Raw genomic sequence first — 44,694 nt, 5'->3', positions numbered from 1 at the left:
GTAGCAGGTGCATCAGAAAATCCATATCACGGACAGCCGAACGTAGCAGGTGCATCAGAAAATCCATATCACGGACAGCCGAACGTAGCAGGTGCATCAGAAAATCCATATCACGGACAGCCGAACGTAGCAGGTGCGTACCAGCCTCAACACTTTGTCCCAATAAGCCCGGTATTACCAGGCTCAGGATTGCCATGCCCATATCCTCACTATCCGGTATTTCCGTACGGCTTTGATCCAAATCAACCGCATCCCGGATTTGTGTCACCGGAATACGAGGATGATGAATACGATAATATCCCTCATGAAAACGTAGAAAACGCTGCTTATCCAAATGTGCCGCATGCACCTCAATTTACGGCACCAGCTTTTGCAGCCCCTTATCCGCCAGTCCCATGTTTTCCTTGCTATTACCCAGTTTCACCTGTATTGCCGGGAAGCGGATTCCATCCACAGGTGATGGGAGCACAAGCAAATATGCCGGCAGGAGAAAATATGCCTAATGAGCCTTTTGTTGGCGGAGTAGAAGACGATGATTGCGGATGTGGTCCTAAACATCCACCATTTGGATATCCGGGCGTGCAGCCTCATTTTGGCTGGCCGGCAGGACCTCAAAATGCTCCATACGGAGTCTCACCAGCGAACTATCCGAATCAGCCGGGAGTTTCACCGGAACAGTATCAGCCTCAGTCCAATGAAATGTTTAACCGTCCGGAAGAAGATGACAGCTAAAAGCAAAGGGCGATAAATGTCGCCTTTTTTTGTTGACCGTTTGGTTTGCCCCATAATCTATAGCACAAAAGTATATTTCCCGGTATATGACAAGGGTAAAGATACCGGCTTCGGGAAACCTAATTTTTGAGCAGTTTGCTCAAACAATTTATTGTTTCCGGAGGGATCTCATTTGGAGCATAAATTTTTCAAGCTGACAGGCCTCGTTTTTTCCCTAACGACGTTAAGCGCATGCGGAGCCCAAGACAATGGCTTAAACAACGCGTACGACAATGGTACACAGCGGGTGGGGTATTATTCAAATGACGCCAATAACAATCGCGACGGTATGGATAATCAGGGTCCATTTGCAGAATTGATAGATGGAATGACAAATGGCGGTGCGAGGAATGTTGATGAACGAACCGGAAATATTAGAGAACAGCCGATCGGCGTGAATGATAATCGTGGGGAATACAGCAGAGGAGACATGAATTATCATAATCATATAATGAATACAGGCTACGGTGGCGAAAAAAAAGAAAATAAAGAACTATCCGGTAAAATAACGGATGAGCTCAACCGGAAGAACAATATTGACAACGCAGCAGTCTTGGTAACTGATGCAACGATTTTTGTGTCTGTCCGTACCGATGAAGCATTAACACAAGCAAGAAAAAACCAAATCGAGCAAATCGTTAGCAAATATGCTGATAATCGAACCGTTCAAATCAACAATGACCCTGGTACCTTTACAAGAATGCGAAACATCAATGGCGACAACGCCAGCTCGCGATAAAACATGAAAACTGCCTTTAATAGGCAGTTTTCATAACGTTTACACCGGTTATTAAAAGTTTAATCAAAACAAAAAGATTTGGTCCCAGTCCAATCTCTACCTTTCCTTCAAATGATTATCTTCTCTCTAGTTATCCAATTAAGATACCCGAGGAAATAATGATGAACCACTTACCTTTATCAAAATTGACGATGAAATTCATTACATATGTTATCATTGTACAGCAATTAGATTAAAGGAGTTGAGTACTTATGGCTGGGCATTCCAAGTGGAAGAATATTCAGAAGCGAAAAAATGCTCAAGATAGCAAGCGTGGGAAAATCTTTATGAAGCTTGCCAAGGAAATTTATGTTGCGGCAAAAACAGCCGGTACAGATCCGGAGTCCAATGCAAGCCTTCGCTTAGTGATAGATAAAGCAAAACAGTCTAATATGCCGAATGACAATATAGAAAGAGCGATCAAAAAAGCCGATGGAAGTAAGGACAATAACAGCTATGAAGAAATAACCTACGAGGGTTATGGCCCGTCAGGTGTAGCAGTTATGGTAAAGTGCTTAACTGACAATAAAAATCGAACAGCAACCAATGTCCGAACGGCATTTAATAAGAATGGCGGCAGTCTTGGCGAAAGCGGCTGTGTCGCTTACATGTTTGAACGGAAAGGATATTTGGCGATTGAACGAAAAGGGCTTAATGTTGACGAGGATGAATTGATGCTTGAAGTGATTGAAGCAGGAGCCGAAGAGCTGGAAACGAGTGACGAATCCTTTGAAATATATACCGAGGCGGAGCAATTTGAGCAAGTAAAACACACACTGGAAAAAAACGAGTATTCTCTTGACTCAGCAGAAATCACAATGATCCCGCAAACCTACACTGAAGTCGATGAAGCAGATTCAGAAAAAGTGGAAAAACTGATCGATGTTCTTGAAGACGACGATGATGTTCAAGAAGTGTATCACAATATGGAAAATTAAGCTTGGGACAAAACAGCATGTAAAAAAGCAGTGAAGTTTCAGTTGGGAAATTCACTGCTTTTTTATCCCGTATTAACGGCAAGTAAGACCCCCACCTTAAGGTTTTTAAGTGTAAACGAGCAATTCTAGGTGGGGAATAACTGCCCGTTCAACTAACAATCAGTGGGGGACGAATGTACGAAGGCTAAAAGCTCAGGCGTCCTGTGCGGGCGTCTTCACTAGCAGTCGAAACCCTCACTGATTGAAGTTTCACTTTATTTAACGGATGCTAAAAAAGAAATAATCCAAACGGTTAACCTCTGTCTATTCATTCGTAATCCTTTTTTTCTTCTTCCTATTAAACTGAATCCATTTTTTTTTATAGAGGTAAGCAATGATTTCAAGCCAGATTCTTGATATTTTTTTGGGGAATAGCGGGTGTTTATACAAACTGTAATAGGCCTTCTTTAAGTCCTCCCATTGTGTATCTGATTTGGTTTGCGTAAATCTTGCAACATCAATTACTTTTATTTCCTTGTCTTTCGTTACAATTAAATTTCGCAAGTGAATGTCAGAAGGGTTCAATCCTGTTTTTCTTGCTTCTTGAAGAGCTGCGTCTACTTCATTGATCATTTCATCGCTAATCGGCACCCCTTTTAAGAGGCATTCAAAAAAAGTATGCCCTTCAATATAATCAATCACCAGGTAGGAAGGACCTGATTCATACAGCTTTGGATAATACTTCGATCCGGAAAGCAATTGATATATGCTTGCTTCCCTTTTGGCAATTTCCTCATATTCAGGAAAAAATACTTTCAAAGCTTTTACTTCAGATGCTTCATTATATTTAAAAACATAAGCGCTTCTGCCCTTGCCCGCCAATACGAGTTCAGGGGGCATTGAAACGAGCTTGTTTTTTCGTTTTTTAGTGTTGTATTCAACCAAGGAAGAAAGTTTTTTTGCGGCCGTCAAACATTTCACCTACTTTACTTGTCTCACTGCCTAGTATATGTGGGAACGAAGCCATGATGTCTATGAAAACACATACAATCTACAGTTTTTGTGACTTAAAGTGTATCAGAATCTCACCTGTGATGCACAAAATAAAGCTCTGAGGAGGATTATTCTATCCTTTTGTAGGTCAAACTACAAGTAAGTTAAGAATAAAAGAGGTGTAGATGGTGAAAACGATCGTAATAAGATGCGCTGCAGCAATATTTTGCTTAGCCATTTTTGGATTTTTTTCTGAAGCTGGACTTGCAACAACCGGCAACACTCAAATTTTAAACAGAACAAAGCCTTTAACGATAACTGTACAAGTGGAGAATGTATATTTGGATGGGGACGTCAACATAGAAAAGTACAAAGAAACCATTTGGGCAATGGAAGATTTTTGGGCGGAATATGAAGGATATTCATTGGCAGAACAGCGGGAAGGTTTCGTTATTTTTCGTAAACAGATCGATGATATTTCCCCTTTAAGCAAACTGAATGGCTATATTGGCTTGACTGGTGACGGGATTATATCAACGTTTCACGGACGTCCAGATTCTGTAAAAATACCGATTCAGCTGTTTTTTCAAGTGGACACTGGAAGACTGGAAAGCCATATCGAGAATAAGCTGAAAATGGGAATCCCATTTCGTTCGAAAAAAGAATTTCTGCAGGTCATGAATCAGTATAAGCTTTACGCAAGCTAGGTTCAATGGAACTACGAACATATGTTAACTTTTCATTCATTTAGACTGGTTTTATGGTACAATGGAGAACAGTCAAAGAGGTGAATGAACGAGTGATTGAATTTGTCAGAGGTACAATTGATTTTGTATCGCCGCAGTATGTTGTGATTGATAACGGCGGAATCGGGTATCAAATCTATACACCCAATCCGTTTATTTATAAGAAGGAAATGCAGGTCACGATTTATACGTACCACCATGTCCGTGAGGATGTATTTGCCCTGTACGGCTTTCAAATGAGGGAAGAGAAAATTCTTTTTACCAAGCTTTTGAATGTCACAGGAATTGGACCAAAAGGAGCATTAGCAATCCTGGCAAGCGGGGATCCGGACGCGGTTGTTTCAGCAATTGAAAATGAAGATGAAGCATTTTTAGTCAAGTTTCCCGGAGTCGGAAAAAAAACAGCCAGACAAATCATTCTTGATTTAAAAGGGAAGCTGTCAGACGTTGCTCCTGCTATATCAACTGATTTGTTTACCCATGAGGAGCACGAGAAGCAAGCTCAGAGTGAAGCTTCCATAGATGAAGCTTTGGAGGCGCTGAGGGTACTCGGATATGCAGATCGAGAGATTCATAAAGTTCTCCCTCATTTAAAGGAAGAAGCCGCATTGAGCACCGATCAGTACGTTAAAATAGCGCTAAAAAAACTATTGAAATAGGGTGATATCATGGATGAACGTCTAGTATCAAGTGAAGCAGACAGCCATGAATCCGTTTTTGAACAAAGCTTAAGACCCCGTAATCTTAATCAATACATAGGTCAGGAAAAAGTAAAAGACAACCTCCGTATTTTTATTGATGCAGCAAAGATGCGTGAAGAAGCGCTCGATCACGTCCTTCTCTACGGTCCGCCCGGATTGGGAAAGACGACGCTAGCTGCGATTGTCGCCAATGAAATGGGCGTCGAAATTCGGACAACTTCAGGACCTGCAATCGAAAGGCCGGGAGATTTAGCAGCGATTCTAACAGCTCTTGAGCCTGGGGATGTTCTGTTTATTGATGAAATTCACCGCCTCCATCGTTCAATCGAAGAGGTGCTGTATCCCGCAATGGAAGATTTTTGTCTCGATATTGTCATAGGAAAGGGCCCGTCTGCCAGATCTGTAAGATTGGATCTTCCCCCGTTCACTCTTGTCGGTGCAACGACGAGGGTGGGGTTATTAACAGCTCCTTTGCGAGACAGATTTGGTGTTTTATCGCGGCTTGAGTATTATAATCAGGGAGATCTTTCCGATATAGTCATGAGAACTTCTGATTTGTTTGAAATTACGATTGAGAAATCAGCAGCTTTTGAAATTGCCAGAAGATCAAGAGGAACCCCGCGAATCGCAAATCGTTTGCTTAAAAGAGTGCGGGATTTTGCCCAGGTGCTGGGAAACAGCTGCATTAGCGAAGAAATTGCCAAAGATGCCTTAGAACGGCTTCAGGTAGACAGGCTCGGACTAGATGATGTAGACCATAAGCTTCTATTAGCGATGATTGAAAAATTTAGAGGCGGACCGGTTGGCATTGATACCATTTCTGCAACAATCGGTGAAGAATCGCATACGATTGAAGATGTATACGAGCCATATTTGCTGCAGATAGGGTTTATTCAGCGAACTCCCCGGGGACGGGTGATTACTCCGCTTGTGTATGAGCATTTTCAAATGGAGGTCCCTAAGTATGACTGAATTTCCTAAGATTTTAATGATTCTTGGTGCAGTTCTTTTGGCTATCGGTTTTTTTATGCAATTCATTGGCAAGCTTCCCGGAGATATTTTGGTGAAACGGGGGAATTTCACCTTCTTTTTTCCAGTTGTCACCTGTATAGTGATTAGTATTCTCTTAACGATTATCTTTTCGATTTTCGGCAGATTTAAATAAAGAATAAGGTGGACGTATGAAAGTAAATTTATTTGATTTTGACCTTCCGGAGCATTTAATCGCACAAGTGCCCCTGCAAGAAAGGGACGCTTCACGATTGATGGTCCTTGATAAAAAAACAGGAGAAATCACTCACTCTGCATTTAAAGAAATCACAAGCTTCTTTAAGCCGGGGGATTGTCTCGTATTAAATAACACAAGGGTGCTTCCAGCAAGACTGCATGGGCATAAGCCGGAAACAGGCGGAAATGTTGAAGTTCTTCTATTAAAACAGGAAGAAAATGATACGTGGGAAACGCTGGCTAAGCCGGCAAGGCGGGTGAAAATAGGAACGAAATTATCCTTCGGTGACGGAAGATTGACGGCTGAATGTATCGGTGAAAAGGATCACGGCGGAAGGATTTTGCGATTCAGCTATCAAGGGATTTTTTATGAGGTGCTGGAATCACTTGGGGAAATGCCGCTTCCGCCATACATTAAAGAGCAGCTTGGCGATAAGGAACGGTATCAGACCGTTTATTCAAAGGAAGCTGGTTCCGCAGCCGCACCGACTGCAGGCCTGCATTTTACTGAAGAAATTTTAACAGATCTGGAAGAAAAGGGAGTTTACGTTGCGTATATTACGCTTCACGTCGGTTTAGGAACGTTTAGGCCTGTCAATGCAGATGACATTGAAGCGCACGAAATGCACGCAGAATTTTACGAAATGAATACAGAAACCGCAGAACTCTTAAATCGCGTGAAAAAAGAGGGGGGGCGGATCGTTGCAGTAGGGACGACCTCTACACGGACAATGGAAACGATCGCCCAAAACTATGATGGCCGATTTGAGGCATCCAGTGGGTGGACATCTATTTTCATTTATCCCGGTTATACTTTTCAGGCAATCGATGCTATGATTACAAATTTCCATTTGCCAAAATCTTCATTGATCATGTTGGTAAGTGCATTAGCAACTAGAGAAAACATCTTGCATGCGTACGAAGAAGCAGTTCGAAATGAATATCGTTTCTTTAGCTTTGGAGATGCAATGCTGATTAAATAAGATAGAAGGAGGCACGCCAAATTGACGCTGCCCATACGTTATGAATTGATAAAAACATGCAAACAAACCGGTGCCAGGCTCGGAAAGGTCCATACTCCCCATGGATCATTTGATACGCCTGCATTTATGCCGGTTGGAACGCTTGCCACTGTAAAAACCATGGCTCCTGAAGATTTGAAAGAAATGGGAGCAGGCATCATTTTAAGCAACACGTACCATTTATGGTTACGTCCAGGCCATGACATCGTAAAAGAAGCAGGCGGCCTTCACAAGTTTATGAACTGGGACAGGGCGATTCTTACGGATTCAGGCGGATTTCAGGTTTTTTCTCTGAGCGAATTCCGGAAAATCGAAGAAGAAGGTGTCCATTTTAGAAATCATTTAAACGGAGACAAGCTCTTTTTATCACCTGAGAAAGCAATGGACATTCAAAATGCGCTTGGTTCCGATATAATGATGGCATTTGATGAATGCCCTCCGTATCCTGCTGAGCACAAATATATGAAAAGATCGGTAGAACGAACGAGCCGTTGGGCAGAAAGGTGCCTCGCTGCTCATCAAAGGCCTGATGAGCAAGGATTATTTGGGATTGTTCAAGGCGGAGAGTATGAAGATCTCAGAAAGCAAAGTGCTAGTGATTTAATTTCTTTAGACTTTCCTGGATATGCCATAGGCGGGCTCTCTGTTGGCGAACCGAAGGATGTCATGAACAGGGTGCTTGATTTTACTGTTCCGCTTCTTCCAGATCATAAGCCGCGCTACCTCATGGGAGTAGGATCTCCTGATTCCCTGATTGACGGTGCGATCCGCGGCGTAGACATGTTTGATTGTGTACTGCCGACACGGATTGCCAGAAATGGAACCTTAATGACGAGCAAAGGGCGTTTGGTCGTGAAAAACGCCAAGTATGAACGGGATTTTCGCCCGATTGACGAAGAATGCGGCTGCTATACTTGCAGAAATTATTCTAGAGCATATGTCCGCCATTTGCTTCGCTGCAACGAAACGTTTGGAATACGATTAACTTCTTATCATAATCTGCATTTTCTGTTAGAATTAATGGGGCAGGTTCGAGAAGCCATACGCCAAGATCGCTTACAGGATTTCCGAGGAGAATTTTTCGAAAGCTACGGCTTTAATCTTCCGAATGCCAAAAGCTTCTAACAATAGAGGTAGAAGATGAGCGAAAATAGAGATTAGAAAGGGGTGAAATTCGTGGACGGAAATATCTTAACAACAATACTACCGATAGTCCTTATGTTTGCTGTTCTTTATTTTCTTTTAATTCGTCCTCAGCAAAAACAGCAGAAGGCTGTACGACAAATGCAGGAGGAATTGAAAAAAGGAGATAAAGTAGTAACTATTGGAGGTTTGCACGGCGTCGTTGATTCACTTGATGAGAGCAAGGTTGTCATTAAAGTGAATGAAAATACACGCCTTACATTTGACCGACGCGCTATCAAGGAAGCTCCTGCTGAATAACCGCGGGAGTTTCGGATACATAGCTATAGCTAAAAAGGAGAGCATGCGTGCTCTCCTTTTTTAATGCGAATAAGCTGCCCTGCAAGTAATAGCTTGGTTACTATAATTATTTGGATCGGCTGCCAAATAAATTGACTCCGAAAATCCCTCCGAGCATACAAGTCAAAAGAAATCCGGCATGGTAATAGCCTTGCTCTAACGAAATTCCTTTTCCAAACCCTAAATATTGAAAAAGCAAAAGAATTAACGTATAGGAAATAGCAGTGATTGCCCCTATGAGCCATCCTCGTTCCTTTGCTTTCCCTGCTGAAACAATGCCCCCGATAAATATAGTAATAAAAGAAAGAGCGGTGACGATCCAATTCATGGACGGCTCTCTCAAAGACGTAAAGGTTAGCAACAAAGATAGAATGAGGCTTGAAATCAACATGAGCGCAAAAATGGTGATGAGGCCGTAAACAATCCCTCTTCCCACCTGCTTAGTTTCTGTCATTTTTTTCACTCCTTAACCCGTACTTGTCAGGCGTTGATATAAATGTTGTCCTTCTTTCCATATGTATTCTTTGTCCACCTTAAATAGAAGAAGTTTTCATGGACTTCACATAAAAATTCAAGAAAATGAGTAATCTAAGGGGACGAGCATGACGGGGAGGACTAGACAAGTATGCATGAGATTTTGTTGGTAGCCTTTCGGACGGTATTGCTATATATTGTCATATTGATTGTTTTTCGTTTGATGGGCAAAAGAGAAATAGGTGAATTAAGCATATTAGATTTAGTCGTATTTATAATGATCGCAGAAATTGCTGTATTAGGAATTGAGGATCTAAAAGCTAATATACTACAAACCATTGTACCTATTGTCCTTTTAATGGCAATACAGATTTCACTTGCTTATTTATCTCTGAAAAGCCAAAAGCTACGGCAAGTATTGGATGGCAAGCCAACGATCATCATTGATCGAGGTGAAATCGACGAGCATGCGATGAGAAAGCAGCGGTATAATTTTGATGATTTAATGATTCAATTAAGGGAAAATGAAGTCGAAAAGGTATCAGACGTTTCCTATGCCATATTGGAACCGTCAGGAAAGCTAACGGTTTTAAAAAAAGGGAAAGACGGAGAAAACAATATAATAGAAGTGCCTCTAGTGATCGATGGCATTATTCAAACGAATCACTTACAGCAAATTGGCAAAGATGAAGGGTGGTTGAGAGATAAATTAATGGAAAAAGGGTATACAACTCCTTCGCAGATTTCTTTTTGCAGCTATCAAGGCGGGGAGTTATACATTGACGAAAAAGATGGAAGATAGGTTATATGAAAGGCAATGGAATCAGAACCCCACTGCTTTAGCTGTGGGAGTATCAGGATACCCATCTTCCAATCATAGGGATGCGTTTTAGCTCTTCTTTTTTTACGAGTTGAAACAGCAGCAAGAAAACAAAGTAAATGAACGTTGTCAGGATGATCCAAAGCAATAAGTTTTCTGTGGGAGACGAAAACGGGTGCAATCGTTCCATCATCAACTTGGCTGACACTCCCGTAAGAGCAATCGTGAAAAAACATAGTACATATTCTTTCACATTTATGCTGATTGGAAGTACTTTAAATACGGTTGCAATATGCAAAAATGTAACAAGAGTCATGCCGATTACAATGGCAAGTGCGGCGCCCATAATTCCCAGTGACGGCCGGGCAGCGAGGACAAATATGAGTCCGGTTTTGACGAAAGCTCCTATAAGGCTGTTGATCATTGCGGCTCCTGCCAGGTTGAGAGCTTGCAAGACAGCCTGAAGAGGACCTTGAAAATAGTATAGGAGAAAAAAAGGTGCCATTACTTTGACATATATGGCGGCGCGATCCGATCCGTACATAATTGTAAGCAAGGGTTCAGCAAAGCAAAACAGAATAATAACGGACAATCCCCCGCTTAATAAGCATAGCCGGAATGCTTGGCTCAGACGGTAATCAACCACTTGAAGTTTTTTTTGTGCCATACCTTCACTGATTGCCGGAACTAAAGCTGTTGAAAGAGAATACGTAATAAAGCTAGGAAGCGCGAGCAGGGGCAAAGCATAACCCGCAAGCTCACCGTACTGTGCGGTGGCGCTTGCAGTGGCAACTCCTGCGAGGGCGAGGCTTTGTGCTACGACAATCGGCTCAAAAAACCACGATAAGTTCCCGATAAATCTGCTCCCTGTTGTCGGAACAGCGATAGACATCAACGGCTTTAAAGAACCTCTTGCTTCTATTACTGTTTTGAAAAATTTTTTTCGTACCCGGATTGTTTGATTCCACTTAAAAGCAATCAGCAAATAGCCAAGTGATACGAACTCTCCTAAAACAGCCGATATCATCGCTCCTGCGGCGGCGTATTCAATGCCATACGGGAGAAACGCTGCCGTACAAACCGCAACGAGCGATATTCTCACGATTTGTTCAAGGACTTGGGAGATGGCAAGTGGGCTCATATTCTGTTTCCCTTGAAAATAGCCTCTGAGAACAGCGGAAATCGCAATAATCGGGACAACAGGGGTGACAGCGAGCAGTGGATAAAGTGTCCTTCGGTCTGTGAATAAGGTTTCAGCCATAAGGGGGGCAAAAAACAAAAGCAAAGGTGTGAATATAAGACTTAATATTCCAGTCACACTTAGTGAAATTACCAATATATTTCGTGTTTTTTTATGATCGCCTTTTGCTTCTGATTCAGCTACCATTTTGCTAATGGCGACAGGAAGTCCGAATTGCGTAATGGTGGCTGCCAAAAATAACGTCGGGGCAGCCATCATAAACAACCCAACACCCTCCTCACCAATAAACCTGGCCATTACGAGCCGATTTAAAAATCCGAGAACTCTCGTAATCAAACCAGCTGCAATCAGTATAATTGTCCCTTTTAAAAATGTTTGCCTTACCATTAATTTCATCCCCCTGCCTTCTCAAACGACAATTAATCATATACAATAGGATATGCGCTATTAGTGTCCAAGCATGACAAGTCTCTTTTAGAAAAGGAAGGAGAGTGGAAGCGATAGATAAGCATCCGGCTGAACTCTATAAAGATCATCTCAGGCCTTTTCTGTACAGCAAGCTTGAAGAATTTAAAATTCTGGGCTACGATGATGTAGAACTGGGAAGTCTATGGTCATACTTAATTGAGAAAAAGTGGAGAAAAATGCAGGAACCACAAATTCATGCTCTCGCCGACTCCATTTTGTCAGTAAAAATCGGCGAATATATGAACTATGCGACAGTAGAATCTTTTAAAACGTCAAATTGGTTTGAGAGTGAAGAAGGTTCACAAGTATTAGAGGATCTTTTAAAGTAGGCGTATAGTTCCCTTAAAAGGCACTAAGGAGGAAATACATAATGAAAAAAGGGCGCTTACTTGCGTTTTTTCTGGCAGTACTAGTAATTGGAAGCTGTGTTGGATACTTCACCAAGCCTGCTTCAGATAACATTACACTGGGATTAGATTTACAAGGCGGATTTGAAGTGCTGTATGATGTACAGCCGGCGAATGAAGGATCAAAAATTAACCATGAGGCTTTAGTCAGTACAGTTGAAGCGCTAAACAGGCGGGCAAATGCATTAGGTGTCAGTGAGCCAAATATTCAAATTGAAGGAAACAACCGAATCCGTGTTCAGCTGGCGGGTGTTGATAATCAAAACAGGGCGCGTGAAATTTTATCCACCCAGGCGCAGCTTTCTTTTCGAGATACGAAGAACAAATCGCTGTTAGACGGATCAGATCTTGTTGAAAACGGGGCAAAGCAGACATTTCAGCCGAACACAAACGAACCGATTGTAAGTATTAAGCTGAAAGATGCTTCTAAATTTGCTGAAGTTACAAAAAATGTCCTTGATATGAAGCCGAATAATCAACTCGTCATTTGGCTGGATTACAAAGAAGGCGACTCATTTGAAGAGGAAGCAAAAAAAGCAGAGCCTAAATTTATTTCTTCCCCTAATGTCAATCAAGTTCTTAATACGACAGACGTGACAATTGAAGGAAACTTTACGATTCAAGAAGCGAAGGACCTTGCAAATGTATTAAATGCCGGGGCGCTTCCTGTGAAATTAAACGAAGTATATTCAACCTCGGTTGGAGCTCAATTTGGCGAACAGGCCCTTAATGAAACAGTATTTGCAGGGATCGTCGGGATTGCCGCTATTTTTATCTTTATGCTGTTCTATTATCGGCTGCCAGGCATTATTGCGATCATAACGTTAATTACTTATATTTATATCACTTTACAGGTTTTCGATTGGATGAATGCTGTTTTGACCTTGCCGGGAATTGCGGCACTTATTCTCGGAGTCGGGATGGCAGTCGATGCCAATATCATCACCTATGAACGGATAAAAGAAGAGCTGAAGCTTGGTAAATCGGTGCGTTCGGCATTCAGATCGGGGAACAGGCGATCATTTGCAACGATTTTTGATGCGAATATCACCACAATTATTGCCGGAATGGTTCTGTTTATATTTGGTACAAGCTCTGTCAAAGGCTTTGCGACCATGCTGATCTTATCCATTCTGACAAGCTTTATCACAGCTGTATTTCTGTCCAGGTTTCTCTTATCTTTATTAGTAGAAAGCAGATGGCTTGATCGCAAGAAGGGCTGGTTTGGCGTAAGGAAAAAAGACATCTTGGATATACGCCAGACAAATGAACAGACAGAACCGAAAACTCCGTTTGAAAAATGGGACTTCATCAGCAAGCGAAAGTGGTTTTTCACCTTGTCGGTCCTTTTGTTTGCCGCAGGAATCGTCATTCTCTCAGTATTCCGATTGAATTTGGGAATCGATTTTTCCAGCGGAGCGAGAATAGAAGTCCAGGGAAAACAACCATTAACTGTTGAACAGCTGGAGGAAGATTTTACGAACGTAGATATGGATCCGGAATCGATCGTGTTGTCCGGAGATCGGAAAGAGACAGGTGTCGCCCGTTTTGTCGGCGTTCCGGATCAACAAAAAATAGCTGAGATTAAAGATTATTTCAGCGATAAATACGGGGTCGATCCGAGTATTAGCACAGTTTCTCCTACTGTCGGGAACGAGCTGGCGAGAAACGCATTGTATGCGGTCGGCATTGCTGCATTGGGAATTATCTTGTACGTCTCATTTCGATTTGAATATAAAATGGGAATAGCGACTATTGTCGCGATGCTTCACGATGTATTTATCATGATTGCACTGTTTAGCTTCACCCGGCTGGAAGTAGATATCAACTTTATCGCAGCAATATTGACTGTGGTCGGATATTCGATAAATGATACGATCGTTACTTTTGACCGTATCCGGGAGCATATGAGAAAGCGGAAGCCGAAAACATTTGATGAATTAGCGTATATTGTTAATCTTAGTATTCAACAAACATTTACACGGTCAATTAATACCGTGTTGACAGTCATTATTGTTGTAATTGCGATGATTATTTTCGGTTCCGCATCAATCTTGAATTTCTCACTTGCGTTACTGATCGGGCTCTTAACCGGGGTATATTCTTCCCTGTATATTGCTGCACAGCTATGGCTCGTTTGGAAAGGTAAAGAATTGAAAAATGTAAATAGTAAAGAGCCGAAAGCAGAAGAAGTGTAAAAGAATGTATGAAAGACTGCCTCAAGATATTCGGGCAGTCTTTCTATAAACTCTTAATGAAAGCGCAAACATACGTATATTTTGACAACTAGGTGTACATAAAGTGTATCAAAAGAGAGTGAGTGACGTATGATTTTACTAGGATAAAAAATTTCACGGTTATAATTGAACTGGAATAGTTCATTTGCTATAATGTCTACGTTTGATCACTGTAATATAACTGTAAGAAAGTATGTAACTATAGATCCTTGTTGGGTCAGGAGGTATTTAGCAATGAAAGTCAGAGAATCTGAACTTCCGGGAATTGGCCAAAAAATTGAAATAGAAACAAGAAGCGATGATAAAATTGCTATCGTAATTCATGATGATGGCAGAAGAGAAATCTATCATTTCAATGATGAAGATCGCGAAGAATGCACGTCTACTGTAACGTTTAATGATACCGAAGCTAGACAAATATCGGCGATTCTTGGCGGTCTTGTATATAAGCCTAAAGCACTGGAACAAGTCGAAGTTGCGATTGATGAGCTGATTATTGAATGGTTTAAAGTAGAGAAGCAGTCGGATGCTGTTCATAAAACAATCGGAGATCTAGATGTCAGACAGAACTATGGAGTGACAATTATCGCTATCGTCAAAAAAGACCAGAAAAAAATTCTGAGTCCAGGTCCTGAAACAGTCATTAACGAAGGAGATACTCTTGTCATCTCCGGAGAACGAAAAGAATTGAAAAAGCTGATTCGTGAAAAACTGACCAATTAATAATCGAACCCCCTTCTGGCTCTATAGAAGGGGTTTCTTTTTTCAAAAAAGTTTAAAATGGAGTTGTATGAGGGAATATAGCCGGTATACAGGTTCAAAGGAGGGTATACATATGAACAGACAATGGGCAATTATTTTAGCTTTGATTTTCACTTTACTAGTTGCTATTTTTGCAGTCATAAATGTGGAGCCAGTTCAGGTGGATTATCTGTTTGGAACATCGGAATGGCCGCTGATACTTGTGATTTTGGTATCGGTGCTAATGGGTGCTGTCATTATGGCTGCAGTAGGAATTATACAAATTGCCAAACTAAAGAAGGAAATAAAAGTACTTTCTGCGAAATTGAAACAAACACAAACCTCAAGTGTCCTAACAGAGGATGAGGAAAACAAGAAAAGCGAAAGAAGCAATAGGATCACACATCCATCGAGATAAGCTGTTCTCTTTAATGAGAGACAAAATAAAATTGAAACCTCTTAGGCGAGTCTAGTATAATAGTTTGTCTGAGGGGTGAATTTATGTTAGCGGCAAAAAATCGTTGGGAGGCAAAAAAACCTGACGAACAAATCGTTCAATCACTTATAGCTCAATTGGATGTTTCATCACTGGTTGCGGCTCTGCTTGTCAATCGAGGTATAGAGACAGAAGATGAAGCAAGGGCATTCCTATATGAAACGAACTCTTATCATGATCCTTTCCTATTAAAAGGGATGGATACATCCGTTGAACGAATAAAAAAGGCAATTGACCAGAAAGAGAAAATATGTGTTTATGGAGATTATGACGCAGACGGCGTAACAAGCACGACTGTCATTTTACATACATTAAAAGAGCTTGGTGCGGAAGCGGACTTCTATATACCAGATCGATTTAAAGAAGGCTATGGACCGAATGAAGAAGCATTTCGGGCGATCCATGCTCTTGGCTGTAATCTTATCATTACTGTTGATACAGGGATCGCGGGAGTTCATGAAGCAGAAGTAGCTAAAGAGCTGGGAATGGATTTGATAATTACTGATCATCACGAGCCCGGACCTGAGCTTCCAAATGCCTTTTCGATTATTCATCCGAATCAGCCCGGCTGTACCTATCCGTTTAAGGATCTCGCCGGGGTAGGAGTGGCCTTCAAATTGGCACACGCCTTACTAGGCAGAGTTCCCGAACATTTGACAGAGCTTGCGGCTATTGGGACGATCGCCGATCTCGTACCATTGCATGGGGAGAACCGACAGCTTGCCAAACAGGGCTTGTCACATATCAAACATTCATCAACTCCGGGGATTCGAGCGCTAATCCGTGTAGCGGGTACGGAACAATCGGAAGTTGATGAAGAAACGATCGGCTTTCAGATTGCCCCGAGACTAAATGCGGTGGGCAGAATGGAACAAGCTGATCCTGCAGTACATTTGCTTCTGAGTGATAATCAGGAAGAAGCAGTTGAGCTTGCAACTCAAATTAACCAGTTAAACAAGGAAAGGCAAAAGCTGGTAGCGCAGATGACGGATGAAGCCGTTTCCATGGTTGAGCAGCATTGGCGTGATGATCATGTGATCGTTGTCGCTTCTGAAAACTGGAATCCTGGTATTGCCGGTATTGTAGCGTCGAAACTGACCGAACGTTACTACAGGCCTTCAATCGTACTGGCGATTGATGAGGAAAAAGGAACAGCAAAAGGCTCTGCCAGAAGCATTCGTGCCTTTCACTTATTTAACAACCTATCCCAATGCCGTGATATTCTTCCTCATTTCGGAGGCCATCCGATGGCAGCCGGGATGACACTCGATCAAAATGACATTTCGGAATTGCGAGACCGTTTAAATACTCAGGCAAAAGATCAGCTGAATGAGGAAGACTTTATTCCTGTCCAAGAGGTTGACCTGATTTGCAGAATTGAAGAATTAAGCATTTCCAATATTGAGGATATTGGGAAGCTGGCTCCATTCGGAATGAAAAACCCAAAACCTTTGGTTGTAGTTGAAGATGCTAATGTGGATCAGCTGCGAAAAATCGGGTCGAATAAAAATCACTTGAAAATGGCCATTAAAGAACACGGAATTTCCCTGGATTGTATCGGTTTTTTTATGGGCGGGCTTGAAGAAAACATCGTGATTGGTTCCAAGATTTCCGTTATGGGGGAAATTTCTATAAATGAATGGAATAACAGCAAAAAACCCCAGCTCATGCTTAAGGATGCAGCAGTAAAGGAATGGCAGTTATTTGATCTTAGAGGAAAAAAGTCGTGGTCTGAGCTTCTGAAAACGATAGAGAAGGAAAAGAGAAGGATCATTTGCTTCAATGAAGAGACGCAGATGAAATTTAAAGGAACTGAGCTTGAAGAAGATACTATTCTGATCAGAGAAAAAGAGGATGCTTCTTTATTGGGGGGACAAGCATTTCATATTGCCCTCATCGATATGCCGCCTTCCTTGGAATTATTCGAATCAGTAATTGCCACGATGAAAATTGAAAGGCTGTATGCTATTTTTCATCAATCAAACGATCTTTTCTTTACTACCTTTCCTACTAGGGAGCATTTCAAATATTATTACGCATTATTATTGAAACGATCGACATTTGATTTGACCAAACACGGACCGGAGCTGGCCAAGCATAAAGGCTGGACTTCTGAATCAGTAGAATTTATGTCACAGGTGTTTTTTGACTTAGGATTTGTTACAATTAAGAACGGACTTATTACAATTGTTAATGGTGTGAAAAAAAGAGATTTAACTGATTCTGCCACTTATCAAACGAGAAAAAATGAAATAGAATTGGATCAGCTCTTGAATTATTCAACGACTGAGGAATTAAAGAGCTGGATGGATGAGCGGATGAAGGTATCGTCTGCAGCCCATTAACCGTTCTCTAGGAGGATATGAACGTGGATTTAAAGAAATATGTTACAATTGTAGAGGATTACCCGAAAGAAGGAATACGATTTAAAGATATAACGACACTGATGGACAAAGGCGATGTCTACCGCTATGCTACAGATCAAATCGTTGAATATGCAAAAGAAAAGCAAATTGATCTTGTCGTCGGTCCTGAGGCAAGAGGTTTTATTATCGGCTGTCCCGTTGCCTACGCTTTAGGTGTGGGGTTTGCCCCCGTCCGAAAAGAGGGCAAGCTTCCCCGTGAAGTGATAAAGGTTGACTACGGTTTGGAGTACGGAAAGGATGTCCTTACCATTCATAAAGACGCGATTAAACCGGGGCAAAGAGTCTTAATTACTGACGATCTATTAGCAACAGGCGGCACGATTGAAGCGACAGTGAAGCTAGTTGAACAATTGGGCGGAATCGTTGCCGGTATCGCATTTCTTATTGAACTAACCTATCTTAACGGAAGAGATAAACTGGAAAATCAAGAAATTCTTACGTTAATGAAGTATTAAATTTGTAAAAACGCACTCTGAAAAAGAGTGCTTTTTTATAACTTAAGATAGAAAATAGGTGGATCTGACTAGTCTGCTCTTTACAGATGAACATTTTTTCATGATAATAGGTACAATAAAGTTTTCATTACAAAAAAGGTGATTGCATGGCGAACGAACAAGTATTAACTGCAGAACAAGTGATCGAAAAGGCTGAAAGCTACCTTTCCGATGAGCATATAGCTTTTGTAAAAAAAGCATACTTATTTGCGGAGGAATCCCATAAGGAGCAATATCGGAAATCGGGAGAACCGTATATCATTCATCCGATCCAAGTGGCCGGCATACTCATTGACCTGGAAATGGATCCTTCAACCATTGCGGGCGGCTTTTTGCACGATGTAGTGGAGGATACGAATGTAACACTTGAAGATATTAAAGAAGCATTTAATGAAGAGGTTGCCATGCTGGTTGACGGTGTTACTAAGCTTGGTAAGATTAAATATAAATCACAAGAAGAGCAGCAAGCCGAAAATCATAGAAAAATGTTTATCGCTATGGCACAGGATATCCGTGTGATTTTAATTAAACTTGCAGACAGACTTCATAACATGAGAACGTTAAAGCACCTACCTCAAGAAAAGCAAAGACGGATATCGAATGAAACATTAGAAATATTTGCACCGCTTGCCCACAGGCTTGGAATCAACAAAATTAAATGGGAGCTTGAGGATACGGCTCTGCGCTATTTGAATCCGCAGCAATATTACCGAATCGTAAATCTCATGAAGAAAAAGCGGGCAGAACGTGTACAGTATGTCGATGCAGTCGTCGATGAAGTGAAAAGCCGGGTGCAGGAAGTGAATATTAAAGCCGATTTTTCCGGAAGGCCGAAGCACATTTACAGCATTTATCGAAAAATGGTCCTGCAAAACAAGCAATTTAATGAAATATATGATTTGCTTGCAGTACGCATTCTGGTCAACAGCATTAAGGACTGCTATGCCGTGCTTGGCATTATTCATACATGCTGGAAGCCTATGCCTGGAAGATTTAAAGACTATATTGCAATGCCTAAGCCGAATATGTACCAATCTCTCCATACAACGGTTATCGGCCCTAAAGGAGATCCGTTAGAGGTACAGATTCGGACTTTTGAAATGCATGAAATTGCTGAATATGGGATCGCCGCTCACTGGGCATACAAAGAAGGCAAAGAAGTTACAGAGCAGGCGTCATTTGATAAAAAAATGTCATGGTTCCGGGAAATATTGGAATTCCAAAACGATTCTACGGATGCGGAAGAATTTATGGAATCGTTAAAAATCGACTTGTTCTCAGATATGGTTTTTGTTTTCACACCAAAAGGGGACGTTATAGAATTACCTTCGGGCTCTGTGCCGATTGATTTTTCTTATCGAATTCACTCGGAAATCGGCAATAAGACGATCGGAGCGAAAGTGAACGGGAAAATGGTAACACTTGACCATAAGCTGCGAACGGGAGATATTGTCGAAATTCTCACATCGAAGCATTCGTATGGTCCAAGCCAGGATTGGATTAAGCTAGCCCAAACATCTCAGGCGAAAAATAAAATCCGGCAATTTTTCAAGAAGCAGCGACGTGAAGAAAATGTTGAAAAAGGCCGGGAGCTCGTAGAGAAAGAAATAAAAAACCTTGAGTTTGACGTAAAAGAAGTCATGACGCCGGAAAATTTGAAAAAAGTAGCTGACAAGTTCAATTTTTCAAATGATGAAGATATGTATGCGGCGGTCGGATATAATGGCATCACCGCTCTTCAAGTAGCAAACCGTTTGACTGAAAAAGAGAGAAAGCAGAGAGACCAGGAAGAACAGGAGAAAATCGTTCAGGAAGTATCCACAGCTCCAAAGCCGCTGCAAGGCAGAAAGCGGGATTCTGGAGTCCGGGTGAAAGGGATCGACAACCTTCTTGTCCGGCTGTCTAAATGCTGCAATCCGGTGCCGGGAGACAGTATCGTTGGTTTTATTACAAAAGGGCGCGGAGTTTCTGTCCACCGTGACGATTGCCCCAATGTACTCACTTCAGACGCGCAGGAGCGTTTGATACCAGTGGAATGGGAGCACGAAGCAGAAAGGGTGCAAAGAAAAGAATACAATGTTGAAATTGAGATTTTAGGTTATGACCGCCGCGGGTTGTTAAATGAAGTTCTGCAAGCCGTTAACGAAGCGAAAACAAACATTTCTTCTGTTTCGGGAAAATCGGACCGAAACAAAGTGGCGACCATAAATATGTCAATTTTTATTCAAAACATCAATCATTTGCATAAAGTTGTCGAACGTATCAAACAAATTCGCGACATTTATTCCGTACGCCGGGTGATGAACTAGGAAGGTTGGTAAAAAATGAAGCTTGTAGTTCAAAGAGTTACTGAGGCGAGAGTCCAGGTCAATGGTGAAACAGTTGGCGAAATTGGCAAGGGACTGATGGTACTCGTCGGAATTACTCATGAGGATTCAGCAAAAGATGTGGAATATTTAGCAGAAAAGCTGGTCCACCTGCGAATATTTGAAGATGATTCCGAGAGAATGAATCTGTCATTGGCAGATATAGGCGGTGCCGTTTTATCCGTATCACAGTTTACACTCTATGGAGATACGAGAAAAGGGCGAAGACCGAACTTTATGGATGCTGCCAAGCCGGACACCGCGAAAAAAATCTATGATTTGTGGCTTGAGACAGTGAAAGGCAAAGGAATAGTCGTAAAAGATGGAAAGTTTGGAGAAATGATGGATGTCAGCCTCGTAAATTCTGGTCCAGTGACATTCATTATCGATTCAAAGGATGAAAAAAAGCTGCGCTAGGCAGCTTTTTTTTATTCAAAATAATCTTCCAACCCGTTCGCAATGCCATCGGTCACCTTTTCCTGGTAGCTCCTGCTGGAAATGACCACTTCTTCCTGAGGATTGCTTAAATACCCAAGCTCCAGAAGAATAGAAGGCTGTTGATTTTCTCTTATCACATAAAAATCACCAAATAAGACTCCGCGATTATCAAGTGAAGACCGATTCGCAATTTCTGCCTGAACATCTGATGCCAATTGCTTGTCCTTGGTTTCACTGTAATAGTAAGCAGTTGATCCGTGGATGGATCTATCCTCGTGGGCGTCATAGTGAACGCTGACGAAGGCATCCGCATTTCGATAATGTGATACGGATACCCGAGATTGAAGGCTCACAAAGGAATCGCTATGTCTAGTTAAATAGACATTCGCTCCGTATGATTGCAGTTTTCGATACAAAAGCTGTGTTGTATTCCACGTCAGCTTCTTTTCTAGAGAGCCTGTATAGCCGATTGTCCCGCTGTCACGTCCGCCATGTCCGGGATCTAGAACAATCGTTTTATTTTTTATCGAGCCTGTGCCATTCGATTGTTTCGGAGCTTGCGGCAAGTCTGCTTCTTCGGCAGGATCATTGGAAACTTGAACGACCCAGCTGGCAAGATATCCTTTATCACCGTTTTCCAGTGTAACCTCATACCAATCATTTGAGCTGGACGTTATCGAAAAAGATTCACCTTTCGCGGCTCTTTGGATGATACTTGAAGAGGTGGAAGGAGTGGTTCTGATATTTGTCCCGTCATAGACTATGATTGCGTATTCCCCGCTTGTATTATTCGAAGTACCGTTGTCTGGATTCTCAGAAGAGCTGCTGTTTTTAGCAGGTTGTCTTCCTGATTGATCTTTCACGATATAATGGCTCGCGACCCAGCCGCTCATGCCGTTGAAATTGATTTCATACCACCCGTATTTTTCGTCGGTGATTGAAACGTTCGTGTTCCGGTTTAGCGTGGCAACAACCTCGGAATTGGCCTCAGGGTTTTTTCTGACATTTAACGATGAAACACCTACCGAGCCGGAAGCTGCCGATTGATCAGCCTGTTTCTTAAGCTTTTGCGGCTGAGCTTCTTTAGAAGGTGCTTCCGTTACAAATTGTGTTGACACCCATCCTGTTACATTTTCATAAGAAATTTTTACCCAGTCTCCGTTTCTTTCAAGTGCCTTCGCTTTCTGGCCATTAGGAAATGCTCCCAAAATCTCATGGGAGGTGCTTGGACCTGATCGAATTCTCAAGTTGGTGGCGTTTGACGTTACTTCATTATTATTGACCGATTGCTCCGCTTGATTTTTATCAACCAGCCAGGAAGCAACCCAGCCCTTGACGGTGGGGGAAAATTGAATTTCCACCCAGTCATCCTTCTCGCTTACAATCGGATAGGTTTGATCCCTCGTTGCAGTACCGACAATAGGGTAACTAAGCCCCGGGCCGCCTCTGACGTTCATCTCATCTGTGAGAATCCTCGCCTGACCCTCGGCTGATGCAGCCATATCGACTGGAATGACCGCAGTAATTAAAAGAAAAATAATACTGATTGCTGTTAATTTTTTTTGCATAATGCCTCCTTAAAAAAAACCTGTAACAAGATTTCTTTCTTTATATCGTAAATTCCTTTCTAATTTTGAAATAAAAAAGAATTAATTTGTTTATACTAGATCCAAATAGGTCATTAAGGGTGTTTTTATGAGATATAATGGCAAAATGGGAAGAGCAATCCACCATAAGGAAGGAAGCATGCAGTTTAGAGATCAAGGAGAAAATGAATTCTCGGTTCACCTTGAATTTGAACACGCCGAATACGGGATGTCAGCCAAGGAAGCACAAGTCTATAAAAAGAAGCAAAACAGGGGTTGACAGCAAGCGTTCAGCCCTTTATATTATAGGAACTAGATAGCATTTATTTATAATGAACTGATGATAGAGACAAGTAGATAAGAAGGCATGAAAAGAGAGGATTTGCCATTTGGCTGTAAGCAAATCCGCATGACCCTTATACGAACGACACTCTTTAGGTTTCTCTCTGAACGCTAAGTAAAAGTCATTAGGAGATGAACGTGAACCTGCGTTAACGGACTAGAGCGGAAGCAAATGAATTTTGCTTCAACTAGGGTGGCACCACGGGTATAACTCTCGTCCCTACTAAATGAACTTAGTAGAGGCGGGAGTTTTTTATTTACGTTAAAAATTGGAGGATTGAAAATGGCTTATAAGATTCCGCGGGGAACGCAGGATATTCTGCCCGGCGATTCAGAAAAATGGCAGTGGATTGAAACAATTGCGAAAGAAACGTGCAAGGCCTATCAATATCGGGAAATTCGCACACCGATGTTTGAGCACACCGATCTGTTCACAAGAGGCGTAGGAGAATCTACTGATATAGTCCAAAAGGAAATGTACACGTTTGATGACAGAAAAGGTAGAAGTTTGACTTTACGGCCGGAGGGAACGGCTTCTGTTGCGAGAGCATTTGTGGAAAACAAGCTGTACGCAAATCCCGTTCAGCCGACAAAGCTTTATTACATTGGACCGATGTTCCGATATGAACGTCCGCAAACTGGAAGATACCGCCAATTTTATCAATTTGGCATCGAAGCGATCGGAATTAATGACCCGGCGATTGATGCGGAAGTGATTTCACTTGCATTAAGCATTTATAAAAAAGCCGGATTGAAAAACATTAAGCTTGTTATCAACAGTCTTGGCGATAAAGACAGCAGAGCGGCGCATAAGGAAGCATTGATTCGCCATTTTGAGCCGCGAATTGATGAATTTTGCGGAGATTGCCAAAAACGACTGCATACAAATCCGCTTCGGATCCTTGACTGCAAACAGGACAGGGATCATGAGCTAATGGGAACAGCTCCTTCGATCCAGGATTACCTGAACGAAGAATCGAAAGAGTATTTTAACAAGCTGCTCACGTATTTATCCGATTTGGATATTCCTTATACGGTTGATCCGAATCTGGTAAGAGGATTGGACTATTATAATCATACGGCTTTCGAAATTATGAGCGACGCGGAAGGCTTTGGCGCGATTACGACTTTAGCCGGCGGCGGCAGATATAACGGATTGGTGGAAGAAGTCGGCGGCCCGGAAGCACCGGGGATCGGTTTTGCGATGAGCATTGAAAGGCTGCTAGCTGCACTTGATGCAGAACAAATAGAGCCTCCGGTTACAAATGAAACCGATTGTTTTATCGCTGCACTAGGCGATAAGGCCAGAGATGCAGCTGTTCGTTTACTTGCACAGCTTCGGGCAGAAGGAATTTCAAGTGAGATAGACTATGAAAATAAAAAACTAAAGGGCCAATTCAAAGCAGCGGAACGGCGCAGTGCCAAATTTATCGCGATCTTAGGCGAAAATGAGCTGAATGAACAAAAAATCAATGTCAAGGATACGGAAACCGGAGAGCAGCTGGAAATCAAGCTGGATGAATTCGTACGGTTTATGAAAGCTAACATTACAGGGGCATAAAAAGGAGAGAGTTACGTTGTTTGGAAGAACATATTACTGCGGAGAAATCACTGAAAAATCAATTGGCGAAAATATCATACTAAAAGGCTGGGTACAAAAGAGACGCGATTTAGGCGGATTAATCTTCATCGATCTAAGAGACCGTTCCGGCATTGTGCAAGTCGTGTTCAACCCGGATTTTTCTGAAGAAGCATTGAGAATTGCCGAAGGTGTAAGAAGCGAATTTGTTCTGGATATTTCAGGGACTGTAGTCGAAAGAGATAGCGGAACTGTCAACCCGAATATAAAAACAGGGAAAATTGAAATTCATGCGGAACGGATTGAAATCTTAAGCAGCAGCAAAACTCCTCCTTTTATGATTTCTGACCAAACTGACGAAGTGGCTGAGGATGTCCGCTTGAAACATAGGTATTTGGATCTTAGAAGGCCGGCAATGTTTGATACTTTTAAAATGAGGCATAATGTAACAAAATCGATCCGGAATTTTCTAGACGATCATGGTTTCTTGGATGTGGAGACGCCGATTCTGACAAAAAGCACGCCGGAAGGAGCCAGAGATTACTTGGTGCCAAGCCGTGTACATGAGGGCCAATTCTATGCACTCCCTCAATCGCCTCAGCTGTTTAAGCAGCTATTGATGGTATCCGGCTTTGATCGTTATTACCAGATTGCCCGATGCTTCCGTGATGAAGATTTGCGCGCTGACCGCCAGCCGGAATTTACCCAGATCGATATCGAAATGTCGTTCATGAGCCAAGAAGAGATTATGGCTCTGTCGGAACAAATGATGGCGAAAATCATGCGTGAAACGAAAGGTATTGAGCTGAACCTTCCGCTGCCAAGAATGTCTTATGATGAGGCGATGAATTCGTATGGCTCGGATAAACCGGATGTTCGCTTTGACATGCTGCTTACTGATGTGTCCAGCCTCGTTCGCGACTCAGATTTTAAAGTATTTTCTGGTGCAGTTCAAAGCGGGGGAGTCGTCAAGGCGATCAACGTAAAGGCTGCCGCTGACAAATATTCGAGAAAGGATATTGATGCGCTCGGTAATTATGTCGGCAACTTTGGAGCAAAAGGCCTTGCGTGGCTTAAGGTAGAAGAGGGTGAATTAAAAGGCCCGATTGCAAAATTCTTCAATTCTGAGGCTCAAAGCTCTTTGACTAGTACACTTCATGCAGAAGCCGGGGATCTTTTCTTGTTTGTTGCTGATAAAAAAGAAGTAGCAAATGATGCATTAGGTGCTTTACGACTAAAGCTTGGAAAAGAGCTGCAGCTGATTGATGAAAGTAAATATAATTTCCTTTGGGTCGTTGATTGGCCGCTGTTGGAGTATGATGAAGAAGAAGGGCGTTATTACGCAGCACACCATCCATTTACCATGCCGGCAAGAGAGGACTTGGACCTGATTGAAACAAACCCTGCAGCTATGAAGGCTCAGGCATATGACCTCGTATTGAACGGATACGAACTCGGAGGCGGATCAGTCCGTATTTTTGAAAAGGAGATCCAGGAAAAAATGTTTACTTTGCTTGGCTTTTCAAAGGAAGAAGCAGAAGAGCAATTTGGATTTCTTCTTCAAGCGTTTGAATATGGCACTCCTCCTCATGGCGGTATTGCACTTGGTTTGGATAGGCTCGTTATGCTGCTTGCTGGAAGGTCGAATTTGCGAGACACAATTGCTTTTCCAAAAACAGCAAGTGCAAGTGACCTGCTGACGGAAGCGCCGGGTGAGGTTAGCAAAGATCAGCTTGATGAGTTGAATTTACAATTGAAAGAAAAAGCGCTGAAAAAATAACCGTTCATGCGGGGCATATTGGCTGCTTGATATGAACCCAATCGTGTGGTATTCTTTTTTTCAAAGAAAATAGGTCCTGATGTGTTTGTTGTATACCTAGTTTTGACCGAACATTTATTTATTCGGGAGTCTGCGTTTTCAAATGGAGTACATGCCTCTTTTTCTATCGGTCAAAGAGGACTTATAACATTTGAGATAAGACACCCACCTGCTGTGAGCGGGATCAAAACGAAGGAAATTGACAACGGCACAATCGGGACTTTTTTTATGCTGTAAATAAGTACATTTGAATATGGAGTGAGAGATGTGCTGCATCAATTTTCAAGAAATGAATTAGCCATTGGTAAAGAAGGTTTACATATATTAAAAAACAGCAGAGTCGCTGTTCTCGGCATAGGCGGAGTCGGTTCGTTTGCCGCTGAAGCTTTGGCTAGATCGGGAGTCGGCCACATCGTTTTGGTCGATAAGGATGATATTGATATTACGAATGTTAATCGCCAGCTTCCCGCTCTATTGTCTACGGTCGGAAAACCGAAAGCAGATGTCATGAAAGCCCGGATTGCCGATATCAATCCGGATTGTGAAGTGACCTCTTTAAAAATGTTCTATACCGAAGAAACCTATGAGACTTTTTTTGAACATGGACTCGATTTTGTTATCGATGCATCTGATACGATCCATTATAAGATTCATCTGATGAAGGAGTGCCTAAGACGAAACATAAAAATCATTTCAAGTATGGGCGCAGCGAATAAAACAGATCCTACTAGATTCCGGATCGATGACATATCAAAGACTCATACAGATCCGATTGCGAAAGTCATTCGGACAAGGCTCAGAAAAGAAGGAATTCACAAAGGGGTGCCTGTTGTTTTTTCCGATGAGAGCCCGATTGTAATTCGTGAAGACGTTCGCCAAGAGGTCGGGAAAGACGATGCAAAAATCAGAAAGGCAAAAATGCCGCCATCCTCAAACGCTTTTGTTCCATCAGTCGTAGGTTTGATCATGGGCGGGCATGTTGTCATGGACTTAATTAAGGATATTCCGATTGAGCGAGTGAAAGATAGATAGTAACTGAACGCAGTGTGCAAAGAGCTGGCTTTGCACACTGTTTTTTTGTTGTTAGGAAACTCAGGAAGTGAATTCTTCACGCTGTTACTCATTTAATCGTATTCAAATAGAAATGATCAGAAGTTGTTTAAATCTCGTTAACGACTATGTTTTGGGTGATTTTGGAATCGGAAGTATCTTACGTGTTCAGAAGGATAAAAAGGAGATAAAGAACCAGGAAAAAGTCCTTCATAGGGGTTTTGAAGGACAAAAAGAAGGAAAAGAGCCAGATAAAAGTTCTTCGAAAGGGTTCTGAAGGACAAAAAGGAGTAGTAGAACCAAGGAAAAGTCCTTCACAGGGGAGCTGAAGGACGAAAAGAGGGAATAGATCCAGAGAAAAGTCCTTCACAGGGGAGCTGAAGGACGAAAAGAGGGAATAGATCCAGAGAAAAGTCCTTCACAGGGGTTTTGAAGGACAAAAAGGAGAAGAAAAACCAGAGTAAAAGTCTTTCAAAGGGGAGCTGAAGGACGAAAAGAGGGAATAGATCCAGAGAAAAGTCCTTCACATCGTTTCTGAAGTCCGGAAGCGTCAAAGCACTACACAGGTACTTTGAGGCATCTTAGATCCTTTACATTGACGGTTTTCTCTTTACATTAATCAGCTTTTATCATTTTTTGTTTGCGCTTTTATTTCCTTATTGACGATACGGCATAACGTGCTAGAATAAAATTAATGAAAATTCTAAATAGAATTTCAAATCACATATATGATTTGAAAGGAGGAGCCATGTGGTAAAGTCAGCCGTACGTGTTTTAAAAGTGTTTGAGCTCCTGGCAATGAAGCGGAATGGTCTTACTGTCAAAGACATAAGCGACGAATTGGGACTACCGCAAAGTAGCACGTTTCATTTAATTTCGACATTGTTTAACGAAGGGTATTTATTACAGGACCATGCAAAAAGGTATAAGCTCGGGCCAAAACTTATTCAAATTGGAAACAATGCCATGGAATCGCTTGATATCGCTTCAATTGGAAAGCCGGTACTATCTAAGCTGATGGAGGATGTCCAAGAAACGGTCTTTATGGCGGTTTTATCAGAAGAGCGATTAGTGTATGTACTGAAAATCGACAGTAACCGATCCATAAAAACAACTGCTCAGCCGGGATACCAAAAACCGCTGCACTGTACCGGTCTTGGCAAAACGTTTCTAGCCTTTCTGCCTGTCGAAAAGAGAGAGAAGCTGATAAGTACAATCGCTCTTCAGCCGGTGACTCCTCGTACGATTACCGATCGGTCGAAGCTTGAAGAATGTCTTGAGCTCTATAAAACCCTGGGCTACTCGATTGATGATGAGGAAAATGAAGAGGGGTTATTCTGTGTAGCCGCACCTATTTATGGCGGAGGCAATATAGTCGAGGCTGCCATTAGTGTGGCCGGTCCGAAAGAAAGAATGAGTAAAAGAAAGGAAGAGATTGCCCGAAAACTAACAGAAGCTGCTGCGAAACTTTCGATTCAAATGGGTTACAAAAAGGGGGTGATCTAAAATGGATGTCATTAGTATAGGAGAAACAATGGTTTTATTTACTCCTCAAGAAGACGGGCTATTGAGGTACAATCGGAATTTTTCCGCCAAAATTGCCGGCGCGGAAACGAACACACTTATAGGCCTTACCCGCTTAGGGATAAAAACTGGATGGATAAGCAAGGTTGGCAGTGATGAATTCGGAAGGTTGATTCTCTCTCAGATTCGAGGCGAAGGTATCGATACAAGCCAGGTGATCTCTGATAATAAGCACCCTACCGGAATTTTCTTTAAAGAAAAAACAAATGAGTCCAATATGAAAATCATGTATTATCGCAAGGGTTCAGCAGCAAGCACGATTACAAAGCATGATATTGATAGCGGTTACATTTCTCGAAGCTCATACCTGTATGTCACCGGGATCACTCCGGCTCTAAGCGAAAGCTCACTTGAAGCTGTCTTTTACGCGATGCAGCTTGCAAAGAAACATCACAAAAAATTGTTTTTGACCCAAATGTCCGTAAGAAGCTTTGGTCTGAAGAAAAAGCAAAAGCTACGTTGCTGGAGATGGCTAAATTAGCCGACATTATACTGCCGGGAACGAGCGAAGGTGAATTTTTATTCGGGACAAAGGACGAAAAGGAAATCGTAAAAAAAGTATTAGATATGGGCAGTGAATTAGCTGTCGTCAAAATGGGTGCCTCCGGAGCTTACTATGAAAGTCATAATCAGCACGGTTATGTAAGCGGGTACAAAGTAGATCGGGTCGTTGATCCTGTTGGAGCAGGAGATGGCTTTGCTGCAGGTGTTATTTCGGGTCTTATTGAAAATGCCGGTATTGAAAAAGCGGTTCAAAGAGGCTGTGCAATCGGGGCGATCGTTACGATGGTTAACGGAGATATAGAAGGACTTCCCGATAAAGAAATTCTTCGGCATTTTGTCCATAAGAGCTCTGAGGATGTAGACCGATAGTTTATTAAAGGAGAGGTTGGATGTCTGCATTAGATTTTATAAAAGATAACAAAGTGATTGCGATTGTTAGGGGAGCAGAAGCATCTGATGTCCTTCAAATTGCAGATGCTTTATACGAAGGCGGTATTCGATTGCTTGAAATTACTTTGAATTCGCCGAATGCATTCGAAGTGATTAAAAACGTGAAAACAAAGTATGGAAACGAAATGCTGATAGGAGCGGGAACTGTACTGGATCCCGAATCTGCACAAGCAGCTTTAGCAGCAGGAGCTGAATTCATTTTATCCCCGACTGTCAATGTCGATACGATCAAGCTTACGAAACGGCATGGCGCCGTAAGTATTCCAGGCGCGTTCAGCCCTAGTGAAATATTAACTGCTTTTGAACATGGAGGAGACATCATTAAAGTGTTTCCTGCTTCTTCGGGGCCCGGATATATTAAGGATATTTTAGGACCGCTCAAACAAATTCCACTCTTGCCGACCGGAGGAGTCAACCTGGAAAATATAGCGGAATTTATGAGAGCGGGTTCAATCGGCGTCGGACTTGGAAGCGCTTTAGTCGATACGAAGAAAGCAGTTAGTGATATCTATTTAAGGCAGTTAACAGCGAAATCGAGAGAATTTCTAGAAGCGATCAATTAAAGGGAGAGTAACCACGTGAAAATCACAAACTATGAACTTTTTCAAATTCCGCCAAGGTGGCTGTTTTTAAAAATAGATACAGACGAAGGAATCACCGGCTGGGGCGAGCCAGTCGTGGAAGGGCGAGCGGCGACGGTCAAGACTGCGGTTGAAGAATTAATGGAGTATCTGATCGATAAAGATCCATTATCGATTGAAGATCATTGGAATGTGATGTACAGAAGCGGTTTTTATCGCGGCGGCCCGATCTTAATGAGCGCAATTTCCGGTATCGATCAAGCGCTTTGGGACATTAAAGGAAAGTATTACGGGCAGCCGGTTCACCAGCTTTTAGGGGGGAAAGCGAGGGAATCAATAAAAGTTTATTCCTGGATTGGCGGTGACCGTCCATATGATGTTGGAAATAACGCAAAGGAAGTCGTTGAAAGAGGATTCAAAGCCGTAAAAATGAATGGGACAGAAGAACTGCAATATGTCGATTCTCATGAAAAAGTCGAGCAGGTCATCGAACGTGTGGCAGCCGTTCGCGAGGCTGTCTGTCCATATGTAGGCATTGGAATCGATTTTCACGGCAGAGTGCATAAGCCGATGGCGAAAATATTGGCAAAGGAAATTGAATCGTTTCGGCCGATGTTTATTGAAGAGCCGGTTCTTCCGGAAAATAATGAAGCGTTAAGAGAAATCGCAAGTCTTGTCAGCACACCGATCGCGACAGGTGAACGCATGTATTCAAAATGGGATTTTAAACGGCTTCTCGTCGATGGCTATGTGGATATTATACAGCCCGACTTGTCTCACGCAGGCGGAATAACCGAATGCAAAAAGATTTTATCAATGGCAGAAGCCTTTGATGTAGCTGCGGCACCGCACTGTCCACTGGGCCCGATTGCTCTCGCAGCATGCTTACAGGTGGACGCGACCTGCCACAACGCCTTTATCCAGGAGCAGAGTCTCGACATCCATTACAACCAAGGATCCGATCTGCTTGATTATATAATGGAGAAAAATGTGTTCACCTATAAAGACGGCTATGTAAAAATTCCGAACGGCCCTGGTCTCGGCATTGAGATCAATGAGAGCCACGTCAGAAAAATGGCTGACATCAGCCACAATTGGCATAATCCAGTGTGGCGACACAAAGACGGCAGCGTTGCGGAATGGTAAGTTGAGATGAATGTTGTTCTCAACCAATCCAATCAAACATTACTAAAAGCTGACACAAACCATTTAAAATAGACCTATCCCTTTTAAGGGGAGGTCTATTTTTTTGTCTGGCAAGACGTGCACTCTCTGAATACAGAAGCAAAAATATTATTGACCATGTGATGCACCCCAAGGTTTACTATTTATAGCAGCGAGGGGAAGAATGTACAAGATTAGTGAGTTCGCTGAATTGACAGGCTTAAGCAAAGAAGCTTTGAGATATTATGCAGAAGTTAAATTCCTCGAACCAGCTTATATAGATCCACGTAACAATTATCACTATTACGATGACGGAAGCTGCTTTCTTGCAATCCTTCTGGTTAAGTTAAGGGGATTTGGTTTTACGATTCAGGAAATGCTTTTGGTAATGGAGGACGAATCATTTACTCATTTAGAGGATTTGTTAATACAGAAAAGGAAGAACATACAAATGCAAGGAATAGTATCAATATGCCCAAGTTTTGGAGATTACTTGCAGATATTTTTAAGGCTATAAGTATATTAAAAATAGTGTTATAATATCGAATAGTTAAAATTTACAGATAACATAGTGAGACTTATATGGAGGGATTTATTTTGGGAGAACTACGCAGTAATATGATTAAAAAAGGATTTGACCGAGCACCGCATAGAAGCTTGCTTCGTGCTGCTGGTGTAAAAGAAGAGGATTTTAATAAACCGTTCATCGCGGTTGTCAACTCATATATTGATATTGTTCCTGGACATGTACATTTACAGGAATTTGGGAAAATTGTAAAAGAAGCGATTCGCGAAGCAGGTGGTGTTCCGTTTGAAATGAACACAATCGGTGTAGATGATGGTATTGCAATGGGGCATATCGGGATGCGCTACTCATTACCAAGTCGTGAAATTATTGCTGATTCCGTAGAAACGGTTGTATCAGCACACTGGTTTGATGGCATGGTCTGTATTCCAAACTGTGACAAAATTACACCAGGTATGATGATGGCTGCTATGCGCTTAAATATTCCGACGATTTTTGTTAGTGGCGGTCCAATGGCAGCCGGTCGTACAAGTGATGGCCGGAAAATTTCACTTTCTTCAGTATTTGAAGGAGTGGGTGCTTATCAGGCTGGGAACCTTGATGGAAAAGGTCTTCTAGAGCTTGAGCAGTTTGGATGTCCAACATGTGGCTCTTGTTCCGGAATGTTCACTGCTAACTCTATGAACTGCTTGGCAGAGGCACTTGGACTAGCTCTACCAGGAAACGGAACGATTTTAGCAGTTGCACCAGAGCGAAAAGAATTTGTTAAACGCTCAGCTAGTCAGTTAATGAATTTAATTGATTTGGATTTAAAGCCGCGTGATATCGTGACAGAAAAAGCAATTGATAACGCATTTGCTCTTGATATGGCACTCGGTGGATCAACGAATACGGTTTTACACACGCTTGCCCTTGCAAACGAAGCAGGTATAGACTATCCGCTTGAACGAATCAATGAAGTAGCAGCGCGTGTGCCGCATCTTTCAAAGCTTGCGCCAGCATCAGACGTTCATATTGAAGATTTGCATGAAGCAGGTGGAGTATCCGCTGCATTAAATGAATTATCCAAAAAAGAGGATGCACTTCACCTTGACGTCATAACAGTAACAGGAAAAACCCTTGGGGAAAACATCGCCGGTTGTGATGTGAAAGACAACAATGTTATTCATTCAATCGATAATCCGTTCTCAGAAAAGGGTGGACTTGCGGTATTATTTGGTAACCTTGCTCCAGATGGTGCAATTATCAAAACAGGTGGTGTCCAAGGCGGAATTACTTCCCACGAGGGACCAGCGATTGTCTTTGACTCACAAGATGAGGCTTTAGAAGGTATTGCCGGGGGACAAGTCAAAGAAGGACATGTTGTCATCATTCGTTATGAGGGACCAAAAGGCGGACCGGGTATGCCGGAAATGTTAGCACCAACTTCCCAAATTGTCGGTATGGGTTTAGGAGCAAAAGTAGCCCTTGTAACAGACGGACGTTTTTCAGGTGCTTCCCGCGGTCTATCTATCGGTCATGCTTCACCAGAAGCAGCAGAAGGCGGACCGCTTGCATTTGTTCAAAATGGTGATCATATTGTCATTGACATTGAAAAGCGCACAATAGATGTTCTAGTTCCTGAGGAAGAATGGGAGCAGCGAAAAGCAAACTGGAAAGGCTTTGAACCAAAAGTTAAAACAGGCTATTTGGCTCGTTACTCTAAGCTTGTAACATCCGCTAGCACTGGTGGTATTATGAAAATCTAAATTGACTTATTAAGTGACCTGTTAAAAAGTCTAGTAAAATTAGAGACTTTTTAACAGGTCCTTTATTTAAGGTTTTAAACAAGGTTCTCTCTCTTTGAAGCAAGGGATAAGCTTTATCAACATAAGGTAATAAGGGTTCTGGAGCAAAAACTTCAAGGACAACGGTGTAATTGCACGGTTACTACAGTTAATTGCACAGAACTGTGGCACAATTGCACGGTTACCACAGTTAATTGCACAAAAACCCGGAATAATTGCACAGACCGCCTGTTAATGTACCTGTATAGTAGACAACATTAGAGAATCGCACAGAAATACCCTGAAAATGCACAATTCCCGGGTTCCCTATTTGCTATTATCATTTATTTTCTCATACACCTGCTTCAATGCGGCTTCAAATTTCCCGGTTTGCTTTGGCTGATAATACTTCTTGTTTTTCAGCGGATCGGGCAAATACTGCTGTTTGACCCAGCCGTTTTCATAATTGTGCGGGTACAGATAATCAAGTCCTCTGCCAAGTTTAGCAGCACCCTTGTAGTGAGCATCCTTTAAGTGCTTTGGCACCTCGCCGATTTTTCCGCTGCGAATATCCGCGAGAGCTTGATCGATTGCCATGATGGCTGAGTTAGATTTGGGAGATAAGCAAAGCTCGATGACGGCGTTGGCAAGCGGGATCCTCGCTTCAGGAAAGCCGATTCTTTCAGCCGTTTGTACTGCGGCGAGCGCTCTTGGGCCTGCTTGCGGATTCGCCAGCCCGACGTCTTCATAGGCGATCACAAGCAACCGCCTGGCAATGCTTTCAAGATCGCCGGCTTCTACCAGCCGCGCAAAGTAGTGCATTGCGGCGTTCGCGTCTGACCCTCTGATTGATTTTTGAAAGGCTGACAACACGTCATAATGGGCATCCCCATTCTTATCATGGGCAAAGCTTTTCTTTTGAAGACATTCTTCAGCGATTTCAAGCGTAATTGGAATAATTCCGTCTTCATTTTCATTTGTTGAAAGAACAGCTAGTTCGAGTGCGTTTAATGCCGACCGGACATCACCCCCGCAGGCAGTGGCAAAATGGTTCAGTGCTTCTTCAGAGCAATCTAGCGAATAGCCGCCTAGCCCTCTATGTTCATCAGCGATTGCCCTTAACAGAGCTTTTTTGATAAGCTCTGGTGTTAACGGATGTAATTCAAAGATTTGCGTCCGGCTTCTGATCGCAGGGTTAATCGCATGGTAAGGATTGGCGGTAGTGGCACCAATGAGAATAATCATGCCATTTTCTAAATAGGGAAGCAAAAAATCCTGCTTTGCTTTATCCAATCGATGTACCTCATCTAAAATTAAGATGATTTGCCCCGACATCTTGGCTTCTTCCACTACAATTTCCATATCTTTTTTATTATTGATGACAGCATTTAACGAACGAAAAGCAATGCTGGTGCTTCCTGCAATAGCTGTGGCGATTGAAGTTTTTCCAATGCCTGGTGGCCCGTAAAGGATCATTGAAGATAGATGCTTCGCTTTTACCATCCGTGCTATGATTTGCTCATCTGCAACGAGATGCTCCTGGCCGAGAATTTCTTCGATTTTCGTTGGCCGCATTCTGAATGCCAGTGGCTTCATATTCATCTCTCCCGATTTCATGTCTGACTATAGAATACCAAAATCATGATAAATAACGAAAGACATCCGAATATAAGAGCATTAAAATGTAACTATGATTAAAGTGTGCTATAATTGCATTTGGTCTATACTAATTTGTATATAATGATTATTACGATAGAGTAACTATTTTGCAGAGGTGTGTTATTTTGAAGATATCAACAAAAGGAAGATACGGTTTAACGATTATGATTGAGCTCGCTAAAAAGCAGGGTGAAGGCCCCACTTCTTTAAAAAGTATTGCTCAAACGAATGATTTGTCCGAGCATTATTTAGAGCAGCTTGTGTCTCCATTAAGAAACGCCGGACTGGTAAAAAGCATTCGCGGGGCGTACGGAGGGTACATTTTAGGTCACGATCCGTCTGACATTACAGCGGGTGACATCATACGTGTACTTGAAGGGCCGATCAGCCCGGTAGAAGTGCTGGAAAACGAAGAGCCTGCCAAGCGGGAGCTCTGGATTCGCATTCGGGACGCTGTCAAAGAAGTGCTTGATAGTACAACACTTGAAGATTTGGCAAACTACACCGAAGGCGAACAAGAAGCGTATATGTTTTATATTTAACGACCCGAGGTGTTACAAATGAATCGAATTTATTTGGATCATGCGGCAACGTCTCCAACCGATCCAAAAGTGGTAGAAAAAATGATGCCCTACTTCACAGAAACGTTTGGCAATCCTTCCAGCATTCACTCGTTTGGAAGAGAAAGCAGAAAATGGCTGGATGAAGCTAGGGGCTCGATTGCCAATCTTATTGGCGCATCCCAAAATGAAATTGTCTTTACGAGCGGCGGAACGGAAGCGAATAACCTTGCCATAATCGGGGCAGCTCTATCCCGTAAGCACAAGGGAAATCATATCATCACAACTGAAATTGAACATCACGCCGTTCTCCATCCGTGTGAACGGCTGGAAGAGATGGGGTTTCAGGTGACGTATTTGAAGCCTGACCAGGATGGTAAAGTCAGTGCCGGGCAAGTTCGCAATGCTCTTCGTGAGGATACAATTCTCGTGACGATTATGTATGGAAACAATGAGGTTGGATCGGTTCAGCCAATCAAAGACATTGGAGAGCTGGTTAAGAACCATACAGCCTATTTTCATACGGATGCTGTACAAGCGTTCGGATATTTGCCGATTCAAGTAAAAAGCGAGAATATTGATCTAATGTCTGTATCCGGCCATAAGCTAAACGGGCCGAAGGGGACAGGCTTTTTATATGTCAGCCAAGACGCTAAGCTCTCTCCGCAAATGCTTGGAGGAGAACAGGAGCGCAAACAGCGTGCGGGAACGGAAAATGTACCAGGAATCGTCGGTTTAAATGAAGCGGTTCGTTTATCAGTTGAAAAACGAGAAGCAAAAAGCCAATTATATCGTGAGTTTAAAACGATTATGATTCAATCGCTGAAGGAAAAAGAAGTGAATGTTCAAATCAATGGCGACATAAATGAAAGCCTGCCACACGTCTTAAATCTATATTTTCCAGGTGTCCAGGTCGAGGCTTTGCTAGTGAATTTGGACCTTGAAGGGATTGCGGTATCAAGCGGGTCTGCTTGTACTGCAGGATCGCTTCTGCCTTCCCATGTGCTCAAAGCTATGTATGGCGAAGACGCGCCGCAGCTGCGTTCATCAGTCAGAATCAGTTTCGGGCCTGAGCATACCAAAGAGAAAATCAAGCGTGCTTCAGAGAAGCTCGCAGAAGTTGTAAGAAGATTAATGTAAGGAGTTGAAGCGGCTATGAAGAAAGCACCCGAAAACACAAGAGTTGTTGTCGGTATGTCGGGAGGAGTCGATTCATCTGTAGCCGCTCTTTTGTTAAAACAACAAGGGTATGATGTCATCGGTATTTTTATGAAAAACTGGGACGATACGGATGAAAACGGGTTCTGTACGGCAACTGAGGATTACGAGGATGTGATTCGCGTATGTAATCAAATCGGGATTCCTTACTACGCGGTTAATTTTGAAAAGCAATATTGGGAAAAGGTTTTTCAATATTTCTTGGATGAGTATAAAGCAGGCAGAACCCCGAACCCTGACGTCATGTGCAATAAAGAAATTAAGTTTAAAGCCTTTTTGGAGCATGCGCTGTCTCTTGGGGCGGACTATCTGGCAACGGGGCACTATGCAAGGGTAGAGCATAACCCGGAAGGTGTGAAAATGCTCCGAGGGATTGATGAAAATAAAGATCAAACGTATTTCTTAAACCAACTAACAGAAGAGCAGCTAAACAAGGTTCTTTTTCCGATTGGCAATCTTGAAAAAAGCGAAGTCAGAGAAATTGCGAAAAAACACGGGCTGGCAACTGCTGCTAAAAAAGACAGTACGGGAATTTGTTTTATCGGAGAAAGAAACTTCAAAACATTCCTAAGCCAGTATCTTCCTGCACAGCCTGGCGAAATGCAAACGATGGATGGAGAAGTGAAAGGCGAGCATGACGGGCTTATGTATTATACGATCGGCCAACGGCACGGTCTCGGAATTGGCGGAAGCGGAGATCCTTGGTTTGTAGCGGGTAAAAATTTGGAAAAAAACATCTTGTATGTTGCCCAAGGCTTCCATGACGAGCTTTTGTATTCTGACAAAATCATTGCGGATCAGGTCAGCTGGGTGCGTCCAGATTTGAAACCGAATGAGTCTCTTAAGTGCACTGCCAAGTTTCGTTACCGCCAAAAAGACAGCGGGGTAACAGTGAAAATGATTGATGAAACAAAAGTTGAAGTCATCTTTGATGAACCGGTAAGAGCAGTGACGCCGGGGCAGGCTGTTGTATTCTACCAAGGAAACGAATGTCTTGGCGGAGGAACGATCGATCATGTTTATAAAAATAATGAAAAACTTTGGTATGTTTAAGTAAAAAAACCTCAACCACTCGTGTTGAGGTTTTTTACAAGAACACCTAGAATTGAAGGAGGAGACAATGGATTACAACAAAATCGGCATCGAAGCAATGCAAAAGGGCGATTACGAAGCGGCCGCGAATGCTTTTACCCAAGCAATTGAAGAGGATCATACAAATGCCATCCCTTATATAAACTTTGCAAATCTGCTTGCTTCAGTGAATGAACTGGACCGTGCTCAAATTTTTTATGAAAAAGCGATTTCGTTGGACGAGGGCGCGGCTTCTGCGTATTATGGAGCAGGAAATTTATTTGTGATGAAAGAATCTTATAGTGAAGCAAAAGATATGTTTGAAAAAGCGCTGCGATTAGGAATGGAAAACGGCGATTTATATTATATGCTCGGAACTTCGCTTATCCAGCTGGAACAGCCAAGGCTTGCTATGCCGTATTTGCAGAGGGCTTCTGAGCTGCTGGAGGATGATCCTGAAGTTCTGTTTCAGTACGGCCTTTGCTTAGCAAATGAGCAGCTGCTTAATGAAGCTGTTAGCCAATTTACTAAAGTCATCGAACTCGATCCAAGCCATTCGGATGCTTATTATAATTTAGGAGTCGCATACGCTTATCAGGAAAATAAAGAAAAAGCGCTTGAAATGCTTAATCAAGCGATCGAAGTAAATCCTGAGCATATGCTTGCACTTCATGCAAAATCGTTAATCGAACAACAGTAAAGGCTCACTGCGCATTAATGCGGGATAAAATGAAGGGAGGAAGCCTTATGACCATACATCACCATACGGAACCTGAAATCGCCCAAGAATCGTTTGTCAAAGGCAAAATCCTCGCTGTCATTTATCATAATGAATCCAATCATTACAGCGTTTTAAAGGTAAAAGTAGAAAAAACAAGTGAAGCGTTTGAAGATTCTTCGGTATCAGTTACCGGTTATTTTCCTACCCTTCAGGAAGAAGATACATATACGTTTTATGGAGAAAGTAAAACACATCCGAAATTCGGACTTCAGTTTCAGGCTGAGCGATTTCGAAAAGAGATCCCAACGACAAAGGAAGGCATTGTCCATTACCTTTCCAGTGACTTGTTTGAGGGCATTGGAAAAAAAACAGCCCAAGAAATCGTAAAAAAACTGGGTGAAGGGGCCATCAACAAGATATTAGCTGACCCTGCTGTCCTTTACGACGTAGCAAAGCTATCAAAGAAAAAAGCGGATAAGCTGGCCGCTTCTCTTCAGGAGCATCAAGGCTTGGAGAGCGTTATGATTGCTTTGAACAATTATGGATTTGGCCCACAGCTATCGATGAAAATTTACCAGGTGTATCAATCAGAAACATTGGATAAAATTCAGTCAAATCCCTATCAGTTGGTCAAGGACGTTGAAGGAATCGGTTTTGCCCGAGCTGACGAGCTTGGGGGACAGATCGGTTTATCCGGTAATCATCCCGAACGGATTAAAGCGGCAATTCTTTACACAGTTGAAGCATCCTGCCTGCAGGATGGACACACTTATATGTACACGAAGCAGCTCATTGTTGATACGCTGAAGCTGTTAAATCAATCCTCAACTGCAGATGATGTCGTCAATGAAGTAGACATTGCAGATCAAATTGTTGAGCTGGGCAAGCTGAACCAGGTGATTGTTGAAGAGGACCGCTGCTACTATCCGTCATTATTTTATGCAGAAAGAAATTTCGCAAAAAATCTAAAAACGATTGCAGAACAGACAGATTATGAAGATCAATTTCCTGAATCTGAGTTTTTGCTTGCCCTTGGTGAATTGGAAGAGAGAATTAATGTTCAGTTTGCTGAAAGTCAAAAGGATGCCATTCAAAAAGCTCTCATGTCGCCAATCATGCTGCTGACTGGGGGGCCGGGAACAGGAAAAACGACAGTAATCCGCGGAATAGTCGAGCTTTATAGCGAATTGCACGGAGTTTCACTGGAACCTGGCGATTATAAAAAGGATGAACCGTTTCCGTTTGTTTTAACAGCGCCTACAGGCAGAGCTGCAAAACGCATGAGCGAATCGACTGGTCTTCCTGCTGTCACCATTCACAGGCTGCTTGGCTGGAATGGTGCTGAAGGGTTTACACACACAGAAGATAATCCGATTGACGGAAAACTTGTTATTATTGATGAAACCAGTATGCTGGACATCTTTATTGCCAACCATCTGTTCAAGGCTATTCCAAAAAATGTCCAGATTATTATGGTGGGAGACGAGGATCAACTTCCTTCTGTCGGTCCCGGACAAGTGCTAAAAGATTTACTCGCTTCTCGTGTGATCGAAACAGTTAAATTAACGGATATCTATCGACAAGCTGAAGGCTCCTCTATTATTGAGCTTGCTCATGAAATGAAAAAAGGCGAGCTGCCGAATAATCTTACAGTGCCGACAAAGGATCGCTCGTTTATTCGCTGTAACCAGAACCAAATCAAAGAGGTCGTTGAAAAGGTTGTTAATAACGCATTAAAGAAGGGGTTTTCAGCTAAGGATCTGCAAGTGCTGGCGCCTATGTACAAAGGAGCGGCAGGCATAAATGAGCTTAATGCCCTCCTTCAGCAAATTTTGAATCCAGCCTCTTCGAAAAAACGGGAAATGAAATTTGGCGATGTGACTTACCGTACAGGGGATAAAATATTGCAGCTTGTCAATCAACCCGAACAAAATGTTTTTAATGGTGATATGGGTGAAATCACTTCAATATTTTATGCGAAAGAGAATACAGAAAAAGAGGATATGATCATTGTTTCGTTTGATGGGAATGAAATCACATTTGTAAAAAAGGATTTTGTACAGTTCACCCACGCCTATTGCTGTTCTATTCATAAATCCCAAGGCAGTGAATTTCCGATCGTAATCCTCCCGGTCGTTAGAAGCTATTACAGGATGCTGAGAAAAAACTTATTATATACAGCAATTACAAGAAGCAAAAAGTTTTTAATTCTGTGCGGTGAAATCGAAGCATTGGAATGGGGAGTACGTAACAAAGAATTGGCGGAAAGACAAACATCATTACGTACCAGATTAAATGAAGCTTTATCTGAAGAAGATACTGAACTTCGAGAGCTTCAAAGCCAGCTTCCATTTAGCGTGCACGATGCGAATATCGGAATGGAAGGAGTAACACCTTTCGATTTCATGACAAGCTAAACACCAAGTGATTATCCACTTGGTGTTTTTTCTTATGGACACTGGGAGCAATTTCATTGCATGGAGAAAGGATTGGAAAGGGAAAATAAAAGTGTTCAAATAAAGGTGGAGATCACACTTTGAGAACATGTAATGAATTAATCGGAATGCCTGTCCGTTGTGCCTCGCGTGTCCTTGGCTGCGTGTCGGATATTTGTTTTTCTTATGATGGGAGATGTATCGGGCTGCTGATTGATGAACAAAAAATTCCATTCATGCATAAAAAAGTGTTCCTTCCAGCTGAACAAATTGTACAGGCTGATGCAGCCGGGATATATACTGGTACGCATCTCATAAGTTCAGCAGATCAACCAGAAAAATATTTACGTTATAATCAACTGAAGCAAAAAATGATTGTCAATCAGGAAAAAAAACAGCTCGGAATTTTGGAAGATGTATATATTTCCTTTCAAGCGGGCACAATGGTAGCATATGAAATCTCGGACGGCTTTTTTGCAGATTTGCAAGGAGAACGAAGACACGTTCCTTCAATGAATACTGCGATGACATTGAATAATGATACCATCATGCTGGCCGAGCAATGAGGTGTTACGATTGTTAATTTGCCCGAATTGTAAAGGGAAAAACATTGGAAAAATAGGTGTGAACCAGTATTACTGCTGGGGATGTTACATTGAATTGACCCTATCAAAAGGAAAGATATCGACACATCAAGTGGAAGAGGACGGGACGTTAAGCAGTCTTGATGATTTATTCACTGATGAAGAACGTACAATGAACCTTTAAAATTGGAGGATTCCTATGAATCGGACAATGACTTCCTTTCTTTCAATGGGTGCAGGAGCATTCGTATACCATTTAGCCAGACAATACAACATGCCGACGAAAAAGAGCATGAAAAGAATCAGAAAAAGAATCATGAAAATGATATAGGCTAAATAAAAAGAGAACCGGATGATTATTGTCCGGTTCTCTTTACTATTTATGCCTGTCTCGCCTCTAATCGCCGGGCGATGATGGACAAAATGTAGTTAACAACAAAGTACATCACAGCTGCGGCCAAGAAGATCGGTATCGTGAAATTAATCGACTGTCCTTTCACAACATTCGCATTATGCATTAACTCAGGAAGCGAGATCACGGTAGCCAATGATGTGTCCTTAAGTAAGGAAATGAATTGGCTGACGAGCGGAGGAATCATTCTTCTGAGGGCTTGTGGCAAAGTGATTTGAATCAGCGTCTGAACATAAGTGAGACCTGACGATCTTGCCGCTTCGATTTGCCCTTTATCAATCGAATTTAAACCGCTTCGGACGATTTCCGAAATCATCGCCGCTTCGAAAATGGTTAATGCCACAATTGCAGATCCCTTAATTCCAAAATCAATTCCTACTTCAGGCAATGCGAAAAAAGTAAAGAAAATGATCAGCAACAAGGGGAGATTTCGAATGATCTCTACCAATAGGGCAAGGACATGCGACACGACGGGCATTCGGGTATATCGCAGAGTTCCTACCAATATTCCGATGATAAAGCTTAATACAATCGAAATGGCGGCAACTTCCAATGTTAGAATAAAGCCATCAAACAAAAATTTTAAATTATCAGGAGAATAGGCTCCTTTAAAATCCATAAATACTGTCCTCCTTTTACGCTAGTTGCTGCGAGAAAGTCTTTTTTCTATATATCCGACTCCTAAGCTGAGCGGGATGGTTAACAGTAAGTAAAACATAGCGACGAATATGTACACATCAAAAACGACATATGTATTGCTTGAGACTAAATCTCCGTGGTACATCAAATCCCAACCGGCGAGCAAACCGAGGATAGAGGAGTTTTTTACCAGATTAATAAATTGGTTGCCGAGTGGCGGGATAACAATTTTGATGGCTTGTGGAAGAATAATATACCTCATGCTTTCTGTATACGTAAGTCCGGTAGCTCTTGCTGCTTCCATCTGTCCTTTTGGAACGGATGAAATTCCTGCACGGATCGCTTCGGCAATAAATGCTGAAGTATAGATTGATAATGCGATTGTACCTGCTGTAAACCCGTCAAACCGAATACCGATAGCAGGAAGACCGATAAAGATGAAAAAAGCAATCAATAGGACGGGGATATTACGCAAAATTTCAACGTAGACCGTACCAATCCAGTTAAGTATTTTGAAAGGAGCTATTCGAAATACGGCGATAAGAGTACCTAAAATAAAGCTTGATATAAGTGCAATGATACTTGAAAGCACTGTGAACTTGAATCCTTCAAGATACATGTCCATGTTGTTGGTAAGTATGGAGAAATCGAGCAAAAAAATCACTCCTTTAGCTAATTGGGATGAGCGAAAAGCCCGCTCATCCCGAATTTGTTTCTATACGATTATTTAACTTGCTGGTTCTTCTTTAATCCACTTGTTTTTAATTTTATCGTATTCGCCGTTGTCTTTTAGTTTTTTCAACGTTTCGTTAATTGCATCAACAAGCTCTGAATTTCCTTTTTTTACAGCAATTCCGTATGGCTCTTCACTGAATGTTTTTCCGACAAGGTGGAAGCTAGGATCTTCATCCGCCATTCCGTAAAGAATCGCATCATCAGTTGTTAACGCATCGCCTTGGCCGGCTTTTAATGCCGAAAAAGCTTCTGAGTAGTTTTCAAACTCATTTACCTTAGCATCGGGGGCTTCTTTGCGAATGTTTTGAGAAGATGTGGAACCTTTAACGGCAAGAACCGTTTTGCTGTTGTCTAAATCCTCGATGCCTTTGATCGGGCTGTCTTTTTTCACTAACAGTGACTGGCCGGCATCAAAATAGACATCTGAAAAATCCACTTCTTTTTTACGTTCTTCAGTAATTGTCATTGTTGCGACAACAGCATCGATGTCACCTTTATTCAATA

Annotated in this window: 43 protein-coding genes, 1 other RNA gene, 2 pseudogenes and 1 other annotated feature (1 of these 47 cut by a window edge); of the genes and pseudogenes, 38 read left to right on the top strand and 8 right to left on the bottom strand. The window is 42.1% G+C overall.

The features are described 5' to 3' along the window. The 3 genes and pseudogenes from JOC74_RS07040 to JOC74_RS07030 form a co-directional block, all read left to right on the top strand. Window positions 1-732, top strand: a pseudogene (locus tag JOC74_RS07040) (hypothetical protein); the annotation flags it as partial. Window positions 733-904: 172 nt separating this feature from the next. After that, complete coding sequence (locus tag JOC74_RS07035; protein WP_053603606.1) at window positions 905-1,510, top strand: YhcN/YlaJ family sporulation lipoprotein; 606 nt, start codon at window positions 905-907, stop codon at window positions 1,508-1,510. A 251-nt stretch (window positions 1,511-1,761) separates the two neighbouring features. After that, window positions 1,762-2,487, top strand: coding sequence for a YebC/PmpR family DNA-binding transcriptional regulator (locus tag JOC74_RS07030; RefSeq protein WP_053603605.1), 726 nt, complete (start codon window positions 1,762-1,764; stop codon window positions 2,485-2,487). A 303-nt stretch (window positions 2,488-2,790) separates the two neighbouring features. Here JOC74_RS07030 and JOC74_RS07025 read toward each other — a convergent pair whose 3' ends face one another. Further along, entirely contained in the window at window positions 2,791-3,438 is a 648-nt protein-coding gene (locus JOC74_RS07025) for a protein kinase family protein (protein WP_211086096.1), read from the bottom strand. A 206-nt stretch (window positions 3,439-3,644) separates the two neighbouring features. Between JOC74_RS07025 and JOC74_RS07020 the strand changes: the two genes are divergently transcribed. The 7 genes from JOC74_RS07020 (at window position 3,645) to yajC (ending at window position 8,598) form a co-directional block, all read left to right on the top strand. Then, window positions 3,645-4,166 (top strand): intercompartmental signaling factor BofC, encoded by a 522-nt coding sequence (locus JOC74_RS07020; RefSeq protein WP_053603603.1) that lies wholly within the window; start codon window positions 3,645-3,647, stop codon window positions 4,164-4,166. A 92-nt stretch (window positions 4,167-4,258) separates the two neighbouring features. Continuing rightward, complete coding sequence (gene ruvA / locus JOC74_RS07015; protein ID WP_053603602.1) at window positions 4,259-4,864, top strand: Holliday junction branch migration protein RuvA; 606 nt, start codon at window positions 4,259-4,261, stop codon at window positions 4,862-4,864. A 9-nt stretch (window positions 4,865-4,873) separates the two neighbouring features. Continuing rightward, window positions 4,874-5,878, top strand: coding sequence for a Holliday junction branch migration DNA helicase RuvB (gene ruvB / locus JOC74_RS07010; protein WP_053603601.1), 1,005 nt, complete (start codon window positions 4,874-4,876; stop codon window positions 5,876-5,878). Further along, window positions 5,871-6,071: a DUF2905 domain-containing protein gene (locus JOC74_RS07005; RefSeq protein ID WP_053603600.1), complete on the top strand. Its 201-nt coding sequence runs from the start codon at window positions 5,871-5,873 to the stop codon at window positions 6,069-6,071. Before ruvB ends, JOC74_RS07005 begins: the two co-directional genes overlap by 8 nt. A 16-nt stretch (window positions 6,072-6,087) precedes the next feature. Continuing rightward, window positions 6,088-7,116 carry a tRNA preQ1(34) S-adenosylmethionine ribosyltransferase-isomerase QueA gene (gene queA, locus JOC74_RS07000; RefSeq protein WP_053603599.1) on the top strand — a complete coding sequence of 343 codons (1,029 nt, stop codon included), beginning with the start codon at window positions 6,088-6,090 and terminating at the stop codon, window positions 7,114-7,116. Window positions 7,117-7,137: 21 nt separating this feature from the next. Next, a complete protein-coding gene (gene tgt, locus JOC74_RS06995; RefSeq protein WP_376773341.1) occupies window positions 7,138-8,280 on the top strand; it encodes a tRNA guanosine(34) transglycosylase Tgt in 1,143 nt (380 codons plus the stop codon). Between the two features lie 63 nt (window positions 8,281-8,343). Then, window positions 8,344-8,598, top strand: a complete 255-nt coding sequence (gene yajC, locus JOC74_RS06990; RefSeq protein WP_264080186.1) for a preprotein translocase subunit YajC — start codon at window positions 8,344-8,346, stop codon at window positions 8,596-8,598. Window positions 8,599-8,704: 106 nt separating this feature from the next. Here the strand turns inward: yajC and JOC74_RS06985 are convergent, their stop codons facing one another. After that, the gene (locus JOC74_RS06985; protein ID WP_053603598.1) at window positions 8,705-9,091 is read right to left on the bottom strand and encodes a TIGR04086 family membrane protein; all 387 of its coding nucleotides are present in this window, start codon (window positions 9,089-9,091) and stop codon (window positions 8,705-8,707) included. A gap of 171 nt (window positions 9,092-9,262) precedes the next feature. Here JOC74_RS06985 and JOC74_RS06980 point away from each other — a divergent pair, with 171 nt between their 5' ends. After that, window positions 9,263-9,913 (top strand): DUF421 domain-containing protein, encoded by a 651-nt coding sequence (locus tag JOC74_RS06980; RefSeq protein ID WP_053603597.1) that lies wholly within the window; start codon window positions 9,263-9,265, stop codon window positions 9,911-9,913. A 52-nt stretch (window positions 9,914-9,965) separates the two neighbouring features. Here JOC74_RS06980 and spoVB read toward each other — a convergent pair whose 3' ends face one another. Continuing rightward, window positions 9,966-11,519, bottom strand: coding sequence for a stage V sporulation protein B (gene spoVB / locus JOC74_RS06975; protein WP_053603596.1), 1,554 nt, complete (start codon window positions 11,517-11,519; stop codon window positions 9,966-9,968). Between the two features lie 113 nt (window positions 11,520-11,632). Here spoVB and comN point away from each other — a divergent pair, with 113 nt between their 5' ends. The 8 genes from comN to dtd all read left to right on the top strand — a co-directional run bounded on the left by comN (window position 11,633) and on the right by dtd (window position 21,184). Next, window positions 11,633-11,929, top strand: a complete 297-nt coding sequence (gene comN / locus JOC74_RS06970) for a post-transcriptional regulator ComN (protein WP_053606054.1) — start codon at window positions 11,633-11,635, stop codon at window positions 11,927-11,929. A gap of 41 nt (window positions 11,930-11,970) precedes the next feature. Then, window positions 11,971-14,205: a protein translocase subunit SecDF gene (gene secDF, locus JOC74_RS06965; protein WP_053603595.1), complete on the top strand. Its 2,235-nt coding sequence runs from the start codon at window positions 11,971-11,973 to the stop codon at window positions 14,203-14,205. A gap of 273 nt (window positions 14,206-14,478) precedes the next feature. Continuing rightward, the gene (locus JOC74_RS06960) at window positions 14,479-14,967 is read left to right on the top strand and encodes a cation:proton antiporter regulatory subunit (RefSeq protein ID WP_053603594.1); all 489 of its coding nucleotides are present in this window, start codon (window positions 14,479-14,481) and stop codon (window positions 14,965-14,967) included. A 112-nt stretch (window positions 14,968-15,079) separates the two neighbouring features. After that, window positions 15,080-15,403, top strand: coding sequence for a LapA family protein (locus tag JOC74_RS06955; protein ID WP_053603593.1), 324 nt, complete (start codon window positions 15,080-15,082; stop codon window positions 15,401-15,403). Window positions 15,404-15,486: 83 nt separating this feature from the next. Further along, window positions 15,487-17,826: a single-stranded-DNA-specific exonuclease RecJ gene (gene recJ, locus JOC74_RS06950; RefSeq protein WP_053603592.1), complete on the top strand. Its 2,340-nt coding sequence runs from the start codon at window positions 15,487-15,489 to the stop codon at window positions 17,824-17,826. A gap of 23 nt (window positions 17,827-17,849) precedes the next feature. After that, a complete protein-coding gene (locus JOC74_RS06945) occupies window positions 17,850-18,362 on the top strand; it encodes an adenine phosphoribosyltransferase (protein WP_053603591.1) in 513 nt (170 codons plus the stop codon). Window positions 18,363-18,508: 146 nt separating this feature from the next. After that, entirely contained in the window at window positions 18,509-20,710 is a 2,202-nt protein-coding gene (locus tag JOC74_RS06940; protein ID WP_053603590.1) for a RelA/SpoT family protein, read from the top strand. A gap of 15 nt (window positions 20,711-20,725) precedes the next feature. Next, window positions 20,726-21,184, top strand: coding sequence for a D-aminoacyl-tRNA deacylase (gene dtd / locus JOC74_RS06935; protein ID WP_053603589.1), 459 nt, complete (start codon window positions 20,726-20,728; stop codon window positions 21,182-21,184). Window positions 21,185-21,195: 11 nt separating this feature from the next. Here dtd and JOC74_RS06930 read toward each other — a convergent pair whose 3' ends face one another. Continuing rightward, window positions 21,196-22,773, bottom strand: a complete 1,578-nt coding sequence (locus tag JOC74_RS06930) for an N-acetylmuramoyl-L-alanine amidase family protein (RefSeq protein ID WP_053603588.1) — start codon at window positions 22,771-22,773, stop codon at window positions 21,196-21,198. A gap of 127 nt (window positions 22,774-22,900) precedes the next feature. On the opposite strand from JOC74_RS06930, the gene JOC74_RS06925 reads away from it, so the two are divergent. The 11 genes and pseudogenes from JOC74_RS06925 to ilvD all read left to right on the top strand — a co-directional run bounded on the left by JOC74_RS06925 (window position 22,901) and on the right by ilvD (window position 34,138). After that, the gene (locus JOC74_RS06925) at window positions 22,901-23,071 is read left to right on the top strand and encodes a YrzK family protein (RefSeq protein WP_098945222.1); all 171 of its coding nucleotides are present in this window, start codon (window positions 22,901-22,903) and stop codon (window positions 23,069-23,071) included. 51 nt (window positions 23,072-23,122) lie between these two features. Next, window positions 23,123-23,358: a binding site (T-box leader), on the top strand. A 58-nt stretch (window positions 23,359-23,416) separates the two neighbouring features. Beyond that, complete coding sequence (gene hisS, locus JOC74_RS06920) at window positions 23,417-24,694, top strand: histidine--tRNA ligase (RefSeq protein WP_053603587.1); 1,278 nt, start codon at window positions 23,417-23,419, stop codon at window positions 24,692-24,694. Window positions 24,695-24,710: 16 nt separating this feature from the next. Then, window positions 24,711-26,492, top strand: a complete 1,782-nt coding sequence (gene aspS, locus JOC74_RS06915; RefSeq protein WP_053603586.1) for an aspartate--tRNA ligase — start codon at window positions 24,711-24,713, stop codon at window positions 26,490-26,492. Between the two features lie 70 nt (window positions 26,493-26,562). Next, a non-coding RNA gene (gene ssrS, locus JOC74_RS06910) (6S RNA) lies at window positions 26,563-26,756 on the top strand. Between the two features lie 42 nt (window positions 26,757-26,798). Next, entirely contained in the window at window positions 26,799-27,563 is a 765-nt protein-coding gene (locus JOC74_RS06905) for a tRNA threonylcarbamoyladenosine dehydratase (RefSeq protein ID WP_053603585.1), read from the top strand. 768 nt (window positions 27,564-28,331) lie between these two features. Then, window positions 28,332-29,087 (top strand): IclR family transcriptional regulator, encoded by a 756-nt coding sequence (locus tag JOC74_RS06900; RefSeq protein WP_225970350.1) that lies wholly within the window; start codon window positions 28,332-28,334, stop codon window positions 29,085-29,087. Window position 29,088: 1 nt separating this feature from the next. Then, window positions 29,089-30,038, top strand: a pseudogene (locus JOC74_RS06895) (sugar kinase). A gap of 20 nt (window positions 30,039-30,058) precedes the next feature. Then, window positions 30,059-30,682 (top strand): bifunctional 4-hydroxy-2-oxoglutarate aldolase/2-dehydro-3-deoxy-phosphogluconate aldolase, encoded by a 624-nt coding sequence (locus JOC74_RS06890; RefSeq protein WP_053603582.1) that lies wholly within the window; start codon window positions 30,059-30,061, stop codon window positions 30,680-30,682. Window positions 30,683-30,697: 15 nt separating this feature from the next. Further along, window positions 30,698-31,846, top strand: coding sequence for a galactonate dehydratase (gene dgoD / locus JOC74_RS06885; protein ID WP_053603581.1), 1,149 nt, complete (start codon window positions 30,698-30,700; stop codon window positions 31,844-31,846). A 202-nt stretch (window positions 31,847-32,048) separates the two neighbouring features. Further along, a complete protein-coding gene (locus tag JOC74_RS06880) occupies window positions 32,049-32,381 on the top strand; it encodes a MerR family transcriptional regulator (protein WP_053603580.1) in 333 nt (110 codons plus the stop codon). Between the two features lie 80 nt (window positions 32,382-32,461). Continuing rightward, complete coding sequence (gene ilvD / locus JOC74_RS06875; RefSeq protein WP_053603579.1) at window positions 32,462-34,138, top strand: dihydroxy-acid dehydratase; 1,677 nt, start codon at window positions 32,462-32,464, stop codon at window positions 34,136-34,138. Window positions 34,139-34,483: 345 nt separating this feature from the next. On the opposite strand, the gene JOC74_RS06870 is transcribed toward ilvD, so the two are convergent. Next, window positions 34,484-35,752 carry a replication-associated recombination protein A gene (locus JOC74_RS06870; protein WP_053603578.1) on the bottom strand — a complete coding sequence of 423 codons (1,269 nt, stop codon included), beginning with the start codon at window positions 35,750-35,752 and terminating at the stop codon, window positions 34,484-34,486. 188 nt (window positions 35,753-35,940) lie between these two features. Here JOC74_RS06870 and cymR point away from each other — a divergent pair, with 188 nt between their 5' ends. The 8 genes from cymR (at window position 35,941) to JOC74_RS06830 (ending at window position 42,735) form a co-directional block, all read left to right on the top strand. Next, window positions 35,941-36,357 (top strand): cysteine metabolism transcriptional regulator CymR, encoded by a 417-nt coding sequence (cymR, locus tag JOC74_RS06865; protein ID WP_053603577.1) that lies wholly within the window; start codon window positions 35,941-35,943, stop codon window positions 36,355-36,357. 18 nt (window positions 36,358-36,375) lie between these two features. Further along, window positions 36,376-37,515: a cysteine desulfurase family protein gene (locus JOC74_RS06860; RefSeq protein WP_053603576.1), complete on the top strand. Its 1,140-nt coding sequence runs from the start codon at window positions 36,376-36,378 to the stop codon at window positions 37,513-37,515. Window positions 37,516-37,530: 15 nt separating this feature from the next. After that, window positions 37,531-38,646, top strand: coding sequence for a tRNA 2-thiouridine(34) synthase MnmA (gene mnmA, locus JOC74_RS06855; RefSeq protein WP_053603575.1), 1,116 nt, complete (start codon window positions 37,531-37,533; stop codon window positions 38,644-38,646). A gap of 67 nt (window positions 38,647-38,713) precedes the next feature. Next, window positions 38,714-39,364, top strand: coding sequence for a tetratricopeptide repeat protein (locus JOC74_RS06850; protein WP_053603574.1), 651 nt, complete (start codon window positions 38,714-38,716; stop codon window positions 39,362-39,364). Window positions 39,365-39,411: 47 nt separating this feature from the next. Further along, window positions 39,412-41,802 carry an SF1B family DNA helicase RecD2 gene (recD2, locus tag JOC74_RS06845; RefSeq protein WP_053603573.1) on the top strand — a complete coding sequence of 797 codons (2,391 nt, stop codon included), beginning with the start codon at window positions 39,412-39,414 and terminating at the stop codon, window positions 41,800-41,802. A gap of 119 nt (window positions 41,803-41,921) precedes the next feature. Beyond that, entirely contained in the window at window positions 41,922-42,386 is a 465-nt protein-coding gene (locus JOC74_RS06840) for a PRC-barrel domain-containing protein (RefSeq protein WP_053603572.1), read from the top strand. 10 nt (window positions 42,387-42,396) lie between these two features. Beyond that, window positions 42,397-42,588, top strand: coding sequence for a YrzR-like zinc ribbon domain (locus tag JOC74_RS06835; protein WP_053603571.1), 192 nt, complete (start codon window positions 42,397-42,399; stop codon window positions 42,586-42,588). 15 nt (window positions 42,589-42,603) lie between these two features. Continuing rightward, on the top strand, window positions 42,604-42,735 hold the full coding sequence (locus JOC74_RS06830; RefSeq protein ID WP_082363918.1) for a YrzQ family protein: 132 nt from the start codon (window positions 42,604-42,606) through the stop codon (window positions 42,733-42,735). A 49-nt stretch (window positions 42,736-42,784) separates the two neighbouring features. Here JOC74_RS06830 and JOC74_RS06825 read toward each other — a convergent pair whose 3' ends face one another. The 3 genes from JOC74_RS06825 to JOC74_RS06815 all read right to left on the bottom strand — a co-directional run. Further along, complete coding sequence (locus JOC74_RS06825; protein WP_053603570.1) at window positions 42,785-43,435, bottom strand: amino acid ABC transporter permease; 651 nt, start codon at window positions 43,433-43,435, stop codon at window positions 42,785-42,787. Between the two features lie 21 nt (window positions 43,436-43,456). After that, window positions 43,457-44,110: an amino acid ABC transporter permease gene (locus JOC74_RS06820; RefSeq protein WP_053603569.1), complete on the bottom strand. Its 654-nt coding sequence runs from the start codon at window positions 44,108-44,110 to the stop codon at window positions 43,457-43,459. Window positions 44,111-44,182: 72 nt separating this feature from the next. Then, window positions 44,183-44,694, bottom strand: partial view of a transporter substrate-binding domain-containing protein gene (locus tag JOC74_RS06815; protein ID WP_053603568.1) — the 3' portion only. The gene runs 313 nt beyond the window's last position; the window shows 512 of its 825 coding nt (coding positions 314-825); the start codon falls outside the window, past its right edge; it ends in the stop codon at window positions 44,183-44,185.

The sequence above is a fragment of the Bacillus capparidis genome, assembly GCF_017832095.1.
Taxonomy (GTDB): domain Bacteria; phylum Bacillota; class Bacilli; order Bacillales; family Bacillaceae; genus Bacillus; species Bacillus gobiensis.
This window is presented reverse-complemented; position numbering and strand designations above follow the sequence as displayed.

What these genes read in the sequence shown, in the direction of transcription:
- JOC74_RS06955 (WP_053603593.1), top strand. Translation starts at nt 15,080, where the DNA reads ATGAACAGACAATGGGCAATTATTTTAGCTTTGATTTTCACTTTACTA.
- JOC74_RS06925 (WP_098945222.1), top strand. Translation starts at nt 22,901, where the DNA reads ATGAGATATAATGGCAAAATGGGAAGAGCAATCCACCATAAGGAAGGA.
- ruvB (WP_053603601.1), top strand. Translation starts at nt 4,874, where the DNA reads ATGGATGAACGTCTAGTATCAAGTGAAGCAGACAGCCATGAATCCGTT.
- JOC74_RS06940 (WP_053603590.1), top strand. Translation starts at nt 18,509, where the DNA reads ATGGCGAACGAACAAGTATTAACTGCAGAACAAGTGATCGAAAAGGCT.
- JOC74_RS06985 (WP_053603598.1), bottom strand. Translation starts at nt 9,091, where the DNA reads ATGACAGAAACTAAGCAGGTGGGAAGAGGGATTGTTTACGGCCTCATC.
- hisS (WP_053603587.1), top strand. Translation starts at nt 23,417, where the DNA reads ATGGCTTATAAGATTCCGCGGGGAACGCAGGATATTCTGCCCGGCGAT.
- JOC74_RS07005 (WP_053603600.1), top strand. Translation starts at nt 5,871, where the DNA reads ATGACTGAATTTCCTAAGATTTTAATGATTCTTGGTGCAGTTCTTTTG.
- JOC74_RS06870 (WP_053603578.1), bottom strand. Translation starts at nt 35,752, where the DNA reads ATGAAGCCACTGGCATTCAGAATGCGGCCAACGAAAATCGAAGAAATT.
- JOC74_RS06930 (WP_053603588.1), bottom strand. Translation starts at nt 22,773, where the DNA reads ATGCAAAAAAAATTAACAGCAATCAGTATTATTTTTCTTTTAATTACT.
- JOC74_RS06830 (WP_082363918.1), top strand. Translation starts at nt 42,604, where the DNA reads ATGAATCGGACAATGACTTCCTTTCTTTCAATGGGTGCAGGAGCATTC.
- JOC74_RS06890 (WP_053603582.1), top strand. Translation starts at nt 30,059, where the DNA reads ATGTCTGCATTAGATTTTATAAAAGATAACAAAGTGATTGCGATTGTT.
- mnmA (WP_053603575.1), top strand. Translation starts at nt 37,531, where the DNA reads ATGAAGAAAGCACCCGAAAACACAAGAGTTGTTGTCGGTATGTCGGGA.
- JOC74_RS07030 (WP_053603605.1), top strand. Translation starts at nt 1,762, where the DNA reads ATGGCTGGGCATTCCAAGTGGAAGAATATTCAGAAGCGAAAAAATGCT.
- JOC74_RS06960 (WP_053603594.1), top strand. Translation starts at nt 14,479, where the DNA reads ATGAAAGTCAGAGAATCTGAACTTCCGGGAATTGGCCAAAAAATTGAA.
- recJ (WP_053603592.1), top strand. Translation starts at nt 15,487, where the DNA reads ATGTTAGCGGCAAAAAATCGTTGGGAGGCAAAAAAACCTGACGAACAA.
- JOC74_RS06860 (WP_053603576.1), top strand. Translation starts at nt 36,376, where the DNA reads ATGAATCGAATTTATTTGGATCATGCGGCAACGTCTCCAACCGATCCA.
- JOC74_RS06825 (WP_053603570.1), bottom strand. Translation starts at nt 43,435, where the DNA reads ATGGATTTTAAAGGAGCCTATTCTCCTGATAATTTAAAATTTTTGTTT.
- recD2 (WP_053603573.1), top strand. Translation starts at nt 39,412, where the DNA reads ATGACCATACATCACCATACGGAACCTGAAATCGCCCAAGAATCGTTT.
- secDF (WP_053603595.1), top strand. Translation starts at nt 11,971, where the DNA reads ATGAAAAAAGGGCGCTTACTTGCGTTTTTTCTGGCAGTACTAGTAATT.
- JOC74_RS06880 (WP_053603580.1), top strand. Translation starts at nt 32,049, where the DNA reads ATGTACAAGATTAGTGAGTTCGCTGAATTGACAGGCTTAAGCAAAGAA.
- dtd (WP_053603589.1), top strand. Translation starts at nt 20,726, where the DNA reads ATGAAGCTTGTAGTTCAAAGAGTTACTGAGGCGAGAGTCCAGGTCAAT.
- queA (WP_053603599.1), top strand. Translation starts at nt 6,088, where the DNA reads ATGAAAGTAAATTTATTTGATTTTGACCTTCCGGAGCATTTAATCGCA.
- JOC74_RS07020 (WP_053603603.1), top strand. Translation starts at nt 3,645, where the DNA reads ATGGTGAAAACGATCGTAATAAGATGCGCTGCAGCAATATTTTGCTTA.
- JOC74_RS06850 (WP_053603574.1), top strand. Translation starts at nt 38,714, where the DNA reads ATGGATTACAACAAAATCGGCATCGAAGCAATGCAAAAGGGCGATTAC.
- JOC74_RS06980 (WP_053603597.1), top strand. Translation starts at nt 9,263, where the DNA reads ATGCATGAGATTTTGTTGGTAGCCTTTCGGACGGTATTGCTATATATT.
- spoVB (WP_053603596.1), bottom strand. Translation starts at nt 11,519, where the DNA reads ATGGTAAGGCAAACATTTTTAAAAGGGACAATTATACTGATTGCAGCT.